At 70.7% G+C, this 54876-nt stretch carries 55 protein-coding genes, 2 tRNA genes and 1 rRNA gene (1 of these 58 only partly in view); 32 read left to right on the forward strand and 26 right to left on the reverse strand.

Translation table 11 applies throughout. The features are described from left to right. The 6 genes from rrf to F8S09_RS14260 all read left to right on the forward strand — a co-directional run. A 5S ribosomal RNA gene (rrf, locus tag F8S09_RS18405) occupies window positions 1–99 on the forward strand; the annotation flags it as partial. Between the two features lie 73 nt (window positions 100–172). Further along, window positions 173–248: transfer RNA gene (locus tag F8S09_RS14240), tRNA-Gly, on the forward strand. A gap of 107 nt (window positions 249–355) precedes the next feature. Then, window positions 356–1531, forward strand: a complete 1176-nt coding sequence (gene tgt, locus F8S09_RS14245) for a tRNA guanosine(34) transglycosylase Tgt (protein ID WP_456318708.1) — start codon at window positions 356–358, stop codon at window positions 1529–1531. A gap of 286 nt (window positions 1532–1817) precedes the next feature. After that, entirely contained in the window at window positions 1818–4604 is a 2787-nt protein-coding gene (locus F8S09_RS14250) for an S-layer homology domain-containing protein (protein WP_152872150.1), read from the forward strand. A gap of 68 nt (window positions 4605–4672) precedes the next feature. Continuing rightward, window positions 4673–5626 carry a manganese-dependent inorganic pyrophosphatase gene (locus F8S09_RS14255; protein WP_152872151.1) on the forward strand — a complete coding sequence of 318 codons (954 nt, stop codon included), beginning with the start codon at window positions 4673–4675 and terminating at the stop codon, window positions 5624–5626. Window positions 5627–5655: 29 nt separating this feature from the next. Beyond that, entirely contained in the window at window positions 5656–6900 is a 1245-nt protein-coding gene (locus tag F8S09_RS14260; RefSeq protein ID WP_152872152.1) for a bifunctional folylpolyglutamate synthase/dihydrofolate synthase, read from the forward strand. A gap of 59 nt (window positions 6901–6959) precedes the next feature. Here the strand turns inward: F8S09_RS14260 and F8S09_RS14265 are convergent, their stop codons facing one another. Further along, window positions 6960–7211 (reverse strand): hypothetical protein, encoded by a 252-nt coding sequence (locus tag F8S09_RS14265; RefSeq protein ID WP_152872153.1) that lies wholly within the window; start codon window positions 7209–7211, stop codon window positions 6960–6962. Between the two features lie 250 nt (window positions 7212–7461). Between F8S09_RS14265 and F8S09_RS14270 the strand changes: the two genes are divergently transcribed. Next, on the forward strand, window positions 7462–7851 hold the full coding sequence (locus F8S09_RS14270; RefSeq protein ID WP_104991524.1) for a helix-turn-helix domain-containing protein: 390 nt from the start codon (window positions 7462–7464) through the stop codon (window positions 7849–7851). Window positions 7852–7923: 72 nt separating this feature from the next. Here the strand turns inward: F8S09_RS14270 and F8S09_RS14275 are convergent, their stop codons facing one another. The 13 genes from F8S09_RS14275 to F8S09_RS18195 all read right to left on the reverse strand — a co-directional run bounded on the left by F8S09_RS14275 (window position 7924) and on the right by F8S09_RS18195 (window position 18479). Next, window positions 7924–9444 (reverse strand): bactofilin family protein, encoded by a 1521-nt coding sequence (locus F8S09_RS14275; protein ID WP_152872154.1) that lies wholly within the window; start codon window positions 9442–9444, stop codon window positions 7924–7926. A 9-nt stretch (window positions 9445–9453) separates the two neighbouring features. Further along, window positions 9454–9975 (reverse strand): cyclic pyranopterin monophosphate synthase MoaC, encoded by a 522-nt coding sequence (moaC, locus tag F8S09_RS14280; RefSeq protein WP_322618848.1) that lies wholly within the window; start codon window positions 9973–9975, stop codon window positions 9454–9456. After that, window positions 9972–10580, reverse strand: coding sequence for a YceD family protein (locus F8S09_RS14285; protein ID WP_152872155.1), 609 nt, complete (start codon window positions 10578–10580; stop codon window positions 9972–9974). Before F8S09_RS14285 ends, moaC begins: the two co-directional genes overlap by 4 nt. A gap of 58 nt (window positions 10581–10638) precedes the next feature. Beyond that, complete coding sequence (locus tag F8S09_RS14290; RefSeq protein WP_152872156.1) at window positions 10639–11697, reverse strand: glucose-1-phosphate thymidylyltransferase; 1059 nt, start codon at window positions 11695–11697, stop codon at window positions 10639–10641. A 121-nt stretch (window positions 11698–11818) separates the two neighbouring features. Beyond that, a tRNA-Glu gene (locus F8S09_RS14295) sits at window positions 11819–11893 on the reverse strand. A 143-nt stretch (window positions 11894–12036) separates the two neighbouring features. Continuing rightward, window positions 12037–13458 carry a dihydrolipoyl dehydrogenase gene (gene lpdA / locus F8S09_RS14300; RefSeq protein WP_152872157.1) on the reverse strand — a complete coding sequence of 474 codons (1422 nt, stop codon included), beginning with the start codon at window positions 13456–13458 and terminating at the stop codon, window positions 12037–12039. A 66-nt stretch (window positions 13459–13524) separates the two neighbouring features. Further along, window positions 13525–13938 (reverse strand): NUDIX domain-containing protein, encoded by a 414-nt coding sequence (locus F8S09_RS14305; RefSeq protein WP_322618849.1) that lies wholly within the window; start codon window positions 13936–13938, stop codon window positions 13525–13527. Then, window positions 13935–14882, reverse strand: coding sequence for a pseudouridine-5'-phosphate glycosidase (locus F8S09_RS14310; RefSeq protein WP_152872158.1), 948 nt, complete (start codon window positions 14880–14882; stop codon window positions 13935–13937). Before F8S09_RS14310 ends, F8S09_RS14305 begins: the two co-directional genes overlap by 4 nt. Window positions 14883–14914: 32 nt before the next feature. Next, window positions 14915–16039 carry a carbohydrate kinase gene (locus F8S09_RS14315; protein WP_152872159.1) on the reverse strand — a complete coding sequence of 375 codons (1125 nt, stop codon included), beginning with the start codon at window positions 16037–16039 and terminating at the stop codon, window positions 14915–14917. 31 nt (window positions 16040–16070) lie between these two features. Next, window positions 16071–16910 carry an HpcH/HpaI aldolase/citrate lyase family protein gene (locus F8S09_RS14320; protein ID WP_322618850.1) on the reverse strand — a complete coding sequence of 280 codons (840 nt, stop codon included), beginning with the start codon at window positions 16908–16910 and terminating at the stop codon, window positions 16071–16073. 93 nt (window positions 16911–17003) lie between these two features. Continuing rightward, window positions 17004–17396: a VOC family protein gene (locus F8S09_RS14325; RefSeq protein ID WP_152872160.1), complete on the reverse strand. Its 393-nt coding sequence runs from the start codon at window positions 17394–17396 to the stop codon at window positions 17004–17006. Window positions 17397–17468: 72 nt separating this feature from the next. Then, window positions 17469–18338, reverse strand: a complete 870-nt coding sequence (locus tag F8S09_RS14330; RefSeq protein WP_152872161.1) for an RIO1 family regulatory kinase/ATPase domain-containing protein — start codon at window positions 18336–18338, stop codon at window positions 17469–17471. A 15-nt stretch (window positions 18339–18353) separates the two neighbouring features. After that, the gene (locus F8S09_RS18195) at window positions 18354–18479 is read right to left on the reverse strand and encodes a hypothetical protein (RefSeq protein WP_265469098.1); all 126 of its coding nucleotides are present in this window, start codon (window positions 18477–18479) and stop codon (window positions 18354–18356) included. A gap of 278 nt (window positions 18480–18757) precedes the next feature. Here F8S09_RS18195 and F8S09_RS14335 point away from each other — a divergent pair, with 278 nt between their 5' ends. Continuing rightward, window positions 18758–20563, forward strand: coding sequence for a RecQ family ATP-dependent DNA helicase (locus F8S09_RS14335; RefSeq protein WP_227978713.1), 1806 nt, complete (start codon window positions 18758–18760; stop codon window positions 20561–20563). A 3-nt stretch (window positions 20564–20566) separates the two neighbouring features. Here the strand turns inward: F8S09_RS14335 and F8S09_RS14340 are convergent, their stop codons facing one another. From F8S09_RS14340 to F8S09_RS14350, 3 genes are all read right to left on the reverse strand, one after another. Continuing rightward, window positions 20567–20872, reverse strand: a complete 306-nt coding sequence (locus tag F8S09_RS14340) for a hypothetical protein (RefSeq protein WP_152872162.1) — start codon at window positions 20870–20872, stop codon at window positions 20567–20569. Continuing rightward, on the reverse strand, window positions 20872–21981 hold the full coding sequence (locus F8S09_RS14345; protein WP_152872163.1) for a M20 family metallopeptidase: 1110 nt from the start codon (window positions 21979–21981) through the stop codon (window positions 20872–20874). Before F8S09_RS14345 ends, F8S09_RS14340 begins: the two co-directional genes overlap by 1 nt. Before the next feature lie 76 nt (window positions 21982–22057). After that, window positions 22058–22273 carry a hypothetical protein gene (locus F8S09_RS14350; protein WP_152872164.1) on the reverse strand — a complete coding sequence of 72 codons (216 nt, stop codon included), beginning with the start codon at window positions 22271–22273 and terminating at the stop codon, window positions 22058–22060. Between the two features lie 199 nt (window positions 22274–22472). Between F8S09_RS14350 and F8S09_RS14355 the strand changes: the two genes are divergently transcribed. Beyond that, window positions 22473–24431, forward strand: a complete 1959-nt coding sequence (locus tag F8S09_RS14355) for a S9 family peptidase (RefSeq protein WP_152872165.1) — start codon at window positions 22473–22475, stop codon at window positions 24429–24431. A gap of 78 nt (window positions 24432–24509) precedes the next feature. On the opposite strand, the gene F8S09_RS14360 is transcribed toward F8S09_RS14355, so the two are convergent. Both F8S09_RS14360 and F8S09_RS14365 read right to left on the reverse strand, forming a co-directional pair. Next, a complete protein-coding gene (locus tag F8S09_RS14360; RefSeq protein WP_407643669.1) occupies window positions 24510–25421 on the reverse strand; it encodes a hypothetical protein in 912 nt (303 codons plus the stop codon). A gap of 115 nt (window positions 25422–25536) precedes the next feature. Next, a complete protein-coding gene (locus F8S09_RS14365; protein WP_152872166.1) occupies window positions 25537–25740 on the reverse strand; it encodes a hypothetical protein in 204 nt (67 codons plus the stop codon). A gap of 114 nt (window positions 25741–25854) precedes the next feature. On the opposite strand from F8S09_RS14365, the gene F8S09_RS14370 reads away from it, so the two are divergent. Then, window positions 25855–26811 carry an ABC transporter substrate-binding protein gene (locus F8S09_RS14370; protein ID WP_152872167.1) on the forward strand — a complete coding sequence of 319 codons (957 nt, stop codon included), beginning with the start codon at window positions 25855–25857 and terminating at the stop codon, window positions 26809–26811. 169 nt (window positions 26812–26980) lie between these two features. Beyond that, a complete protein-coding gene (locus tag F8S09_RS14375) occupies window positions 26981–27514 on the forward strand; it encodes a DUF4142 domain-containing protein (RefSeq protein WP_227978714.1) in 534 nt (177 codons plus the stop codon). A 68-nt stretch (window positions 27515–27582) separates the two neighbouring features. On the opposite strand, the gene F8S09_RS14380 is transcribed toward F8S09_RS14375, so the two are convergent. Continuing rightward, the gene (locus tag F8S09_RS14380; protein ID WP_152872168.1) at window positions 27583–28248 is read right to left on the reverse strand and encodes a PIG-L deacetylase family protein; all 666 of its coding nucleotides are present in this window, start codon (window positions 28246–28248) and stop codon (window positions 27583–27585) included. Between F8S09_RS14380 and F8S09_RS14385 the strand changes: the two genes are divergently transcribed. From F8S09_RS14385 to F8S09_RS14415, 7 genes are all read left to right on the forward strand, one after another. After that, a complete protein-coding gene (locus tag F8S09_RS14385) occupies window positions 28247–29335 on the forward strand; it encodes a GNAT family N-acetyltransferase (RefSeq protein WP_227978715.1) in 1089 nt (362 codons plus the stop codon). The two genes, F8S09_RS14380 and F8S09_RS14385, sit on opposite strands and share 2 nt — an antisense overlap. Further along, the gene (locus tag F8S09_RS14390) at window positions 29332–30309 is read left to right on the forward strand and encodes a GNAT family N-acetyltransferase (protein ID WP_322618851.1); all 978 of its coding nucleotides are present in this window, start codon (window positions 29332–29334) and stop codon (window positions 30307–30309) included. The genes F8S09_RS14385 and F8S09_RS14390 overlap by 4 nt, the downstream gene beginning before the upstream one ends. Beyond that, window positions 30306–31277 carry a GNAT family N-acetyltransferase gene (locus F8S09_RS14395; RefSeq protein ID WP_227978716.1) on the forward strand — a complete coding sequence of 324 codons (972 nt, stop codon included), beginning with the start codon at window positions 30306–30308 and terminating at the stop codon, window positions 31275–31277. Before F8S09_RS14390 ends, F8S09_RS14395 begins: the two co-directional genes overlap by 4 nt. 26 nt (window positions 31278–31303) lie before the next feature. Beyond that, window positions 31304–31984 (forward strand): arginase, encoded by a 681-nt coding sequence (locus F8S09_RS14400; RefSeq protein ID WP_152872199.1) that lies wholly within the window; start codon window positions 31304–31306, stop codon window positions 31982–31984. A gap of 82 nt (window positions 31985–32066) precedes the next feature. Continuing rightward, entirely contained in the window at window positions 32067–32609 is a 543-nt protein-coding gene (locus F8S09_RS14405) for a VUT family protein (RefSeq protein WP_194165366.1), read from the forward strand. Then, complete coding sequence (locus F8S09_RS14410) at window positions 32606–33025, forward strand: hypothetical protein (RefSeq protein ID WP_322618852.1); 420 nt, start codon at window positions 32606–32608, stop codon at window positions 33023–33025. Before F8S09_RS14405 ends, F8S09_RS14410 begins: the two co-directional genes overlap by 4 nt. Beyond that, window positions 33022–33258, forward strand: coding sequence for a hypothetical protein (locus F8S09_RS14415; protein WP_152872169.1), 237 nt, complete (start codon window positions 33022–33024; stop codon window positions 33256–33258). The genes F8S09_RS14410 and F8S09_RS14415 overlap by 4 nt, the downstream gene beginning before the upstream one ends. A gap of 7 nt (window positions 33259–33265) precedes the next feature. Here the strand turns inward: F8S09_RS14415 and F8S09_RS14420 are convergent, their stop codons facing one another. After that, window positions 33266–34408: a prepilin peptidase gene (locus tag F8S09_RS14420; RefSeq protein WP_322618853.1), complete on the reverse strand. Its 1143-nt coding sequence runs from the start codon at window positions 34406–34408 to the stop codon at window positions 33266–33268. Window positions 34409–34563: 155 nt separating this feature from the next. Between F8S09_RS14420 and F8S09_RS14425 the strand changes: the two genes are divergently transcribed. Beyond that, window positions 34564–36027 carry a nitronate monooxygenase gene (locus F8S09_RS14425; protein ID WP_227978717.1) on the forward strand — a complete coding sequence of 488 codons (1464 nt, stop codon included), beginning with the start codon at window positions 34564–34566 and terminating at the stop codon, window positions 36025–36027. Window positions 36028–36089: 62 nt separating this feature from the next. On the opposite strand, the gene rimO is transcribed toward F8S09_RS14425, so the two are convergent. Next, on the reverse strand, window positions 36090–37595 hold the full coding sequence (rimO, locus tag F8S09_RS14430) for a 30S ribosomal protein S12 methylthiotransferase RimO (RefSeq protein ID WP_152872170.1): 1506 nt from the start codon (window positions 37593–37595) through the stop codon (window positions 36090–36092). A gap of 217 nt (window positions 37596–37812) precedes the next feature. Here rimO and F8S09_RS14435 point away from each other — a divergent pair, with 217 nt between their 5' ends. Beyond that, window positions 37813–38532, forward strand: a complete 720-nt coding sequence (locus F8S09_RS14435) for a DUF6683 family protein (protein ID WP_152872171.1) — start codon at window positions 37813–37815, stop codon at window positions 38530–38532. A gap of 84 nt (window positions 38533–38616) precedes the next feature. Here the strand turns inward: F8S09_RS14435 and F8S09_RS14440 are convergent, their stop codons facing one another. Both F8S09_RS14440 and F8S09_RS14445 read right to left on the reverse strand, forming a co-directional pair. Next, a complete protein-coding gene (locus tag F8S09_RS14440; RefSeq protein WP_152872172.1) occupies window positions 38617–40689 on the reverse strand; it encodes a hypothetical protein in 2073 nt (690 codons plus the stop codon). Continuing rightward, the gene (locus F8S09_RS14445) at window positions 40686–42002 is read right to left on the reverse strand and encodes a hypothetical protein (protein WP_152872173.1); all 1317 of its coding nucleotides are present in this window, start codon (window positions 42000–42002) and stop codon (window positions 40686–40688) included. Before F8S09_RS14445 ends, F8S09_RS14440 begins: the two co-directional genes overlap by 4 nt. 108 nt (window positions 42003–42110) lie before the next feature. Between F8S09_RS14445 and minD the strand changes: the two genes are divergently transcribed. From minD to F8S09_RS14470, 5 genes are read left to right on the forward strand one after another with little or no spacing between them, the layout of a single operon-like run. Then, window positions 42111–42911 carry a septum site-determining protein MinD gene (gene minD, locus F8S09_RS14450; RefSeq protein WP_152872174.1) on the forward strand — a complete coding sequence of 267 codons (801 nt, stop codon included), beginning with the start codon at window positions 42111–42113 and terminating at the stop codon, window positions 42909–42911. A gap of 1 nt (window position 42912) precedes the next feature. Next, window positions 42913–43176 (forward strand): cell division topological specificity factor MinE, encoded by a 264-nt coding sequence (minE, locus tag F8S09_RS14455; protein WP_152872175.1) that lies wholly within the window; start codon window positions 42913–42915, stop codon window positions 43174–43176. Beyond that, complete coding sequence (locus tag F8S09_RS14460) at window positions 43173–44027, forward strand: SDR family NAD(P)-dependent oxidoreductase (protein WP_152872176.1); 855 nt, start codon at window positions 43173–43175, stop codon at window positions 44025–44027. The genes minE and F8S09_RS14460 overlap by 4 nt, the downstream gene beginning before the upstream one ends. A gap of 44 nt (window positions 44028–44071) precedes the next feature. Beyond that, window positions 44072–44680 carry a YdeI/OmpD-associated family protein gene (locus F8S09_RS14465; protein ID WP_152872177.1) on the forward strand — a complete coding sequence of 203 codons (609 nt, stop codon included), beginning with the start codon at window positions 44072–44074 and terminating at the stop codon, window positions 44678–44680. A 52-nt stretch (window positions 44681–44732) separates the two neighbouring features. Continuing rightward, window positions 44733–45677 (forward strand): aldo/keto reductase family protein, encoded by a 945-nt coding sequence (locus F8S09_RS14470; protein ID WP_152872178.1) that lies wholly within the window; start codon window positions 44733–44735, stop codon window positions 45675–45677. A 51-nt stretch (window positions 45678–45728) separates the two neighbouring features. Here the strand turns inward: F8S09_RS14470 and F8S09_RS14475 are convergent, their stop codons facing one another. Further along, complete coding sequence (locus tag F8S09_RS14475) at window positions 45729–47417, reverse strand: GGDEF domain-containing protein (RefSeq protein ID WP_152872179.1); 1689 nt, start codon at window positions 47415–47417, stop codon at window positions 45729–45731. Between the two features lie 121 nt (window positions 47418–47538). On the opposite strand from F8S09_RS14475, the gene F8S09_RS14480 reads away from it, so the two are divergent. Next, window positions 47539–48498: an ABC transporter ATP-binding protein gene (locus F8S09_RS14480; protein ID WP_152872180.1), complete on the forward strand. Its 960-nt coding sequence runs from the start codon at window positions 47539–47541 to the stop codon at window positions 48496–48498. Further along, window positions 48491–49363 (forward strand): ABC transporter permease, encoded by an 873-nt coding sequence (locus tag F8S09_RS14485; protein ID WP_322618854.1) that lies wholly within the window; start codon window positions 48491–48493, stop codon window positions 49361–49363. Before F8S09_RS14480 ends, F8S09_RS14485 begins: the two co-directional genes overlap by 8 nt. Before the next feature lie 54 nt (window positions 49364–49417). On the opposite strand, the gene F8S09_RS14490 is transcribed toward F8S09_RS14485, so the two are convergent. Further along, the gene (locus F8S09_RS14490) at window positions 49418–49891 is read right to left on the reverse strand and encodes a hypothetical protein (protein WP_152872181.1); all 474 of its coding nucleotides are present in this window, start codon (window positions 49889–49891) and stop codon (window positions 49418–49420) included. A 107-nt stretch (window positions 49892–49998) separates the two neighbouring features. On the opposite strand from F8S09_RS14490, the gene F8S09_RS14495 reads away from it, so the two are divergent. The 5 genes from F8S09_RS14495 to F8S09_RS14515 all read left to right on the forward strand — a co-directional run. Continuing rightward, a complete protein-coding gene (locus F8S09_RS14495) occupies window positions 49999–51114 on the forward strand; it encodes an XdhC family protein (RefSeq protein ID WP_322618855.1) in 1116 nt (371 codons plus the stop codon). A gap of 47 nt (window positions 51115–51161) precedes the next feature. Continuing rightward, a complete protein-coding gene (locus tag F8S09_RS14500; protein ID WP_152872183.1) occupies window positions 51162–51548 on the forward strand; it encodes a YbaN family protein in 387 nt (128 codons plus the stop codon). Then, window positions 51545–52525: an alpha/beta fold hydrolase gene (locus tag F8S09_RS14505; protein ID WP_152872184.1), complete on the forward strand. Its 981-nt coding sequence runs from the start codon at window positions 51545–51547 to the stop codon at window positions 52523–52525. The genes F8S09_RS14500 and F8S09_RS14505 overlap by 4 nt, the downstream gene beginning before the upstream one ends. A 9-nt stretch (window positions 52526–52534) precedes the next feature. After that, entirely contained in the window at window positions 52535–53533 is a 999-nt protein-coding gene (locus F8S09_RS14510) for a 4Fe-4S dicluster domain-containing protein (protein ID WP_152872185.1), read from the forward strand. A 73-nt stretch (window positions 53534–53606) separates the two neighbouring features. Further along, a protein-coding gene (locus F8S09_RS14515; RefSeq protein ID WP_322618856.1) for a DEAD/DEAH box helicase crosses the window boundary here: on the forward strand, window positions 53607–54876 show its 5' end (the start). The gene runs 1364 nt beyond the window's last position; 1270 of the gene's 2634 nt are visible here — the first part of the coding sequence; the start codon lies at window positions 53607–53609; the stop codon falls past the right edge of the window.

The raw sequence follows: 54876 nt of genomic DNA on the forward strand, positions 1-54876 counted from the left end.
GCGGAACCACCCCTCTCCATGCCGAACAGGGTCGTGAAACACGGCAGCGCCCATGATACTCGGACCGCAGGGTCCCGGAAAAGTCGGTCAGCGCGGGGGTTTTTTCTTATACTGCACCCGGTCTCCCCAACAGGACCGGTGAGGAAGGCACCGCACGCGGTGCCGTTCCCGTGCGGGAGTAGCTCAGCTGGTAGAGCACTACCTTGCCAAGGTAGATGTCGCGAGTTCGAATCTCGTCTCCCGCTCCACTCCATCCCCCCACCCCCCACGGTGGGGGTTTTTCTGTTTGGCTCGGTGGTCTAAACGCATGGCGCTCGCCCCTTTTGTCGTGTGGTGGATGCGGCAAGATAGACCTGTGTTTGAGTTTGAACTTCACGCCCGCGAGGGCCGTGCACGAACAGCCTCCTTTACGACTCCACATGGCACCGTCCAAACGCCGATGTTCATGCCAGTCGGCACCCAGGGCTCTGTCAAAGGGATCAGCCCCCAGGAACTCAAAGACATCGGCTCTCAAATGATTCTGGGCAACACCTATCACCTGATGCTGCGCCCCGGTCCGGAATTGGTAGCGGCCCACGGTGGGCTGCCGGGCTTCACGGCTTACCCCGGTCCTTTCCTGACGGATTCAGGCGGCTTCCAGGTCATGAGCCTGGGACACATGCGCAAGATCACCGAAGAAGGCGTGACCTTCAAGAGCCACCTGGATGGCAGCAAAGTCCTGCTGACGCCAGAGCGGAGCATGGCCGTGCAGGAGGCTCTGGGAGCCGATGTCATCATGGCCTTTGACGAGTGCCCACCTTTCCCGGCTGAACCCGAGTACATCCGCCGCAGCCTGGAGCGGACCGTGCGCTGGCTGGAGCGTTGTGAGGCCGCCCGGACGCGTAGGGATCAGGCCCTGTTCGCCATCGTGCAGGGAGGAATTCATCCAGAGCTGCGCGAGCTGAGTCTGGAAAAGACCTTGCCGTTCGGTACTCTGGGTTTCGCCATCGGTGGGTTGGCAGTCGGGGAATCGAAGGAGGAGATGTTCCCGGCGGTCGCTTTTACAGCCGAGCGACTGCCTGAGCACAAGCCCCGCTACCTGATGGGGGTGGGGCATCCAGAAGACCTGATCGCGGGCATCGCGTTGGGGGTCGACATGTTCGACTGCGTGTATCCCACCCGTACCGGGCGTTTCGGGTACGCCCTGACAGACCGCGGCCGCCTGAACATGAATTCCAGTGCTCCCCGCCAGCAGCTTGAGCCGATTGACCCGGACTGCGACTGCTACGCGTGCCGTCATTACACCCGCGCCTACCTGGCCCACCTCGTCCGCGCTGAGGAAATGCTGGCCCCGAGAATGCTTTCGCTCCATAATCTCCGCTACCTTCACCGCTTGGTAGAACGGGCGCGGTTGGCAATCGCACGAGGAGAGTTTTCTGCGTGGGCACTCACCTGGGCCGAGCAGTATTTTCCGAAGGGTATTCCGGATTGGTTCAGGGGGGCTGTAGAGCAAGGCCAGCGCTCCATGCATCATGTCTCTGAAGCCACTTGAGACGTTCCCGGTTGCTGATTATCAAGGCCAGGGGTCTTCATGGATGCATCAGAAAAGGCCAGCTTGCCGTGTCTAAGCGAATTTAACACTGTCTCAGGGTTGACCCATACTTCTTCATACAGGTATCATCCCGTTGATCTGACTTTCTGAGGTCCCAGGCCTGAGAGCGTCAGGTTGCGCAGAGAAGCGCGGAAGGCGGCCTACACCGGGAGAGGAAACTCGGTAACTCGCCCCACCGTCTACTCCAGTGCCCGATGTGGTTCTCGCGCGACGTTTTGGGGGTTTTATGAAGAAGAGCCTGCTCGTTCTGACTGCTGCGCTGTCCTTTGGGGCCGCTGCGGCGCAGACCACCGCTCCGGCGACGGCACCTCAGGTGTCCACGCTGACCGACGTGCCCGCCGGTCACTGGGCCAAGGACGCTATCGACCGTCTCGTCAGCCAGGGGATCATCCTGGGCTACCCCGATGGCACCTACCGGGGCACCCAGAACCTGACCCGGTACGAGGCCGCTGTCATCATCGCCCGCCTGCTTGACCAGGTCCGCACCGGCACGGTCACTATCGACAACACCGAGACCCTGACGGCGCTCCAGAACGCCATTCAGGAACTCGCCGCCGACCTGACGGCCCTGGGTGTTCGCGTCAGCGACCTCGAGGAGAACGCGGTCAACCGTGACGACTTCACCCGCCTGGAGGCCCGCGTTGAGGAGCTGGCTGCCGCCAACGGTGACGCCGCTGCCATCGCCGCGATCCAGACGCAGATCGAAGAACTCACGGCCCGCGCCGACGAGTACGACACCCTGCGCGGCGACATCGACGACAACGCGTCCCAGATCACGGCCCTCAACGAGCTGACCGTTCTGCTGAACCAAGACATCCTGGACCTCCAGGACCGCGTCAGCGCCGTGGAGACCGCGCAAGCCGACTTCGTGACCCGCAGCGACTTCGACAACCTCGCAGGCCGCGTGACCGCTGTCGACGAGCGCGTGACGGGCGTCGCCAACCGCGTGACGACGCTGGAAAATGCTCCGCGCTTCAGCGTGGTGGGTGCCCTGAACAGCCTGGGCTACGGCAGCCTCGGGCTGGTGAGCGGCACCGATAACTTCGACGTTGACCGCCTGACCAACTCCACCTTCGCGGCGGGCATCTTCAGCAACATCAGCTACGGCTCGGACGTGTCCATTGAGGACACGAATGGGGCAGCTTTCAGCGCTCTGGGCTCGCTGAGCTTCGGAGTGCGGGCGAGCAACCTGGCGACGACCAACGGCTCGATCATCGTGAACAACGCGGCGATCAACTTCCGTATCGGCAACGCTACCGGCGGCAACAACGTCTTCAACGTCAACGGTGGCGCCCCGCTCGTCAGCATCAACGACATCACGGCCGACGGCACCATTGGGGGCCAGAAGTTCAGCGCTCGCTACGCGGCCTATGACAGCACCTTCAAGTTCAGCGATTACCTGCTCAACAACAGCACGGCGCTGGGCGTGAGCAGCGCCAACACCCGGCGTGGCGTGGTCGTGACCCTCCAGGCAGACACGCTGCCCCTCAAGCCCAGCCTCACGGTCGTGGCGGGGAACGCCCGTGGCGTGGCGGTGACTGGCAACCCGGCCAGCACCACTCCGGCGGCGCCCTCCGCGACGACTCCCGTGCCTGCTACTCCTCCCACAGCTAACTACTACGGCGTGCGTGCGGCCGTGAACCCGGCGGGTCTGGGGACGGTGGGAGTGTCCTTCGCGCAGGTCGACAACAACCGCACCGCCTTCGGAACCGACTACAACCTGAAGGCTGGGCCTGTCACCATCAAGGGTGAAGGCGTGCTCAGCGGTCGCAACATCGTTGCGAACAACATCCTGGCAGGCAACGCTCAGGGGTACATCCAGAACAGCGACAAGGCGTTCTACACGGATCTGACCGGCGACCTCGGCATCGTCAAGTTCGGGGCGAACTACCGCACCATCGACTCGACCTACGCTGTCTTTGACGCCGATGGCAACCGGATCGCCAACGCGGGCCTGTCCACCACGGACAGCATGCCCTACACTCCCGGTCAGACGGGCTTCGGCGCGGCCCTGGGCACGAACGTCGGTCCGGTGGCGCTGGGTGCTTACGCCGACCGCTACACCCGCACCACTACGGCCACCAACGCCACCACGGGTGCCCGCACGGTGACGGAGACTGGCACGGTCCAGGGCTTCGGTGTGAAGGCGGGCGCCAAGCTCGGTGCGCTAGAACTCGTGGGCTTCTACAACAACACCACGCTCAATGGCAACGCTGTGCGTGAGGCGGATGACCTCGGCAACGCGGGCATGGGCATCGCCAATGTGCCCCGTGACATGACCAGCACCTTCGGCGCCCAGCTCAGCCACAACGGCGCGGCCGACAACGCTCTGGTGCGCAACCTGAACTTTACGGTCGGCGACGCGTACTACTACAGCGATCCCCTCAACGAGTTCTACGCCTACGCGGACTACTCGACCACGGTGGCGGGCATCACCCTCCAGCCCCTGGTGCGCTACCAACTCAAGACGGACCGTCTGATCAACGACCGGAGCGATCCTGCCGACGGAATCGTTGATGATGAGACCGAGAACACCATCAAGTACGGCATCAAGCTGAGCACGGCGACCCTGACCGGCCTGCCCCTCCAGCCCAGCCTGTACGCGAACGTGGTCAACCGCATCACCAATGGCGGCACGGCCTTCGGCGTGTCCGACACTGCGACCACCGAACTGCTCGGTCAGGTCGGCGTGAGCCTCAACCAGTTCCTCGCGCCCAACGCGACCGCCAAGGTCGGGTACTCGTACTACCAGGGCTTTAACGTCGCCTCGGCCACCGTGGGCAACGCGGATGCAGGCGCTGACGCGTTCAACGCTGGTGCCAACCGCATCTACAACGAGCGTGGCAACCAGAGTGGCAAGGTGGACGGCGTGTTCGCCCAGATCGGCTACAACAGCCTGACGGCCAACTACGGCCTGTTCCGCTACACCGATCTGGACCGCGTGAACACGGACGGGACCAACCCCACCAGCGTCGCGCAGGGCTTCCGCGTCAACTACACCTTCCGCTTCTAAACCTGCCCTCGCAGGACAGGGGACCCTCCGGGGTCCTCTTTTTTTGTCCCTGACTCTAGAATCGCCGCATGTTGCCTGTATTTGGACACACGAACCCCGATACGGACGCCGTCATCTCGGCCCTCGTTTACGCCCGGCTGCTGACCCGGCTGGGCACCGAGGCGCGGGCGTACCGTCTCGGGGAGCTGAACTTCGAGACCCCCTATGTCTTGCGGGAGGCGGGTGTGGAGGCTCCTGCACTGCTGCCGGACCTCCCGGCGGGGACAGCCGTGGCCCTGGTGGATCACAACGAGAGTGCGCAGTCGGTCGCCAATCTGACCGAGCTGACCGTAACGCGGGTGGTGGACCACCACAAGCTGGGGGACCTGACGACCGCCCAGCCCGCTTCCCTGCGCTTCGAGCCCGTGGGGTGCACAGCCACCATCCTGCTGGCGCTGCACCGGGAAGCCGGATTGACCGTCGAGCCCGCCGACGCCCACCTGATGCTCAGCGCCATCCTCAGTGACACGCTGCATTTCCGCAGCCCCACGACGACGCCGAGGGACCGGGAGGCGGTGGAGTTTCTGGCGCCGATCGCGGGCATCGCGGACGTGGAGGCCTATGCCCTGGCGATGTTCGCGGCCAAGAGTGACCTGGGGGACACGCCTGCCGACACGCTGCTGCGGATGGACTACAAGGTCTTTCCGTTTGGTGACCCGGCCCAGCCCCAGAGCATGCAGACCTGGGGCCTCGGCGTGATCGAAACCACCAACCCCGGTTACGTGCTGGGCCGTCAGGACGAGTTGCTGGAGGCGATGGACCGGGCGCGGGCGCAGGATGGGCTAAACGGGGTGCTGCTGTCGGTCGTCGACATCCTGCGTGAGCACAACACCACGCTGGTGCTGTCGGCCACCGAGGCGAAGGTGTTGCGGGAAGCTTTCGGCGCCGAGACGCGGGATGGCCGTGCCGATTTGGGGGGGCGCATCAGCCGCAAGAAGCAGATCGTGCCCGCGCTGGAAACGCACTTCACGCCGCAGGGCTGAATCTTTCCGCCGCGCCCTATGCTGCGGGGATGACGGATCTGGACTGGCTCTTTGCGCGGCAACGCTTCGGGGTCCATCCTGGCCTGGGCCGAGTGCAGGCGCTCCTCACCCGGCTGGGCGAACCCCAGCGGAATTTCCGAAGTGTGCTGGTGGGAGGCACCAATGGCAAAGGCAGCACGGCGGCTTCTCTGGCCGCGATGCTGACCGCCTCGGGCACCCGCACGGCCCTCTTCACCAGTCCGCACCTCACCCGGTTCGCGGAACGGTTTTTGGTGGATGGACGGGAGTGTCCGGCCGAGAGGGTCGGGGACGCCTTGCGCCGGGTGCGCCCCCACGCCGAGGCCGCCGAAGCCTCTTTCTTTGAGATCGTGACGGCGCTGGGTTGCCTGCTGTTCGCGGAGGCTGGGGTGGAGGTCGCCGTGATGGAGGTGGGCCTGGGGGGGCGTCTGGACGCCACGAACATTCTGGACCCGGACCTCAGCGTGATCACGACGGTGGCCCTGGACCACACCGAGATTCTGGGCGAAACCGTGGAGGCCATCGCGGAGGAGAAGGCGGGCATCCTGCGTCCGGGGCGCCCAGCCGTCACCGGAGTGGACCCGGCCCTCTGGCCCCGGCTAGAAGCCCAGAGTGCGAACCTGTGGGCGCTGGGCCGTGAGGTGCAGGTGGAGGCCCAGTCCAGGGGGTGGGACGGCTGGAACCTGCGGATTAGGTTGCCGGACGTTCCCCTCGACCTGCGGACGCCGCTGCTGGGCGAGCATGGTGCCCGGAACGCGGCGCTCGCGGCGGCGGCGGCCTGGCGGCTGGGGGTGGGCGAGCCTGCCATCCGCGTCGGGGCCGCCGGGGTGGTCTGGCCGGGGCGGATGGAGGTACTGCCGTGGCGGGGGGGCCGGGTGTTGCTGGACGGGGCGCACAACCCGGCAGGAGCACACGCCCTCGCGTCGGCGCTGCGGGATCTGGGTACAGGCCCTCTGCCGCTGATCTTCGGGGCGGCGTCCGGCAAGGATGTGGCCGGGGTAGCGTCAGCGCTGCGGGAGGCCGCCTCGGAGGTGATCCTGACCCGTGCCCACCTGAGTCCACGGGTGCTTCCTCCAGAGGAATTGGCTCCCCACTTCGCGGGCACGCCCGTGCGCCTGGCCGACTCACCTCAGGACGCTCTGGCCCTGCTGCCGGAGGGCGGCACCGCCGTCGTGTGCGGCAGCCTCTACCTGATCGGGGAGGTGCGGCCCCTGCTGCTAGGCGAGGTGCCCGAGACTCGGGAACGCTGGCAATAGGCTGCCCTTTCACTGAAACGCCCCCGAGCGGGCGCTGGGGGCGGGGGGTCATCGGGGGCTCAGACCGCGTGTCTACGTTCGGCCTGAGTCACGAGGTAGGCGCGGGTGGCGTTCAGCCAGGCCTGGGCCAGCGGGCTCTGGGGATGCTGGCGGTCTTGCAGCGCCCGCAGACCCACGCTGAGGTGGCGCTCAATCTGCCGGATGGCCCGCAGCCCCCCCTCATTCTCGGCCTCGATCAGGGTGTTCAGCACGGTGGTGGGATGAGCGTGACCGCTGCGAAGACTCGCGGCGATGATGTCGAATGCACGCATGAGGCCCTCCTGGGGCGGGTGGGCGGAAAAGGGGACGGCGGGCAGAGGCCCTGATCCTAGCAGGACCCCTCGGCGGAGGCAAGAAGAACGTGCCTTTATTCTGTATTGACCGTACCGGGGGGCGGTGTTACACTCCGACTGGGAACGTCCGGTTCTGCCCACAGGCAACTCGCCTGCCCGGAGCAGGGGGCGTCCCAGGCGACCGCCGCCCGAGCCGGGGGGTGCGCCGCCGCAGCCAAGGAGGTGAATGATGAAACTGCATGAACGGCTCCGCGAACTGCGCAGCGAACGCGGGCTGCGGCTCAAGGACGTCGCCGAGAGCGCCGGAATCAGCGTGCCCTATCTCAGCGACCTGGAGCGGGGCCGCACCAATCCCAGCCTGGAGACCCTCCAGACGCTGGCCGGGGCGTACACCATCACGGTCCATGACCTGCTGGAAGGCGTCGAGTTCTACGGCGACTCCACCGAGGGGGCGCTGCCCAAGGGCTTGGCCGACCTGGTGGCCGACCCCACCCTGGGTGCCCAGCTCACGCCCGACTGGATCCGGACCCTGTCGCGCATCGAGTTGCGTGGCAAGCGGCCCCGCGACAAGGGCGACTGGTACGAGATCTACCTGCATCTCAAGCGAATCCTGGGCTAACTCCCAGTGGAACAATGCCGGGCCGGGAAGCTGCATGCTCCCGGCCCGTTTTCGTGGCGATGCAGGACCCGATCAGGCGGTCAGGCTGCGCCCAGCGTCCGCGCCGCCCCGCGTGAGCAGCAGGGTCCCGGCGCCCCAGGCCCCGCCGACAAGGGCCACCACCAGGGCCAGCGGCGGAACGGCGAGACACAGGGCCAGCACCCCCAGACCCAGCACGCTGCCCACTGCGTCGGGCTGCGGAAGGCGGAACCGGCAGGCCAGCACCCGCCCGGCGTCATAGGCGCTGACGCTCAGGCCGGTGGCGATCAGCAGGAAGGCCGCCGCGAGGGCGAACAGGCTCGGCACCAGCAGCCCGCTCAGCGCCAGCGCGAGGGCCGGGCCGATCAGGGCCGCGAGGGCCAGCACCCCCAGCGCCAGGGTCCGCAGCGGGGCGTGGCGCTGCCGCCGGGCCAGCAGCGGTGCGGCGCCCGTCACGAACAGCAGGCCCAGGGCGCCCGCCGTCAGCGCCAGGAAGACCGGTCCCCACGCCGCCCCGCCCAGCCAGCCCAGCAGGGGCCGGAAAGCCGAGGCCGTCGCCAGTCCCAGCCCGGTGGGGGGCGGGGTCTGCTGCGCGGTCGCGTCCCCCGGTGCCCGGCCCAGCAGGGCGTGGACCTGGCCGCGCACCTCGGCGCCGGGCGCCCGCCGCACGTCCCCGAAGAGGGTCACGACCTCGCCCTCCACCCGTGCGCCAGGCAGCAGCCGCACGTCGCCGCCCACCACGATCACGTTGCCCGCGACTGGCCCCCCCACGGTCCGGGTCTGCCCCAGGGTGATGCCGCTGTGCTGCGCGGCCTGGTAAAGCGGCGGCAGGGTCAGCGCCGCCGACAGCACGAAACCCCCGGCGCCCAGCCGCTGTACGGCGGGCGTGGGCTTCCAGACGATCAGGGCACTGACCAGGAGCAGCAGCCCCATACCCAGCCCCACCAGTGGCGAGAGTCCGGCAACCAGGCCCTGAAGCACGTCGGCCCCCGCCGCGAGGCCGGGCCACGCCTCGGTGACTCCCAGCAGCGTCAGGCCCACCAGCAGGCCCCCCACCAGCAGGGTGGGGGCGGGGTTGTGCGGGCGGGGTGGGGGGGCGGAAGGCGTGGGCACCGCTCCCCGCGCGTCCGCACCGATGCGGGCCGTGACAGCGGCGGCCAGCGAGCCGGGCAGGACTGGGCCAGAACGCAGCGCCGCGCTCCAGGCGACCTCACTCGCCACGGCCGGGGCCACCGACCTCGTCGCGGGTGGGGGCAGGGTGCCCAGCCGGGCCGACAGCCCCACCTCCCGCGCGACCTCAGCGGCGATCCGGCGGGACGGCGCGGGGAGGGCACCGGCCGTCAGATGGGCACTCCAGGCGATCTCGGAGGCCAGGTCGGGGGCCAGGGAGTGGGCAGGCCGGGGCGGCTCCAGCATCCGCAGCAGCGTCTCGGCGTGGGTCAGACTCGCCCGCAAGCGCCCGAACTCGGGGTCGTGCGACAGCGCGGCGACCTGCGCCCGCTCGGCCCCGGTGAGTTCACCGTCGGCCTCGCGGCGCAGCAGGTCGAGCCAGTCTCCCCGCTCTGCCGTCCCCATACGCCCCTGTTACGCGGGTGGGACCGCCCCGGTTCCCGGGTCCGGCCGGTGGTCGGGGGCCGCGTAGTCGCCGCTCTTGCCCCCAGCCTTGTACAGCAGGCGCACGCCGTCGATGGTCAGCGCCTTGCTGCTCGCCTTGAGCATGTCGTAGACGTTCAGGGCCGCCACCGTCACAGCGGTCAGGGCTTCCATCTCCACGCCGGTCGGGGCCGTGGTGTGGACCGTCGCCACGACGCGCACGCCCTCCGGTTCCAGGGTGACCGTCACCTCCGCCCCGGTCACGGGGATGGGATGACACAGCAGCACGAGGTCGGCGGTGCGTTTGCTGCCCGCCAGCCCCGCCAGCCGCGCGACCGTGAGGGGGTCGCCCTTGGGAGTGCGGCCCGCCTGCAGTGCGGCGCGGGCTTCCGGGGGCAGGCGCACCCAGCCCTCGGCGGTGGCGCTGCGGGCGGTGGCGGCCTTGGCACTCACGTCCACCATGCGCGGTTCGCCGTCCCGGAAGTGGGTGAGGCCGGGGGCCTCCCCGGTCACTCGTCGCCTTCCGGCAGCTTCAGGTCGCGCAGCCCCGCGAAGGGGTTCTGCTTGGCGTGCACGGTGCCTTCCGGGATGCCCAGCAGGTCGTCGATCTCCTCGACCGGCACGCGGGCGCTGTGCTCGCACGGTCCCTCGTTGAGGTCGTGGCCGCACACCTGGCACAGCCCCAGGCAGTCGGGGGCGTGCAGCACGCTCAGCGGGGCGGCCAGCAGCGCCGTTTCCGCGAGGTAGGCGCTGAGGTCGAGGTCGGGGTCGCCGAAGACCAGCACGTCCTCGCCGCTCTCAGCTTCCTCCAAGTGGGGGAGGGTGACGGCGGGGTCGTAGCGCAGCAGGGTGCCGAGTTGCAACTCCAGCGGCACGGGCACGTCACGCAGGCAGCGGGCGCACTCCATGACCAGCGTGGGCGAGAACTCGCCCTGGAGGTACATCTCGCCGCCGCCCAGCGGGTTGACGTCGATCTCGTAGGGGGCAGGTTCGGCAAAGGTGAGGCGCTGCTCCTCGCCGCCCTGCTCGTAGGTGAGGTGGTCGAGGGTGCCCTCGGCGTGCGCGTCGGCGTCGCGCCGCAGGGCGGTTCCCAGGTGAATGCGGGGCGTGTCGGTCATCCGCCCATCATAGGGCCGCCCCCGTCCCGGCGACCGCGCTGTGGGCACGGTCCGCAGATCAGGCCAGCTCGACGATGCTGCCGTCCGAGATGGTGAGCTTGTGGGTGCTCGGAACCGTGCGCCCCCCGCGCACCTGCGCCCGCACGCCGAGCAGGCAGTCCTGAAGCCGGGTGTGGACGTTCTCGATGCGGGCTTCGGCGTCCACCACGCTGTGTTCGACCTCGGCATGGCGAATCACGCTCTCCCGGCCCACGCTGGTGAAGGGGCCGATATAGGCGTCCTCCACGACCACGCCCTCGCCCAGCAGCACCGGCCCCACGATCTTGCTGCGGATCACCCGCGCGGAGGCGGGCACGATGACCCGCCCGGTGAGACGCGACTCTTCGACCTCGCCCTGCACGTCGGGCGTGATCTGCTCCAGCAGCAAGCGGTTGGCGTCCAGCAGGTCGGCGGGGCGCCCGGTGTCCTTCCACCAGCCCTCCACCCGCTGCCCCAGCACCCGCTCGCCGCGCTCGATCAGGCCCTGGATGGCGTCGGTGATCTCGTACTCGCCCCGTGCCGAGGCGGGCATGCCGTCGAGCACCCCGAACACCTGCGGGGTAAAGCAGTACAGCCCCGCCACCGCCATGTTGCTGGGCGGATTCTTGGGCTTTTCCACCAGCCGGGTGATACGGTCGCCGTCGAGTTCGGCCACCCCGAAGGCGGTGGGGTCGGCCACCTCCACCAGGGCGATCACGGCCGCTGGCCCCTCGGCCTCGAAGCGCTCGATAAAGGGCCGCACCCCGTGTTCAAACAGGTTGTCACCCAGGTACACGCAGAAGTTGTCCCCGCCCACCCACTCGCGGGCCGTCAGGACGGCGTGCCCCAGCCCGAGCTGCTCATGCTGGTCGATCAGGGTGACGTGGGCGCCGGGGGCCTGCTCCAGCGTCTGTTCGATCTCGGCGCGGGTGGCGTCCGAGACGATGATGCCGACCTCGGAGATTCCGGCGGCCAGCAGGGTCCGCAGCGCGTGCACGATGATGGGCGCCCCCGCCACCGGCAGCACCGGCTTGGGGCGGGTATAGGTGAGGGGACGCAGGCGGGTGCCCAGGCCAGCGGCCGGAATGATCGCTTTCATTGCCCGCATCATTCCACGCGCCTCAGCCGCGCGACTTGAGGAAAGGTGCAGGAATGCCCGCCCAGCGGGGCCGGAGCCGACTAAACAAAAACCCCCGCCGGAGGGCGGAGGCTTCTGGTCGTGGTGACCCCAACGGGATTCGAACCCGTATCGCTACCTTGAAAGGGTAGTGTCCTAACCGTTAGACGATGGGGCCACACCACTTCAGTTTGCATTGGCGCGTGGCCTCCGCTGACTGCCTTTCAAGGGGCGCCGTTTCCGGCACGCACAGGAGAATACCGGTCAGGAACACGTTCGTCAACAGGGGGCGCGAAAGAGGCCCGCGCCCCCCCCCGCGCCTTACATGTGCAGGGCGCGTTTGTCGGCGGCCAGCGCCGCTTCCTTGACCACTTCCGAGAGGGTGGGGTGGGCGTGCACGGTGCGGGCGAGGTCCTCGGCGCTGCCGCCGAACTCCATGATGGCGACCGTTTCCCCGATCAGCTCGGAGACGTTGGGGCCGACCATGTGAACGCCCAGAATCTTGTCGGTGTCCGCGTCGGCGACGACCTTCACGAAGCCGCGCGGGTCGCCGTGCCCCAGCGCCCGGCCGTTGGCGCTGAAGGGGAACTGCCCGGCCTTGACGCTGTGGCCCTTCTCCTTGGCCTGTTTCTCGGTTAGGCCCGCCCAGGCGATCTCGGGCGAGGTGTAGATCACCCAGGGAATCACGTCGTAGTTCACGTGCCCGGCCTGCCCCGCCAGCATCTCGGCGAGGGCCACGCCCTCCTCCTCGGCCTTGTGGGCCAGCATTGCGCCGCCGATCACGTCCCCGACGGCGTACACGCCGGGGAGGTTGGTGCGGTAGTGCCCGTCTACCTTGACAAAGCCGCGCTCGTCCAGCTCCAGGCCGACTGCCTCGGCACCCAGGCCCGCCGTGTTGGGCACCCGGCCGATGGAGACGATCAGCTTGTCGAAGCGGGCGGTGATCTCCTGCTCCTTTTCCGTGTAAGTGACGGTCACGCCGGAGTCGTCCTGCTCCACGGCGCTGATGTTCACGCCGAAGTGGAACTCCAGCCCCTGCTTCTGGAACTGCTTGAGGGCTTCTTTGCTCACGGCCTCGTCAGCGGCCATCAGGAAGCCGGGCAGGGCCTCCAGAATGGTCACCTGCGCCCCCAGGCGGCGCCACACGCTGCCCAGTTCCACGCCGATCACGCCCGCGCCGATGATGCCGAGCTTGCCCGGCACCTGCTCGAACGCGAGCGCCCCGCTGTTTTCCACCACATGCCCGCCGAAGGGTGCGAGCGGCAGCTCGCGGGGGCTGCTGCCCGTCGCCACGATGACGTGCCGGGCGACGACCTCGGTCCCGGCCCCCCCGTTTTCAGAGACAGCGACGACCCAGCCGCCCTCGTCCTGGCGGACCAGTCGGCCCAGGCCGTGGAAGGAGGTCACCTTGTTCTTCTTGAACAGGTAGGCGATGCCCCCGGTGAGCTTGTCCACGACGCCTTCCTTGCGGCCTAGCATCTTGCCGAGGTCCACGCGGGCGCCGTCCACCTGAATGCCGTGTTCGGCGGCGTCATGCTGAATCATCTCGAAGCGTTCGCTGGAATCCAGCATCGCCTTGCTGGGAATGCAGCCCACGTTGAGGCAGGTGCCGCCGAGGGAAGCCTTGCCCCCACGCTCGAAGGCGTCCACGCAGGCCACCCGGAAGCCGAGCTGCGCGGCCCGGATCGCGGCCACGTACCCGGCGGGGCCGCCGCCAATCACCATCACGTCATATGCGTCCATACCGTCTCCGAGCGTACCACCCCCCTTCGGGGCGGATTGCGGCGCGTTCCTGGGAGGGAGACAGCGTTAAGGGGACCGGGAGGAGTCAGCGCCGAGAGCTTGTGCGAGCAGCTCGGGATAGAAGGCGTCGGCCAACCTGAGCGCCCCGGCCTCCTCCAGGGTGAACCACGCGACCTCATCGTGTTCTTCGGGTGCCAGATTCGCCGGTGTGCCCGTCCAGCTTTCCACCAGCCAGAAGGAGAGGTCGGCCTCTGGCGTCACCTCCCGGCGCAAGAGGGAAGCCTGGCGAACCTCGGTGCCCAGTTCCTCGCGCAGCTCACGGGACAGGGTCGCCTGCGGGGATTCGCCCGCCTCCGTGTGCCCACCGGGAAGGTCCCACACGTCTGGGTACCACGCCCGGTCGGCGCGGCGGTGGCACAGCAGCACGCGGCCTTCCCGCACGAGCACCCCGCACAGGACGACATGCCGAGGGTCGCTCACGCCCGCAACGCCGCGTAGGCCGACGCCACCCGCGCCGCCACCGCCGCGTTGTGCCGCACGAGCGCGATGTTGGCCGCGAGGCTGCGGCCCTCCGTGATCTCCACGATGCGGCCCAGCAGGTACGGCGTCGTCTCCTTGCCCGTCAGCCCCAGGGCGGCCATGTCCGCGAGCGCCCGCTCGATGTGGGGGGTGATTTCCTCAGCGGGGATCTCAGCCTCTTCGGGAATCGGGTTGGCGAGCAGCACGCCGCCCCTCAGCCCCAGCGACCACTTGGCGTGCAGGACGCGGGCAGCTTCGGCCTCCGAGGCGACCGTCAGCGGGGAGGCGAAGCCGCTGCGGCGCGAGTAGAAGGCCGGGAACTCCTCACTGCCCAGCGTGATGGCGGGCACGCCCTGGGTTTCGAGGACCTCCAGCGTGAGGCCGATGTCGAGGATGCTCTTGACCCCGGCGCTCACCACGCACACGTCGGTACGGGCGAGTTCGGTCAGGTCGGCGCTGATGTCCATCGTCTCGCCCGCCCCCCGGTGCACGCCGCCCGTGCCTCCGGTGGCGAAGACCCGGATGCCCACCAGCGAAGCGATCCGCATGGTGGACGCCACCGTGGTCGCCCCGTGCCGCCCGAGCGCCACCGTGACGGGGAGGTCGCGGGTGCTGATCTTCTGCACGTTCCTGTCGGTCGCCAGCAGCTCCAGCTCGTCGGGCGTCAGGCCCACCTTGAGGCGCCCACCCAGCACGGCGACCGTGGCGGGAATGGCCCCGTGCTCGCGCACGACGGCCTCCACGCCCCGCGCCATCTCGACGTTCTGGGGGTAGGGCATCCCGTGGCTGATGATGGTGCTTTCCAGGGCGACGACGGGCTGGCCGCCCGCGAGCGCGTCGGCGACCTCGGGGTGGAGGTCGGTCAGGGCGGCAACTTCGGGGCGGAGGGGGGCATAGGTAGGCATGGGGACTCCTTGGGGAACGAGGGGCGGGGGATTCAGGGTTGCGGGCGCCCGAGGCGCGAGCGCACGGCGGCGGGGGTGAGGGTGGGGGAGACGGTGTGCGGGCTTTCGACCGTGAGGGCAGCGGCGGCGTGGCCGTGCCGGGCGGCCTCCTCCGGGTCGGCCCCGCCCAGCAGCGCGGCGAGATACGCGGCGAGCATCGCGTCCCCTGCGCCTGTCACGTCGGCCACGTCGGCAGGCAGGGCGGGGAGTTCGGCCACGCCCTCCGGGCCGGAGAGCAGGCTTCCGCGTTCGCCCCGGCGCACCCACACGGTGTCGATGCCCTGGCCGTGCAGTTCGCTCGCCGCGTCCCGGAGGGTCTCCAGCGTGTCCGGGACCGCCCGGCCCACCAGCGCCCCGAGTTCCCCGACATTCGGGGTGACGGTGTGGGGGGGGAGGCCCGAGGCCAGCGCCGGGAGCAGCCGCGCGGCCTTGGGTTCGCTGACCGGCTCGAAGACGACTGGGACGCCCGCCTCGGTGCAGAGGGAGAGCAGGTGCGTGAGCGTGTCGGGACTCAGGTTGCCGTCCGCGACGACCCAGGCGGCCCCGCGCAGCACCCCCCGGCGTTCCTGCACGGCGGCGGGGGTCAGCGCGTCCATGCTTCCCATCGCGGCGACGGCGATCAGCAGTTCGCCCCGGTCGTCCAGCACGGCCGTGTAGGTGCCTGTCGGCCCGTCCAGACGCAGGACCGAGCGCACGTCCACCCCCGCCGCTTCCGTCTCGCGCAGCAGCAGGTCGCCGTGGGGGTCACGGCCCACCGCCGCAATCAGGCGCGTGTCCACCCCCAGCCGCGCAAGGTTCTCGGCGATATTGCGGGCCACGCCGCCGGGGGCCTGGGTCCCCGTACCGGGATTGCTGGTGCCAGGTACGGCGGGCGCGAGCGTCCGGGCCTTGATGTCCATGTTCGCTCCGCCGAACACGACCACGTAGGGGGCAGCGTCGGGGGCCACCACGTACCCGCGCCCCAGCAGCGCCCCCTTGCGGATCAGGTTGCTGACATGCACGTTCACCGCCCCCCGCGAGGTGCCCAGCCGCCGGGCGAGTTCCTCCGGCGTGCTCAGCGGGGCCTCGCGGATCAGGGTCAGCAGGTCGCGTTCACGGTCGGTCAGGGACGGGGGCATGACTTAATCAAGATAAGCCGCTTATATTCGCTTAAGCAAGAGGTCGGTCAGTCCTCGCCGCCTCCCAGAGGGCGAGTGTCTCCTGGGCCTCGTCTACGTGCATCTGCTCGACTAGGGCGCCCCGGTAGGTCGCCACGCTGCGCCCTTCTTGCCTTGCCTGGGTCCACGCCGCGATCAGGCCCCGTGCCGCCTCCGCTTCCACCTCCGACACCCCTAAGGCCCGGTTGGCAATCTCGATCTGACCCGGATGAATGACCGTCTTGCCGGAAAAGCCCAGCGTGCGGCCCTGTCCGCATTCTCGCTCGAAGCCTTCGGGGTCGCGCACGTCGTTGTAGACGGCGTCCAGCGGCACCTTGCCGTGAGCGCGGGCGGCGAGGACCACCGCCGAGAGGGCGTGCAGCAGCGGCGTCCGGGCGGGGTCGGGCCGGGTCCGCAGCGCCCGCGCGAGGTCATTCGCCCCCACGATCAGGCCCGCCACGCCGGGGGCGGCGGCGATCCCGGCGGCGTGCAGCACGCCGGTCGGCGTCTCGATCATGGCCCAGAGGGGCACGCGCAGGTGCAGGTCGCGCACGGTGGCGGCGTCCTCCACCTTGGGCAGCACCAGCCCGTCGGCTCCGGCCCGCAAGGCCAGCTCGCGGTCGGCGTGTTCCCAGGGGGTGCCCAGGCCGTTGACCCGCACCAGCACGGGACAGGGCCACGGCGTCCGCAGCGCGGCGGCCACGTTCTCACGGGCGGCGTCCTTGTGCTCGGGTGCGACGGCGTCCTCCAGGTCGAGAATCACCGCGTCCGCGCCCAGCGTGCGGGCCTTTTCCACGGCGCGGGGCTTGTCACCCGGCACGTACAGCACCGAGCGCCACGGCCTAACGCTCACGCCGCTCCTCCTTGCGGCGGGACCGCGCCGCGCTCGACGCGAGCAGGAAGGGCAGCAGGGCCAGCACGAAGCGCAGGGGGCGGGGCAGACGGATCATGTCTCCAGCGTAAGGCCCCAGATGCTCGCCGGGGCCAGTTCCAGCACGTTTCCGGCGGGGTCGTGAAAATACAGGCTCTCGCCCCGGTTGCCCCAGGCGTAACGGGTGACGCGCAGGCCGTGGCCCTCCAGCCGCGCCTGCCACCCGTCTGTCTCCTCCCCCGGAATGGCGAGGCAGGCGTGTCCGCCCGGCTTGCCCGCGTGCGGCGGCACGTCGCCGGGCTGGGCGCTGGCCTCCGGATGGAAGATCAGCAGCATGGAGCCGTCGAGCCGGTAGAAGAGGTGCCGACCCGCGACTTTGCCGAACAGGGACAGGCCGAGCACCTCCGAATAGAAGGTCTCGGCCCGGTCGAGGTCGTCCACGTAGAGGCAGGTTTCCAGGGCACGCATGGGGAGAGCTTAGGACACGCGGTCAGCGATCAGCTTTCAGCAACAGCGTCTCTGGCTGAGGGCTGATTGCTCCTACGGCAGCAGCACCCGCGGCGTCGGCCCCGGCCCCAGGGCGCGGCGCTGCACCTCGCGCAGGGTGGCGTCGCCGCTTGCCTGCACGCCGTGGCGCCGGAAGGAGGTGGCGAGGCTCTGGGCGTCGCGGGCGAGCAGGTCGCGGAAATGGGGGTTCTGGCGGGTGGTCAGTTGCGGAAAGTCGATGATCGTCACGGTGTTCTCCCACCACAGGAGGTTGTAGGTGCTGTAGTCGCCGTGGGCGTAGCCCAGCCGCAGCATGTCTGCCATGCCGGACAGGGCCTGATCCCAGGCGCGGCGGGCTTCCTCAGGCGTGAGCGAGGCTTCGCTCAGGCGCGGGGCGGGCTGGTCCTCGTGCCCGATCAGGCGCATCAGGACGGCGGGGGCGGTCGCGCTGTAGTCGAACGGCGAGGGACCGACGAGCGGTTCGGGCACGTTCAGCCCCGCCTCCCAGAGATGCCACAGGTGCGTGTACTCGGCGCAGACCCAGCCCTGGTGCAGCATCTCCAGCCCCTTGCGGCTGCGGCCCGCCATCGCCTTGGCCGCCCGCGCGTCGGGGATGTACACCCCGGCGCGGTAGACCTCGTCGCGCTGGAAGGAGCGGGCCTGAAGGTCGCGGTAGAGCTTGAGCAGCAGCGTGCCACGCGGCCCACGGGCGACGTAGGCGGTGGCTTCCTTGCCGCTCTTGAGTTCGGCGAGCACTTCGGTGACGTGGCCCAGCGCCTTCAGGCGGGCGATCACGTCGTCTTCAGACGTGTCCTCGCCCTCGGCGGTCAGGGCGGCGACGCGGCGGCGGCCCTGGGGGGCGCGGCGCTGGCGGCGGAACTTCTCCTCGCCGGGGGCGTCGTCGCCGTAGAAGCGGCCCTTCATGGGCGCTCCGGGGGATTAGGGGGTGTGGATAAGCATGGTCCAGGGGGAAGATGCGGCAAAGCGGCTCCTGTTGAATCGGGCGGGGGCGGCGGGGAAGGTCCCCTGGGTCGCGGTCCGGCGGACAGTCAGGTTGTCGGTCATATGCAGCACCTCCTCTCGGTGATGGAACCACCGTAGCAGGTGAATCCCACCCCTGCCACAGTTGGAGCGGGCGCTAGGCCATCAGGCGTAGGGGGAGAACTGCCCGGCCCCGCCGTAGCCCCCCGCACGATTTCCCTAAACCGGCCTTGCGGTCGTCAACATCGGCCCCGCCCGCCCGCTGACGAGACTGGGGCTCCAGTTGCCCCCGGCAGACGGGTGCGGCCCCCGGTCCTCGGTTCGGTGGCCCCTCCTGCCTGCTCGAAAGGACCATTGCCTTCATGCCACAACGCATCCGGGTCCGCGTGCCCGACCCTGCCCCCGAGCCTCTCCCCGCCGAAGTCGCCGTCCTTCCCGAGCCGGAGCCCCCCGCCCCACCCCCCCGCGACGCCCGCCCGGTGGCGGAGCTGGAAGTCGCCGCGCCGCCCCCCGAACCCCGGCGCCGGGGCCGCCCGTCCAAAGACATGCAGCGGGCCGAGCGGCTCGCCCGCGAGGTCTTCGGCTACGACCACCTGCACCCCGCCCAGCAGGAGGCGATCCAGAGCGTCCTCCGGGGCCACGACACCCTGGCGATCATGCCCACGGGCAGCGGCAAGTCGGCCATCTACCAGATCGCCGCGCTCTCGCTGCCCGGTCCCACGGTGGTCGTTTCCCCCCTGATTGCCCTGCAACGCGATCAGGTCGAAGCGCTGGAGGAGGCTGCCCCCGGTCAGGCCGCCCTGATCAACTCGGCGGTGCGTCCCGCCGACCGGGAAGCCGCGTGGGAGGCGCTGGAGGAGGGCGACCTCGAATTCATCTTCCTGGCACCCGAGCAGCTTGCCAGCGAGGAGACGCTGGAGCGGTTGCGCTCGGCTGAGCCGTCCCTCTTCGTGGTGGACGAGGCGCACTGCGTCTCGGAGTGGGGCCACGCCTTCCGGCCCGAGTACCTGCGGCTGGGGTCGGTGGTCGAGGCGCTGGGGCATCCCACGGTGCTCGCGCTGACCGCGACCGCCTCGCCCCCGGTGCGCTCGGAGATCGTGGAGCGCTTGGCGATGCGGGAGGCGCGGGTGCTGGTGCGCGGCTTTGACCGCCCCAACATCCGGCTCGCGGTGCGGCCCTTTGCCGACGCGGGCACCAAACGCGCGGCGCTCGTGGACGAGGTGGTGGGCACCCAGGGACCCGGCATCGTGTACGCCGCCACCCGCAAGGCGGCCGAGGCCCTCGCCGCCGACCTCGGGGCGCGGGGGGTCCGGGCCGCGGCCTACCACGCGGGCATGGGCACCGCTGCCCGCGAGAGCGTGCAGGGGGACTTCATGACCGACGAGCTGGAGGTGATCGTGGCGACCACCGCCTTCGGCATGGGCATCGACAAGCCGAACGTGCGCTTCGTGCACCACCTCGACATCTCCGGGTCGGTCGACGCCTACTACCAGGAGATCGGGCGGGCCGGGCGCGACGGCGGGGCGGCGCAGGCGACCCTGTTCTACACGCCGGGCGACCTGAACCTGCGCCGCTTTTTTGCCGGGAGTGCCCTGATCGACGCCGATCAGGTGGAACAGGTGCTGCGGGCCGCCCAGGACGCGGACGGCCCGGTCGACCCCGGCGAGCTGCGCGAGGAAACGGGCCTCTCGCCCAGCCGCCTGCTCAGTGCGGTGAGCCGCCTGGAGGAGGTCGGGGCGCTGGAGGTGCTGCCCGGCGGGGAGGTCACGGCCGTGCAGGGCAGCGTGTCCCCCGAGGCAGCGGCCCAGGCCGCGCTCGCGCAGGAACACCGCCGCGCCTACGAGCGTTCGCGGCTGGAGATGATGCGGGCCTACGCCGAGACGGAAGGCTGCCGCCGGGAGTTCCTGCTGAACTACTTCGGGGAAGGGTACCCGGCTCCTTGCGGAAGCTGCGACCGCTGCGAGGCGGGCCTGGCGGCTTCTGCCCCCGACCCCGAAACCCTGCCCTTCGCCCTGGGCACCCGCGTCGCGCACCCCACCTTCGGGGAGGGCCTTGTCATGCGCTACGAGGGCGAGAAGGTGACTGTGCTGTTCGACCAGCAGGGCTACCAGACGCTCTCGCTGGGCTTTGTGCTCGCTCACGACCTCTTGCAGGCGGTTCCGGCCTAGCGGTCAGTCCTCCCACTCGGCCACCGGGATGAAGTCCACTCCCTCCGCTTCGGTCCCCGTGACCCGGTAGCGGCTGTCGAAACGCACGACGAATTCCCCCCGGTCGAAGTGCTGCGGGCTGATGACCGGTTTGCGGAAGAGGTAGCCGCCCCCGTCGTCCGCGCCGATGTGGGCGGCCTTGGTAAAGCGGAACTCGACCACCTCGCCGTGCCCGCGCGTGCGCACCCGCACCCGGAAGGTGCCGGGGTCGTCCTGCCGCACCAGGGGATGCCCTGCCCCGGCGGAACCGCGCTTCAGCCAACCGAACATCACAGCCCCTGCATCAGCCGGGTGAGCAGCCGGACGTGGTCAGGCCAGCGGTCGAGCCGGACGTGTTCGTGGGCGGCGTGCGCCCCGTCGCCGGGGGCGCCCAGCCCGTCGAGGGTGGGGCACAGCGGCGCGGTGAAGTTGCCGTCGCTGCCGCCCCCCACGACCTCGCCCGTGACCTCGAAGCCGAGTTCGCGGGCCACCGCCTGCGCCTGCTCGAAGAGGCGCTCGGTGCCGGGACCGCGCTCGAAGGGCGGACGGTTGAGGCCCCCCGTCACCGTCAGGGCCACGCGGGGGTCCTGCGGTTCCAGTGCCTCGATGCCCGCCGTCACCCGTTCGGCTTCGGCCAGCGTCGCCACCCGCACGTCGATGTCCAGCGTGCAGGCCGCCGGAATCACGTTCACGGCCCCGCCTCCCGCGATCCGGCCCACGCTCACGGTGGTGCCCACCTCTGGGCGGGCCAGCGCCTGCACCGCGAGGACCGCGCGGGCGGCTTCGGTGATCGCGCTTGCCCCCTCCTCCGGCTTGTTGCCCGCGTGCGAGGCGACCCCCTGAAAGTGCAGGTGAAAGTCGCCCACGCCCTTGCGCCCCACCTTCAGCGCGTGGGTGTCGGCCACGGGGGGCTCGATCACCAGCACGGCGCGGCTTTCCCTGGCCGCCGCCTCGATAGGCTCCCGGCTGCCTGGGCTGCCGATCTCCTCGTCGGGGGTCAGCAGCAGGACCACGCCACCGCGCGGCCAGCCATCCCTCAGCGCCCGCAGCGCGTGGAAGGCGCCCACCAGGCCCGCCTTCATGTCGTAGGTGCCGGGGCCATAGGCGCGGTCGCCCTCCACCCGCCAGGGCATCGTCGCCAGGGTGCCGTGCGGCCAGACTGTATCGGCGTGCGCGAGGATCAGCAGGGGCCGCGCCGCCCCCGTCACCCCGAAGGCAAAGCGCCGGGTGCCGCCGGAGAGGTGCTCGACCGTGGCCCCCAGGTCCAGCGCCCAGGCTTCGGCCACATCCATCACGCGGGCGATGGCAGCGGGATCCGTGGAGGGCGACTCGATCTCGGTGAGCACCCGCAGATCGTCCAGCAGGGCAGTCAGGTCCGGGGCAGGGGGCAGGGACACCATGCGGTCATGGTATAGCGGGAACCAAACGCGGCGCCCCCGCCTGGGGTCAGGGGGGGCGCGGGGTGAGCGGGCGCGGTCAGGTCAGCAGCGCGACCTGCTGGGGATCGGCCTGCACGGTGACGCGGCCCTTGAGGTACAGGTCGTTGAGCGCCTGCGGGCCGAAGATGCGGGCCAGCCGGGTGCTCGTGAGTTCGATGGTGGTGGTGACCGTCTGGGCCGACCGACCGGGGCGCAGACGCACCCGCACGACATTGAGGGTGCCCGGGACCCAGGTACACGACAGTTCCTGCATGGGGGCCTCCTGAGGGATAAAGACGGTAAAGCGTCCGCCGAAAAGCGGGACAGCGATCTTCCGGGAGATCCGGTATCCCCAGCGTAATCGGGCCACCTGAGGGCTCCCGCCAGGGGCGACCGAGGCGGCCTTGAGCCTGGCCTCATGAGACCGCTCCCCCCGACTGGCCGGACGCCGCGCCCCTGTGCTTGACTGCGGCATGTCACAACCCGGTCCCGTGCCGCCCGGCCCCGAGAGCCTGCTCGCCCTCCAGTTCCCCTCCGATCCCCAGGTCAGCCCGGACGGGACACGGGTCACCTACGTCCTCACGCGGGTGGAGGAAGAAGACCCCCGGAAGACCGACCCCGACTTCCCCAAGCCGCGCTACCGCTCGGCGGTGTGGCTCGCGGGCGGCGGCGAGGAAGCCCGGCCCCTCACGCGGGGCGAGGGCCGCGACACCTCGCCGCGTTGGTCGCCGGACGGGACGGCACTCGCCTTCGTGCGCGAGGGGGGCGGCGAGAAGGGCCAGCTTTTCGTGCTGCCGCTGGAGGGCGGGGAGGCGCGGCGGGTCACCCGCTTCCGCAACCCCGTGCAGGACGTGCAGTGGAGTCCGGACGGCCGCTTCCTTTCCTTCCTGACCACCGCCGACGACGAGGATGGGCGCGATGAGCGCGGCGAGGCCCGCGTGATCACCCGTCCGCGCTACCGCTTCAACGGCCGCGACTGGCTGCCCGAGCGCCCCGCCCGGCTGTGGCGCTACGACGTGGCGGCCGAGCGGCTGGAGGAGTGGCACGCGCCCGAGGTCGAGGTCACCGGCTACGCCTGGCTCCCCGACAGCTCCGGCGCCTTGCTGATCTCCTCGGAGAGCGAGATGGACGCGGCCCAGTGGCGCCAGGAGGTCTACCGCCTCGCCCACAGCGGCGAGCGCGAGCAAGTGACCCACTGGAATTCCGCGGTTCAGGCGGTCGTGCCGCACCCCGACGGCGAACGCTTCGTGATCGTGGGCCGCCCCGAGGGCAAGGGCAGCCCGGAGGACGCCCACCTCTTTCTCGTGGGGCCGGGTGGCGAGTGGCGGCGGCTGGATGAGGGCTGGGACTTCCCAGTCGGCAACATCGTGGGCGGGGACATGCACGTGGGGGCCTTTCCCGCGCTGCCGACCTGGCTGGACGCAGACACCCTGCTCGTCAGCAGCACGGTGGGCGGCTCCTGCGGCCTGTTCCGGGTGGGGCTGGATGGCAGCGTCACCGCGCAGGACCACGACCCGGAGGCGGTCATCCCCGCCTTCACCGCACGCGGGGGCGGCGTGGCCCTGATCCGCGAGCGGGCCGACCGCTTCCCGGAGGTCGAGCTGAACGGGCAGCCCGTCACCGACCTGAACGCGGCGCTTCCCTTTAAGCCCCGCACCCCCGAGCGGGTAACCTTCACCACCGAGGACGGGCAGGAGGGCGAGGGCTGGGTGCTGCTCCCGGACGGTGGGGAACGGGTGCCCGCCATCCTGACCATTCACGGGGGACCGCATACGGCCTACGGGCACGCCTTCACGCACGAGTTCCAACTGATGGCGGCGCGGGGCTACGCCGTGTGCTACAGCAATCCGCGCGGGAGCGTGGGCTACGGGCAGGCGTGGGCGTCGGCGATTCACGGGCGCTGGGGCACCGTGGACATGGCCGACCTGCTGGCCTTCTTCGACCGCTGCCTGGAGGCGCACCCCCGGCTGGACGGCGAGCGCAGTGCCGTGATGGGCGGCAGCTACGGCGGCTACATGACGAACTGGATCACCGGGCACACCGACCGGTTCGCGGCCGCCGTCACCGACCGCTCGATCTGCAACCTGCTGTCCTTTGGCGGGACCTCCGACATCGGCCTGCGCTTCTGGGACGACGAACTCGGGCTGAACTTCCACCGTTCGGCAGATGCGCTGCGGCTGTGGGACATGAGCCCGCTGAAGTACGTCGAGGCGGTCAGGACGCCCACCCTGATCGTCCACTCGGTCCTCGACCACCGCTGCCCGGTCGAACAGGCCGAGCAGTGGTACGCCGCCCTGCACCTGCACGGGGTCCCCACCCGCTTCGTGCGCTTTCCCGGCGAGGACCACGAACTCTCGCGCTCGGGCCGCCCGGACCGCCGCCTGACACGGCTGGAGGAGTATCTGGGCTGGCTCGACCGCTGGCTGGCGTAAGCCTGCTCATCCCAAAGGAGGAGGGCCGGGAGAGATTCCCGGCCCTTCCTGCGTTCAGGCGTTCGCCCTCAGCGTGGCTTACTCGTCGTCGCGGCGCTTGTTGCCCCAGCCCCGGTCGGCGCGGGGACGCGGGCGGAAGGTCTGGTCGCCCTCGTCGCGGGGGCGGAAGCCGCCGCCCTGCCCGCCACGGTCGCCGCCACCCTGGAAACCGCCACGGTCCTCGCGGGGACGGAAGCCCCCACGGTCACCGCCGCCCTGGTAGCCGCCACGGTCTTCACGGGGGCGGAAGCCGCCCTGCCCGCCACGGTCGCCGCCACCCTGGAAACCGCCACGGTCCTCGCGGGGACGGAAGCCCCCACGGTCACCGCCGCCCTGGTAGCCGCCACGGTCTTCACGGGGGCGGAAGCCGCCCTGCCCGCCACGGTCGCCGCCCCCCTGGTAGCCGCCACGGTCCTCGCGGGGACGGAAGCCCCCACGGTCGCCGCCGCCCTGGTAGCCGCCACGGTCTTCACGGGGGCGGAAGCCGCCACCTTGACCACCACGGTCGCCGCCACCCTGGAAGCCGCCACGGTCCTCGCGGGGACGGAAGCCCCCACGGTCGCCGCCGCTCTGGGCACCCTGGCTCTCGCGCAGTTCCCGCATCTCGCGGCGCAGGCCACGAATTTCCTTGCTCTGCGCTTCGAGCATTTCCTTCATCTCGGCCAGCATCTCGATCAGGTCGTCGGCGTCGATGTACTCGTCGGCGTCCTCGTCCCCGTCGGTCTCGGCATCATCGGCTCCGCCCAGGCTGGCGGCCATCACGCCTTCCTGCTCGTCTTCCTGGGCATCGAGCACGGGGTCCTCGTCGGGCTCGCCCGCGAGTTCGGGGAGGATGTCCTGCACTTCCTGGGGGGTTTGCTCATCGGTAATCTGCTCGGACATGGGCTGCTGGGCCGTGCCCTCGGTCGTCGCCGCGTCGTCCGTGAGGTGCGGTCTGGTGTCGTCGGTCATGGGGATCCTTTCCCTGGGGTCACGCGGGGGCCGGATGTCGGCCGCCTCCGCCGTCCCGCAGGCGTACCCCCGAGTCTAGCATCCGGGCGGGGGAGGCCCCCCCGTGCCCCTGGCCTCAGCGCCGGAAGAGCGCCCGCAGCACCGGAAAGGCGATCAGGTGCGCGACCACCCCGGCCACGATGCCGACGAGCAGGGCCAGCAGCGGGTTCAGGCCCGACCCCAGCCACAGGCCGATCCACAAGAAAGTTCCCAGGCTGCTCGCCCCCATGATCGAGAAGCGCCGCGCCGTGTCCTCGGGCCGCCAGGCGTTGAAGTCCATACCCCGAGGGTGCCACACCCGGCCCGGCGGCGGTGTCCCGCCCGGCACCGCGTGCGGGGTCACGGTGGGGCCGAGGTCACCGTGAAATCAGGGGGGGTGCCTATACTCGCCCCCATGAAGCGTGCCCTCCTCCTGTTCTCCCTGCTCGCGTCCTCGGCGGCGCACGCGCAGGGCAGTCCCCGCACCGTCACCATCGGCCTGGGGTACATCCCCAACGTGCAGTTCACGCCCTTTTACGTGGCCGACAAGCTGGGCTACTACCGCGCCGAGGGCGTGAACGTGAAGTTCCAGCACGGCGCGGTCTCCGAGCTGATGCCGCTCCTCCTTCAGGGCAAGCTCGACTTCGTGGTGGGCGACCCGGAGGACGCGGTGTTCGCCCGCAATCAGGGCGCCCCGGTGCGCTACGTCATGGCGATGTACCAGAAGTCGCCCGTGACGGTGTTCAGCACCAAACCCCTGAACCGCGCCGCCGACCTGAAGGGCAAGACGCTGGGCATTCCCGGCACCTTCGGCAGCAGCTACGCGGCCACCCGCGCCCTGCTCGACGCGGCCGGGCTGCGAGAGGGCCGCGACGTGCGGCTGGCGAGCATCGGCTTCACGCAGCTCGAAGCGGTGCGGGCCGGGCGGGTGGACGCCGCCGTGGGGTACCTCAACAACGAGGTGGTGGGGCTGCGGGGGGCGGGCGAGCGGGTCTACACCCTGGACCTCAGCGCGGCCTACCCGATGGTGGGCGTCGGCCTGATCACCCTCGACAAGACGCTGGGCGGGGACCTCGCCCGCAAGGTCGTGCGGGCCTCGCAGCGTGGGCTGAAGTTCACGGCAGGCGACCCGGCGCGGGCCTTCCGGCTGGCGCAGCCCGTCTTCGGGTCGGGGGGCGGCACCCTGGAGGTGCTGCGGGCCAGCGTCCCACTGATGCAGAGCGCCTACACGCGGGCCAACGGCTTGGGCGCGAGCGACCCGGCCGCGTGGACCAAGGCTGTCGCGGCCCTGGTCAAGCAGGGCAGCCTGCCCGCCGGGACCAAGGCAAATACCTTCTACACCAACAGCCTGATCAGCAAGACGCTGCGGTAAGCCGCAGGGAACCTGGGACGGACTGTAGGCGTTCGTACGCTTGCAAATTGCGTGCTGGACGCGGTTTCTGGGGGTCAGCCTGAGCGTGAACGGCGGCTCAAATGCCTCCCATGTCTGAGGGGGGGCAGGGCTGTCAGGCTGCGGCCAGTTCTGACCAGGAGGTCACCCCATGAAACGTTTCCTGATCCTGTCCGCCCTGACCCTTTCGCTGGCCCTGCCTACCGCTGCCGTCGCGGGCGGCGCTGCCGGTCCCCTCGGCCCCGTCAGCACCGCGCAGGTGTCCAACGACACCGACGTGCTGTTCATGGAAGTCGCCACCATGAGCAACCTCACCGAGATTCAGACCTCGCGCCTCGCGTTGCAAAAGAGCAGCAACGCCGAGGTCCGGGCCTTCGCGCAGATGATGATCACCATGCACACTCAGGCCCAGGCCGAGCTGAACGCCCTGGCCGCGCAAAAGGGCGTGCGGCTGGCCGACAAGCCGGGCGCCGACCAGCGCCTGCTGTACAACCGCCTGACCACCCTGTCGGGCGCGGCCTTTGACGCCGCCTACAAGAACGTGCAGGTGAACGGCCACAAGATGACCCTCGACCTGATCGTCACCTACCGCAGCTTCGGCACCGACCCGCAGGTGCTGGCCTACGCCGCCAAGACTCAGCCCGTCGTGGCGGCCCACCTCGCCGAGGCGCAGGAACTGCCCTGACCCCCGGGTGAGGTGACCAAGCCCCGGCTCCGGCCCGGGCTTTTTTCATGCGCCTGGAAGGCTGAGCCTCAGCCCCGCACTTCGTAGAACGTCTCTTCCGTGATGCGCTCGGGGAACTTGCGAAGGAAATCCACCGTGCTCAGCGCTTGCGAGCGGTGGCACCCGATGGCCCGCAGCTTGCGGGTGACGTGCCGGGTCACGTCGCGCCGGAGATTGGGAGCGAGCCACGCCGGGCGCAACGCCTCGTTCTCCGGGGGCGTGGGGCTGGCGTAGTACCACAGCCGGGGCCGCTCGCCGGGGGGCAGCTCCTCCCAGGCAGCCCTCACCGTCCGGTGGGTGGTCACGTGGTCGGGGTGGCCGTTGCTGCCGTTGGGGGGAAAGGTCAGGACCGTCTCGGGGCGGTGGCGGGCCATCGCCTCCCGCGCGACCTCCACCAGGGCCTCAAGCGGCTGGTCTTGCAGGTACTTGTCGGGAAAGGTGTGCTGTTCGTGGACGCTGCCGGGGTGGGTGGTCAGGCCGATCTCGTCCAAGCAGGCCCGCAACTCCACCCCGCGCATCCGGGCGAGTTCCTCTGGGCCTTCCGCCAGCCCCAGAGTGCGCCCCGCCTCGCCGCGCGTGAGGGTCACCAGGCCGCAGGGGTGCCCGGCCTCCAGCAGGTCCATCAGGGTTCCGGCGGCCCCGTACACCTCGTCGTCGGGGTGGGGCACGATCAGCAGGAGCTTGAGGCGGGACATGCCCGACAGGATAAGCGTGCTGGCCGATGTGCCGCCCGCCGCCGCACGGCACGATGGGGAGGACATGACTCCCCCTCTTCCCCCCACCCTGCGCGACTTGCGCCCGCCCGGGGACTACGCGCCGGTGGCTGCCCTGCGGAATGCCGCGCAGCCCGGCTGGCCCACCAGCGCCGCCGAGCTCGCTCGCCAGGACGCGGTGCGTGACCCGGCCCTGTTCTGCACCCGGATCGTCGCCGAGCACGGGGGGCAGCTCGTGGGGGTGGGCAGCGCCCGGCACGACGACTTCTCGCACGAGGAGTGGCGCTACTGGGGGGACCTGAGCGTTCACCCGGAGGCCCGGCGGCGGGGCGTCGGCCGCGCCCTGTACGGCGAACTGCTGCGCCGGGTGCGGGGCAGGGGCGCCCGCGAGCTGCGGACCATGCTCAGCAGTCGGCCAGGGGACGCGCCCGGCCGCGCCTTTCTGGAAGCGCGGGGCTGGGCCGTCGCCTGGGAACGCTACGAGTCCGAGCTGGACACGGCGCAGGCCGACCTGGGGGCCTTCGGCGCCCTGCTGGACGGGGTGGCGGCCTCGGGCGTGCGGCTGGTGTCGCTGGCCGACCTCGCCGCCGACCCGGAGCGGGACGCCCGGCTGCACGAACTCGACTGGGAGCTGTTTCAGGACGTGCCGTCGGGAACGGCGCTGACGAAAAAGACGCTGGAGCAGTGGGTGGAAGAGGAGCTGAGGGACCCCAACCTGCGTCCCGAGCTGTCGTTCGTGGCCGTGCGGGACGACGTGGCCGACCCGCTGACTGGGCCGTACATCGGCTACTCGACGCTGGGGCAGAGTGCGGCGGGCTTCCACTTCATCGGGATGACGGGGGTGCGGCGCGGCTTCCGGGGTCAGGGCGTCGCCAAGGCGCTGAAGGTGGCCGCCATGCGTGCCCTGCGGGCACAGACCCGCGGCCGTGGGGACAGCGGGGACGCGGGCCTCATCAAGACCTTCAACGATGCGCCGAACGTGGCGATGCTGGCGATGAACGAGGCGCTGGGCTTCCGGCGCACCGCCACCCTTTACCGCTACGAGCTGCACCTGGGAGAAGGGGCGTGAGGGTCCGGGAGGCGACCACCGCCGACTTCCCCGCGCTGGCCGGGGTGCAGGGGGCGGTGTGGCCCGAGCACGCCACGACCGCCGAGACGCTCGCGCACGAGGACGCCGACCTGCGGCGGCACCCGGTCGGCGCCCACCTGTGGCGGATCGTGGCCGAGGACCCGGCGGGCCGGGTGGTGGGGAGCGGCTCGCTGATGCAGTGGCCGGGGATGTTCCACCCCGGCCGCTACCACGCCGAGGTGCTGGTGCGCCCGGAGAACCGGGGCCGGGGCGCGGGCCGGGCACTTGCGGCGGCGCTGGAGGCCCACCTGCGGGGGCGCGGCGCCCGCGAGGTGCTGGCGACCTCCCGCGAGGACTGCCCCGAGGGGCTGGGCTTCCTGACCCGGCGCGGCTTCGGGGAGCAGATGCGCTACTTCGCCAGCGCCCTGACCCTGGCCGACTTCGGCCCGGCGGGGTGGGCCGGGGCCGAGCGGTTGCCCGAAGGCTTGCGCCTGCGCTCGCTGCCCGACCTCGTGGCGGAAATGGGCGAGGACGCGGCGTGGCGGGCCTATTTTGCTGCTTTCGCCGAGGTCCGTGCCGACGTGCCCCGCGCGGGCGAGGCCACCCCGCTGGACTACGGGCACTTCCGCACGCGGGCGCAGGATGGGCGCTTCTGGCCGCACGGCGTCCTCTTCGCCGTGACGGAAAAGGGGGAAGTGGCGGCCTTGACCGAGCTGTACGCGGACGCCACCGACCCCACGCGGCTCCAGACCGGCCTGACCGGAACCCGTCGGGAGTGGCGCCGCCGGGGGGTGGGCCTCGCCCTCAAGCTCGCGGCGCTGCGGCTGGCCCGCGACCGGGGCGCGGCGAGCGTCTGGACCGACAACGCGAGCAGCAACGCGCCCATGCTGGGCCTGAACGAGCGCCTGGGGTTCGTGCGCCAGCCCGCCTGGGTGGAGATGCGCCGGGGCCGGGTGGAGGAGGAATCGCTATGACCCTGGAGATGACCTTTATCGCCCGCCCGGTGGAGGAAGCCGAGTGGGACGCCGCCGCGCGGGTCTGGACGCTGGCCCTGCCGCACGAACCCGTCAGTGGGGCCGACCTGCGCAGGCAGGACGCCGAGCAGCGCGGCTGGGGCTACCCGGCCGTGACCCTCGTCGTGCTGGCCGGGGAGGAGGTGGTGGGCGTGGCGGCGCTGTCGCAGAGTCCAGGGATGTACCACCCGCGCCGCTTCGTGCTGGAGGGAGCCGTTCATCCCGGTTGGCAGGGGCGGGGCGCGGGGCGGGCTCTGTGGACCCGCGTGCGGGCCGAACTGGGCGTCCGCGCCGCCGAGGCCGTCCGCACCCTGGCCCGCGAGGACCATCCCATCGCGCCCGGCTTCCTGGCGCGGCGGGGCTTCACGCCGGGCAAGCGCTACTTCACGAGCAGCCTCGACCTGACGACCTTCGATGAGACGCCCTTCCGCGACCTGCTGGCGCGTCTGCGAGCGCGGGGGGTGCGGGTGCGGAGCCTCTCGGAACTCCGGGCCGCGAACACCCCCGACCTGACGGCCCGCCTCCACGCCCTGATGAGCGACGTGCGGGGGGACGTGCCCCGCGCCGAACCCGCCACGCCCCTCTCCCGGCAGGTGTTCGAGGAGGCGGTGCTGGGCGACCCGGCCCTGCTGCCGGACGCTTACCTGATCGCCGAGAACGCTGGGGGCGAGTGGATCGGCCAGACCACCCTTTTCCGCACCGAGGTCAGCCCCGACCTGCTGACCGGACTGACGGGGGTCACGCGGGCGGCGCGGGGGCAGGGGGTGGCGACCCTACTTAAGCTGCACGCCATCCGCGCGGGCCGCTCGCTCGGCGGCACCCTCATCCGCACCGACAACGCCAGCGACAACGCGCCCATGCTGGCGATCAACGACCGATTGGGCTTCGTGCGCGACCCCGCAAGCGTGAGCTGGGGGCTGGAGCTGTAAGGTTGGCTGTGCCCGAGCGCCCGCCCTTGCTGCTTTCTATTGACTGGGACGCCTTTTCCGGCACCCGCGAACTCGTCTTTGACGCGCCCATCTGGGGCACCCGCGACCGCGAGGCAGACCGCGTGGCGGCGTGGCGGGAGCGTGCCCGCCAGCGCGACCCGCAGGCTCCGGGCTGGTCCGCTCTAGACGCCGACTTCCCCCTCTATCCCGGCTGGGAGGCGCTGGAACGCTACGCGGGCGTCCCCGCCCACGTCACCCTGACACACGCGGACGCCTGGGAGTGGCTGGCGGCCCACCCCGGTGCCCACGTGCTCAACGTGGACAGCCACCACGACCTCGTCAGCTTCAGCGGCGATCCCACGCGGGTGCGGCCCGGAAACTGGGCGGGGCTGGCGCTGGCGTCGGGGCGGGCGGGGGGGTACACCTGCCTGTATCCGAGCTGGCACGCGGGCCTGCCCGTCGCGGAGGGGTACGACCTGGGCCGCACGTGGGGCGAAGTAACACCCCTGCTTGCGCCCGAGGTGCGGGACCGGGTGACCCTGACGCGCGGCCTGCGCTGGCCCGACCCCGCCGAGGTCACGGCCCTGCTGCTGGTGCAGTCGCCCGCGTGGACGAATCCGGCACATGACCCGGCCTTCTCCCGGCTGGCGCGGAGGCTGGGGGCCACGCCGTTGACCCCGCCGCTGGACCGTTCGGCGGCCGGTTGACAGCGGCCTCTTGACGGGGGGTCAAGCTGCTACCCTCTGACAGGCCCGTGACCTGTCCTGTCGCTGCGGCTGGAGGAACGCCATGACCTATTCCGTCGTCGGCCGCCCGGTCGTCATCCTGACCGCGCTGTACGCCCTGAGCATCCTGCTCGCCAACCTCACGCTCGACCAGTTCCTCCCGCTGCCCGTGTTCGGGCTGCTCAGCGTGGGGACCATGTTTTTTGCCGCCGTGTTCACCCTGCGCGACCGGATTCACCGGGCAGGGGGCCTGCGGGCCGTTTACATCGCCATCGCGCTGGCCCTGCTGGTCAACACGGGCGCGGCCCTGCTGACCGACACGCCCTGGCGTTTCGTGGGCGCGTCCTTTCTCGCCATTCTGGTGGGCGAGCTGGCCGACACCGCCGTCTACCAACGGTTGATCGGCAAAAGCTGGTGGACCCGCGTGCTTGCCAGCAACGCGGTCAGTGTGCCGCTGGATTCGGTCCTGTTCACGCTGCTGGCCTTTTACGGCGACATGAGCAGCCGCGACCTCACGCAGATCATCTTTGCGGACATCCTCGCCAAGTACACCATCGCGGCGCTGTTCGCCTTCCGGGTGCGGCAGGTCAGCCGCGCCGCCGCATGATGGAACGCCCCGCCGAGCGCCTGCGGACCATCGCCAACGCCCACCCCGAGCTGCCGACCACCGTCGAGCATGTGCTGGAGCTGCCCGAACTCTGTCCGAGGACGCGCAACCCGGCCCCCGGCTCCACCCTCACCCTGCGGTACGCGGCGGGGGAGCGGCTGCTGGAACTGTTCAGCCTCGACCACTACATCGACGCGTTCATGGGGCATACGGTCGTGCGCGACATGGAGGTCTTCGTGCAGGTGGCCGCGCAGGACGCCGCGAACGCCGCCGGGGTCCCGGTCACGGCGTCCGCCGACGTGGGCCTCGTGGGGCTGCGTCAGCGCCAGCGGGTGACCGTGGTGGCCCACCCCGAGCCTCAAATGGAAGGGGAGGGGGAGACGGGGCAGGGAGCGGCCGAGTACGGTGGTCCATGACCAGATTCTCGGTTCGGGCACTGCTGGGCAGACTCGGCGCGTCCAGGCTCAAGGGCTACGTCCAGACGGGAACCACCCGCGCCATGCCCTTCCCACCCCGCCGCCGTGACGAGGATGAGGACGGCCCCGGCGTCCCCGTCCCCGTCGGTCCCCGCCCGCGCCGGGGCGGAGCGCAGGCCCAGCCTCCCAGGGAAGAGGAGGAGACCCTGGTGATGCCTCCCCTGCGCGGCTGAGCCGTCCCTACAATCCCAGCAGCGTCCGGTAGCTCTCCACCACGGCCCCGCCCCAGATCAGCGCGACCACTGCGCCCAGCGCGAGGTAGGGACCGAACTTGATGCGGTTCTCGCGCTTCAGGGCGAGTTGCACCAGTCCCAGCAGCGCTCCTGCGAACACGGCGACCACGACCGCCACCAGCAGCCGCTCCCACCCCAGGAAGGCCCCGATGACGGCGGCCAGTTTCACGTCCCCAAAGCCCATCGCGGAGGGGTCAAAGGGGGCGTCCTCATCGGCGGCGTCCCCGCGCAGCCACCAGTACACGCCCGCGAGGAGGGCGGCCGCGCCCCCAGCGGCCAGCGCCCCCTGGACCATCACGATCAGGCCGGGGCCAAAGCCCGACCCTCCCAGCATCACGCTGACGAGCAGGCCCCCCAGGGTCAGCAGCTCCGGCACCCGGACGACCCGCCGCGCAAGCAGGTTCGCCGCCGCCGACAGCACCGCCGCCGCCACGCCCCACACTGGCCCCGCCCACGCGCCCACCAGCAGCGCGAGGGCGATCTGTTGGTAGCCGATGGGCGTTTCCGGATAGCGCCGCTCGCGGAAGCGCCGCAGCACCCACGACCCGATCAGGTCGATGGTCACGAGCAGGCCCGCCCCCAGCAGCGCCCCCTGCACGGCCTCGGCGGGAGTGGGCAGCCCCAGGCCCTCCACCGCCCCCGACCGCGCATTCAGGAAGCTGAAGCCCACGCCCAGCGCCACCCCCGGCAGCGTCAATTCGTCGGGAATGGTGTACGTGTCCAGATCAATGGCGCTCGCCACCAGCAGCAGCGTGAACAGCACGAACAGGCCCAGCGTGGCCCCGCCGTACAGCGCGAAGGGGTAGAGCGCGGCGATGACCGCGTAGCCCACGCCCGTCAGCAGCTCCACCACCGGGTAGCGGGCCTTGATGGGAGCGCGGCAGTAGCGGCACTTGCCCCCCAGCGCCACCCACGACCCCACGGGCACGAGGTCGCGCGCCGAGAGGCGGTGGTCGCAGTGGGGGCAGTGGCTGGGCGGAAAGGCGATGTTTTCCCCGCGCGGCAGCCGATGAATCAGCACATTGGAAAACGACCCCACCAGCAGGCCGAACACGCCAGCGAACACCACGAGCAGGAGGTCGAGACTCACCCCGGAAGTGTAGGGGCCGGGGTCTTACAGGAGCCTGCCCTCCCTACCTTGCCCCTTTGACCGCGTTCAGACCGGGGCGGGCCGGGGGTGCGCCCGGTGCAGAGTGGGGCTGAGATTCTGCCCCGCCTTTGCCCTTCCTCCTCCTGGAGATTCCAATGACCACCCTTCCTACCCCCTCCACCACCCCTTCCCCGCAGCCTCCTCCCGCTCTTCCCCAGATCATCCAGGGGGGCATGGGCGTCGCCATTTCCAACTGGGAACTCGCGCAGGCCGTGTCGCGCACCGGGCAACTCGGCGTGGTGTCGGGCACCGGAATTGACAACCTGCTCGTGCGCCGCCTGCAAGACGGTGACCCCGGCGGGCACACCCGGCGGGCGCTGGCGCACTTCCCCGATCAGGAATGGGCGCAGAAGGCCATCGCCAAGTACTTTCTGGAGGGAGGCCGTCCCCCCGGTAAGGGCTACGCCCGCGTGCCGATGCCCACCCTCCGCAACCAGCAGCCCGCCTGGGAACTCGCCATTCTGGGAAGCTTCGCGGAGGTCTGGCTGGCCCGCGAGGGGCACGGCAACCCGGTCGGCCTCAACCTCCTGACCAAGCTGCACCTGCACACCATGCCTGCCCTGTACGGGGCGATGCTCGCGGGGGTCGACACCGTGATTATGGGGGCCGGGATTCCCCGCGAGATTCCGGGGGTGCTGGACGCTTTCGCGCAGGGCCAGCCCGGTTCCTTCCGGGTGGACGTGAAGGGCGACGGTCCCTCGCCCAGCGTGCCCCTCTCGCTGGACCCCGCCGACTACGGCTTCGGGGGCGTCAGTCTGAAACGCCCGAACTTCTACCCGATCATCTCCTCGCACGTGCTCGCTGGGGTGCTGACCCGCAAGGCGACCGGGAGCATCCAGGGCTTCGTGATCGAAGGACCGACCGCCGGGGGCCACAACGCGCCGCCGCGCGGCCAGGTTACCTACGACGAGTCCGGGCAGCCCGTCTACGGCGAGCGCGACCTCGCAGATCTCGCGGAGATGCGGAAAATCGGCCTCCCCTTCTGGCTCGCGGGCGGCAGCGGTTCGCCCGAGGGCCTGCGCCGGGCACTCGCGGAGGGCGCGGCGGGCGTGCAGGTCGGCACCCTCTTCCAGTACTGCCGGGAGAGCGGTCTGCGCGACGACGCCCGGCAGAAATCGCTGGCCGCCGCCCGCGCGGGGCAGGCCGCCGTGTACACCGATCCGCTGGCCTCGCCCACCGGGTTTCCCTTCAAGGTGGTGCGGCTCCCCGGCACCCTCTCTGAGCCGGAGGAATACGCCGCCCGCATGCGCATCTGCGACATCGGCTACCTGCGCGAAGCGTACTGGGAGGGCGAGAAGGTCGGCCTGCGCTGCGCCGCCGAGCCCGTCGCCGACTATGTCCGCAAGGGCGGCAAGCCCGAGGAAACCGTGGGCCGCAAGTGCCTGTGCAACGCGCTGATGGCTGACGCGGGCTACGCTCAGATTCAGAAGGGCGGCCAGGTCGAGCAGCCCCTGCTGACCAGCGGCGACGACCTCGTGAAGCTGGGCGGGTGGGCGCCGGGCTACACAGCGGAGGATGTGATTCGGTATTTGATGGGGGAGGGGAGTCCGCAGGGCTGAGTGGACGGCACAACGAGGGGGCGGCCAGAAGTTCTCTGCGCCGCCCCCCTGTCTTGTCCCCCTCAGTGTTTCCCGAAGTGCCCCAGTTGCGGCACGTTGGGCTTCCACTCCGGCCGCGCCACCACCTCGCCGTAGAGGTCGTACTCGTCGCTGTCCTCGATGCGGGCCTGCACGATGTCCCCGATCTTGACCTGCCCGGCGAAGTCGCCCGCGTACAGGTAGACCTGCCCGTCAATGCCCGGTGCGTCGCCCTTGGTGCGCCCGATCAGGCGGGTGCCGGGGACATCGCCTTCGTCGTCGTTGAACTCGTCCACGATCACGTCCATCACGCGGCCCACCTTTTCGGCGAGCTTCTCGGCGCTGATGCGCTGCGCGACTTCCATGAAGCGGGCGAGACGCTCCTGCTTGACTTCCTCGGGCACGGCGCCCGGCAGCCCGTTGGCGTCCGCCTCCTCCACGTCGGAGTAGGGGAAGGCGCCCACCCGGTCCAGCCGCGCGTCCTCCAGAAAGGTCAGCAGCTCCTGAAAGTCCTCCTCCGTCTCGCCGGGAAAGCCCACGATAAAGGTGGAGCGAATCACCAGCTCCGGGCAGATTTCCCGCCAGCGCCGGATGGTGTCGAGCTGCTTGCCCGCGCCGGGCCGCCGCATCAGCCGCAGGATTCGGGGCGAGGCATGCTGGAGGGGCACGTCCAGGTAGGGGAGAATCTTGCCCGCCGCCATCAGCTCTACGATCTTTTCCACGTGCGGGTACGGGTAAACGTAGTGCATCCGCACCCACGCGCCCATCTCACCTAGCTTCTCCGCGAGGTCGGTGAGGTGCGCCCGGATCTGTCCCCCCTGAAACTCGCTCTCGCGGTACCGCACGTCCACCCCGTAGGCGGAGGTGTCCTGCGAGATGACCATCAGCTCCTTGGTGCCGCCCGCGACCAGCCGGAAAGCCTCGTACAGCACGGCGCCCGCGTCGCGGCTGACCTGCCGCCCGCGCAGCTTGGGGATGATGCAAAAGGCGCAGGTGTGGTTGCAGCCCTCCGCGATCTTGACGTAGGCGTAGTGCCGGGGCGTCAGCTTGACCGAGGGGGCGAACACGTCGCCGTGACGGGTCGCTTCACGCTCGGGCGTCTGCACCTCGGGGCGCATTCCCGGCGCGGCGACCGGCAGCAGCCCGGTGAAGGCGTCCGTCTCCACGGGCAGCAGCTCGCGCACGTAGCCCATCACGTCGTCCACGGCCTCCGACCCGGTGATCGCGGCGACCTTGGGGTGGCGCTCCAGGATCTTCTCGGGGCGCTCGCCCAGGCACCCGGTCACGATGACCTTGCCGGTGGCGTCCAGCGCCTCACCAATCGCGCTGAGGCTTTCCTCCACGGCGGGAGTGATAAAGCCGCAGGTGTTCACGATGACGGCCTGCGCGTCCTCGTAGCTGGGAGCGACCTCGTAGCCCTCGGCGCGGAGCTGGGTCAGGATGCGCTCGGAATCCACCAGCGCCTTGGGGCAGCCCAGCGAGATGAAGCCGACCTTCGGCGGCGTGAGTTGGGAGGCTGCCGGCTCGGGCAGCGGGGTGAGTACGGTCATCGGGGTTCCTCCACGCGCAGGCGCCGCCGCGTGGGGACACGCCGGGCGCGAGACTCAGCCGCCGAGTCTACAGGCCAGGCCAGGGGAAGGGTAGGACGGGCGTCACATCGCGGGGGTGCGACCGCCGTCCCGCCCCGCCGCCCCCTATACTGGGCACTTCCCCCACAGTCCCGCCCGACTCCGAAAGTCGCCCTCCCCCCATCTCCCCGGAGGAAGTATGTCCAGACGCATCCTGCTCGCCCTGACCCTTCTGCTCGCTGCCCCGCAGCCCGCCTCGGCCCAGGGGCTGAGCGGCAGTGCCTCCAGCCTGTCCAGCTCCATCTTCAAGCTGATGAACGGGACGGCGGGCACGGCCCCCGCTCCCGGTCAGGCCCCGGCGACGGCCAAGCCGCCTGCCCCGGTCGCCAAGCCCGAGGCCCTGAATTTCAAGGTGACTCCGGCGGTCCGCAAAAAAGTGATCGACACCTTCGTGGGCGAGATCGCGTCGGCCAGCCCGGAGGCGGGCGCGGAGCTGAGGAAAGGCTTTGCCAGCGTGGACGTGTTCGCGGAGATCGGCAAGGAGATGAAGACCCAGTTCGGCCTGAGCACCACCAACCTCGCCGACGTGTGGGCGCTGTACTGGAGCTACGCCTGGCTGATGACCCAGGGCCGCACCGACGACCCCACCCGCGCCCAGATGGTGGGCCTGCGCGACCAGTTCCGGCCCCTGCTGCTGTCCCTGCCCGCCGTCACGGGCCTGAACGATGCCCAGAAGCAGGAGATGGCCGAGTCGCTGATGCTCCAGACCGTGCTGTTCGGCATCCTGGCCGAAGGCTGGAAGGACGACCCCGCCAGCCTCGCCGAGTTCGGCCAGGGCCTCCAGCAGGGCACGGCGCAGATGGGCCTGGATTTGGGGCTGGTGGAACTGACCGACAAGGGGTTCGTGGTCCGCAAGTAAAGGCAGGGCGGCAGAAGGCGAAAGGCAGAAGGCCACAGGGAAATGCCTTCTGCCTTTCGCCCTACGCGACCGCTTGCGGGGGACCTACGGCTGCCCGACCCGCTTCAGCCACGAGCCGCCGATGTTCAGTTGCTGGCCCCGGCTGGGGTCTTCTTTCAGGAAGAAGGCGGGCTGGCCGTAGGCATACAGGCGCTGGACGCGGCCGTCCCCGAAGGTCAGGGTCAGCCAGTTGTCCTTCAGGGTGTACCGGCCCTGCCCGCCGTCCGTGCGGGTGGACCCGCCGCCGCCGGTCACGCCGCCCAGGACAGGGTTGGGCGAGATCAGGGTGGAGCTGGACGAGCTGTATTTCCACTGGAATTGCCCGTTCGGCGTGAACAGGTAACCGTTGGACAGCGAGTTGTAGAGGCCCACCCCACCGCCCAGCGCGCCCCCAGGCGGCCCGTTGCCGCTGAAGTCGTCCGTGCTGTAGACCCCGGCGAGCCCGGCGGCGGTGAGCGGCGTGACCCGGACATACCGCGTCTCCCCGAGGAGGAAGCCGTCTTCCGTCTTGCGGTAAGTCTCGGCCTCCTCCCAGGTGCCGTCCTCGTCCCGGAAGCTGAGCTGGTTGCCCTTCAGCGTGTAGCGCTCGCAGAAGGGGTCGCCGTTGGGCCTGGTGCGCCCGCAGTCGGGAATCAGGCCGAGTTCGGTGGGGTCCAGGCCCGCGAGGTGATAGCCGCCGGGCCGGAAGAGGGACAGCTCCAGCTCATACCAGTCCATCACCAAGGTGCCGATCATACGGGGGCGGTTTTGCAGGCTGACGAACAGTCCATCCGGGCCGCCGCTGACACCCGTGGCGGGGGCGGGCGTGCGGCCATACAGCAGGCGGGGCTTGGGCATTCCCTTCGCGCGGCACAGGGCCAGCAGCGTGGTCGTGGAGCCGGTGTAAAAGGCGCGGTTCTCGGTGATCGTCTGGGTCACCCTCAGCTCGCGGTTGCCGTCCTCGTCTTCGCTCATGGTGCCGATATGCAGGTCGAAGGGACCGCCGCTGAACTCGGCCAGGCCGTCCCAGCGTTCGGTGGACGTGTCGCCCGAGAGGACCAGCCGGGCACGCCCGCCCCCCTTCGGCGTGGAGTAGGTGCCCGTGCCGAACGTGAGCGCAAAGGGCGGCCCTCCCCGCGCCTCCTGGCAGGTCATGGCCTCGGTGCCGACGCGCCCCCGGGTCAGTTCCAGGCGCAGGGCCTCGGCGCGGGGTCCCGCCTGGTAGCACATCACCCTCCGCCCGCTGGCCGCGTGGGTGGCCTCGAAGCTCTGGCCGTTGTCGTCGCCGTCCACGTAGGTCTCGCGGGCCGAGAGTGGCCCCTCCAGACTCAGGGTCGGCGTCTCGCCCGCCTTGCGGGGCTGGGTCCAGCGGCCGGAGGTGCGCGTCACGCCGTCGTTCACGGCGTAGGTGCCGCCCGCCGCCACCTGCACGCGCAGGTCGGGTGTCGGCGTCATCGTCCGCACCGAGCGGCGACCGGACTCTCCCGCGAAATAGCAGTCGAAGGTGTCGGGCAAGAGGTCAGTGCGCGGGTCGAGCCCCAGTTTGCGGGCGGCTGGGTACGTGACGGCCGCGGCCGAGGTGGCCGTGCGGTCCGGTCGCCCGGTGGCCCAGGGGAGGGCGGGCAGCTTGGGAACTAGAGTCTCCGTGCCCCCCTGCCGCGCGGCGAGGCTCTCCGGCCGGAAGCGCACCGTGGCGAGCGGTTCCATCAGCTCATCTATGCTGTCGGCCCCGTTCGCCATCAGCAGGGCCAGGCCCCACTGCTCGTCGCGCCCGAAGAAGAAATAGACGTGAACGAGGCCCGCCCCGGTCTGGGGGTCGGTGACCCCGCCGACGTAGGCCAGGAGGGTCGTGCCGTCCACGGTCTCGCGGCGCACCCGCTCCACCGTGCTCTTCTGCCCCCGCGTCAGGTCGGCGATGGTGGCCCCGGCGACCGCCTCCAGGGTGCGGCCCGCGAGCGGCTCGGGCGGCGTGAAGATGTACAGCCCCCCGTCCACCCGGTAGCCCCGCACCCCGTCGGCGGTGGATGCCTCGGCGCCGTCCGGCAGCGTAAAGGTCCACGCCCCCAGGGTGTAGGTCGTGGCGAGGGCCGGGCCGCACAGCAGCAGGGCCAGCAGCAAGGGCCAGAGCCAGCGCCTCATTTCTTCCACCAGTTGTGTTCGCCCAGCAGGGTCCAGTCCACGTCTTTCTCCTTTCGCGTGGCGCCGAAGGCCAGCGTGTAGGTCGGCCCCGTGCGGACGCCGCCCCCATCCGGCCGCAGGGTCAGCGTGAAGGAGGCCGGGTCGTAACTCCACCGGCCCCCGGCGGTCCGGTCGCTGCCCACCCCGCCCCCGACATTCGCGCCGCTCACGGCGGTGAAGCTGGAATTGTTAGACACATACCGCCCGTCCGCCCGCAGTTCCAGGTCGCGGTCGCTGCGGCTGAAGACGGCGGTGCCCAGCGCACTCGACGAGGAGGTGCTGAGGGTGCTGAACAGGCCCACCAGTTCGGCGGCCTTCAGGGGCAGGACCTCGCGGTAGGTCGTGCCGCCCGCCTTGAGGGTGGGCTGGGGGGTACCGTTGCCCAGCGTGTAGCCCGTGACCTTGCCGTCCGGCGCGGTGACCTGAAAACCGCCGGAAACGGCCTTCCAGGTCGCGGGCAGTTCGCCCTCGGCGATGCGCCGCAGGTCGGGAGCGCGGTAGTCCGGCTCGGGGTCGGTGTCCAGAAAGACGCCGCCGGGAAGAAAGGCCGCCAGGCGCACGTCCTGCCGCTGCTGAAGCTGGAGGCCCAGGTCCCCACCGGGCACCACCCCGACCGTCGTGTTCAGGTACAGGAAGACCCGCGCCCGCTCGCCCCGCGCGTAGCCGTCCGCGACGGCCCGTTGCAGGTTGGCGAAGCGCTGCGTGCGGAAGGCGAGGTCTTTCTTGATGGCCTCCGGGTTTAACTTCACCGTGTCGGCCAGCGCCGTCAGCACCTCAAAGCGGGGGCCGGTCAGGTCATCTCTGTCAAAGCCGTACAGCTCCAGCGGCAGGGTCACGCCGCTCTGCTCCAGCAGCACGAACAGGGAGGAGTCGGGGTTATCGTCCCCGGCATCGTCGGCCCGCGAGAGGGCCGTCACGGTGACCGTCACCGCCCCGACCCGCTCGCTGCCCTGTTGCAGCACCCGGACGACCTCGCCCCGGTCCTCCCGCATCCAGGTGGTCAGGAGGGTCAGGGCCTGGGCACCGCTTCCGGACAGCGGCTCATGGACGCGGATCAGGGGAAAGGAGTTCGTGACGTTGGTCCTGACCCCCTCGTACACCACGCAGCGGCCGGGGCACTTGTGGATATAGGAGGTGGTCACCTGCATCCCCGGCGGCTCCTGCCAGGAGACTCCGGCGTAGCGGGCGGGGGCCGCGGCCGCGAGGGTGCTCAGGGTCAGCGCGGCCCCCAGAGCGGGGCCGAGGAAAGGGGAGAGGCGGGAGAATCTGGGCATGGGTCCTCCGGTGGGCGGCTTGTGGGGAAGTGCCGCCCAGTGTACGCCGGGGGGCCTGCCGAAGGAGCCGGGGCGCCGGAGCCGGACCGCGCTACACTGCTGGGCAGCATGAACGCCAAGGTCATCGTCGTCACATCGGGCAAAGGGGGCGTGGGCAAAACCACCACCACCGCGAACATCGGGGCGGCCCTCGCCAAACTGGGAGAGAAGGTCGTCGTCATCGACGTGGACGTGGGGCTGCGCAACCTCGACGTGGTGATGGGCTTAGAGTCCCGCGTGGTCTTCGACCTCGTGGACGTGCTGGAGGGCAAGTGCCGCCTCTCGCAGGCCGTGATCCGCGACAAGCGGGTAGACACGCTCTACCTGCTCCCCGCCTCCCAGACCCGCGACAAGGACGCGCTCGACCCCGAAGTCTTCAAGGGCGTGGTGCGGCAACTCATCGAGGAGGAGGGCTTTACTCGCGTCCTGATCGACTCGCCCGCCGGAATCGAGTCGGGCTTCCGGACCGCCGCCGCGCCTGCAGAGGGAGCCCTGGTCGTCGTGAACCCCGAGGTGTCCAGCGTGCGCGACGCCGACCGCATCATCGGGCTGCTGGAAGCCCAGCAGATCCGCGAGATTCGCCTCGTCATCAACCGCCTGCGCCCCAAGATGGTCGCGAGCGGCAACATGCTCTCGGAGGCCGACGTGCTCGAAATCCTGGGGGTCAAGCCCATCGGGATCATCCCGGAAGACGACGGCATTCTGGTCAGCACCAACGTGGGCGAACCCGCCGTGCTGGGCAAGTCGGCGGCGGGGCAGGCCTTCATGGACACCGCCCGGCGCCTGAAGGGCGAGGACGTGCCCTACCCCAAGCTGGAGCAGGACCGGGGCTTCCTGGCAGCGCTGCGCCGGTTGTTCGGGGGGGCCTGAGATGTTTTCGTGGATGAATAAGCGGCGCTCCAAGGAGACGCTGAAAGACCGCCTTGAACTCGTGCTCGCCTACGACCGCGCCCAGATTCCCCCCGGCAAGGTAGACGCGCTGCGTAACGACCTGCTGGAGGTCGTCAAGCGCTACTTCCCGGCGGGCAACAGCAGCGTGGAGGTCGAGCAGCGCGGCGATCAGGTGGTGCTGTCGGCCAGCATCTCGCTGGAGGAGGGCGCCGGAAGCACCGGGGACACGCGGCGCGGGGGATGACCCGGCCGCTGGCGGGCCGGGTGGCCCTCGTCACCGGCGCGTCGCGGGGTCTGGGCCGGGCCACGGCACTGGAGCTCGCGGCGGCGGGGGCACACGTCATCGTGACGGCCCGCAGCACGCGGGGGCACAGCACCCAGCCTGCCCTGTCCCAGACCACCGTGGACGACACTGCCGACGCTGTCCGCGCGGCGGGCGGTCAGGCCACCCCCTTGCCATGCGACCACACCGACCCCGCGCAGGTGGAGTCGGTGATTCGTCACATCGCGCAGCAGCACGGACGCCTCGACCTCCTCGTCAACAACGCCTGGGGCGCCCACGACCGCGCGGCGGGGGGCAGTGCGGGCGGTGAGGTCTGGGACGAGCCGCCGGAGCAACTGCGCGACATGCTGCTGGCCGGGGCCTACAGCGATTACCTGACCAGCCTGCTCGCGCTGAAACACGTCATGGGCGCCCAGGGGCACGGAGTGATCGTCTCCACAACCTGGCACACCGACGAGCCCCCCGGCTGGCTGCCCTACGAGGTCAGCAAGGCGGCGAAAAACCGCCTCGTGTACGCGCTGGCCCACAAGCTGCGTGAGAAGGGCATCGCGGTCGTCGGCGTCGCGCCGGGCTGGATGCGGACCGAGCTGATGCTCCAGCACCACAGCGAGGCCGAACTCGCCGGGCAGACCGAGACGCCGCACTACGCCGCGCGGGGGGTGGTGGCTCTGGCGAGTGACCCGGAGGTGGGGCGCCACACAGGCCGGGTCATGGACGTGGGCGAACTCGCGGACCTCTACGGCTTCACCGATCTCGACGGCACGCAGCCGCAGTGGTATGTCCGGCACCGGCAGGGTCGCGGGGAGGGCTGAAGGCCGCCCCGCGACCCTGGGCGCCGGGGGTGTCATGCTGGGGCATGAGCCAGGCCGAGCTGCCCCCGGACGCCTTCGAGCCGGAGTCCCGCGCTGGGTGGCGGGCGTGGCTGGAGACCCATCACCAGACGGAAAAGGGCGTGTGGCTGGTCCTGCGCAAAAAGGCCGTGCCCGTGCCCAACCTCAGCCTGGAGGACGCGGTCGAGGAGGCGCTGTGCTTCGGTTGGATCGACTCCAGGACGCGCAAGCTCGACGGGACGCGCTCCCTGCTGTACTTCGCGCCGCGCCGGGCAGGCAGCGGCTGGAGCGCGGTGAACAAGGCCCGCATCAAGCGGATGCAGGCGGCGGGCCGGATGACCCCAGCGGGACAGGCGAGGATCGATGCGGCGGTGCGCGACGGCTCATGGACGAAGCTCGACGGGGTGGACGCGCTGGAGGTGACGCCCGATCTGGCGGCGGCGCTGGCGGCCGAGCCGGGCGCCCAGGCCCAGTGGGACGCCTTTCCCCCCAGTGCCCGGCGGGGCATCCTCGAATGGATCGCGCAGGCGAAGACCGCTCTCACCCGTGAGAAGCGGGTGCGCGAGGCAGCCACCCTCGCGGCGCGGGGCGAGCGGGCCAACGCCTGGCCGCCCCCCGGGAAGCGCCGGGCTTAACCACCCCTCAATCTGGCGGGGGCTTCCCCCTCCGCTCGCTACAGTACCGGGCATGGAATACCGCAACCTCGGCAAAAGCGGCCTCAAGGTCTCCGAAGTCTCGCTGGGCGGCTGGGTCACGTTCGGCCACTCCGTCCACGACGAGACGATGGTGCGCGACATCGTGATGAAGGCCTACGAGGAAGGCGTGAACTTCTTCGATCAGGCCGACGTGTACGCGCGGGGCCGCTCGGAAGAACTGATGGGCGCCGTGCTGCGCGAGCTGCCCCGCCACACGCTGGTGATCTCGTCGAAGGTCTACTGGCCCATGAGCGACGACGTGAACGACCGCGGGCTGTCGCGCAAGCACATCCTGCACTCCATCGACGGCAGCCTGAAGCGCCTGGGCACCGACCACCTCGACATCTACTTTGCCCACCGCTACGACGAGAACGTGCCGATGGACGAGATCGTGATGGCCTTCGATCAGGTGATCCGCGACGGCAAGGCGCTGTACTGGGGCACCTCGATGTGGCCCGCCGCCCGCATCGCGGAAGCGGTCGAGTTCGCCAAGGCGCACGGCCTGCACGCGCCCGTCACCGAGCAGCCCGAGTACTCCATGCTGCGCCGCGAGCGGGTGGAAGGCGAGATTCTGCCCTATACCCAGAAGGCCGGGGTGGGGCTGGTCGTCTGGAGCCCGCTGGCGATGGGTCTGTTGACCGGCAAGTACGACGAGGGCCGCCCCGAGGGTGCCCGCCTCACCGACAACGAGAACTGGGGCAAGAACTTCCTGACCGACGAGAATGTCCAGAAGGTGCGTGACCTGAAGCCCATCGCGGACGACCTCGGCCTGACGCGGGCACAGCTCGCGCTGGCGTGGATTCTGCGCCAGCCGGGGGTCAGCAGCGTGATCACCGGGGCCACCAAGGTCGGCCAGATCGAGGACACCGTGAAGGCGGCGGGCGTGAAGCTTACGGGAGACGTGGCCACGCGCATCGACGAGATTCTGAACCGCTGAGCCCTGACTCCGGCCCCGGCTTTCCTGACAGTGGGAAGGCCGGGGCCTCTTCTACGCTGGAACGGGCGGCGCGGGGCAGACGCGGTTGCGCCCGGCGCGTTTGGCCTGGTACTGGAACTCGTCGGCCTGCTCGGTGGCGGCGTAAACGTCCATCTCGGCGGGGGAGGGCGCGAAGGCGTACCCGGCGCTGACCGTCAGGCGCAGGCCGTGCGGCAGGGTGGGCCAGTCGTGGTCCGCGACGGCGCGGCGCAGGTGCTCGACCGACGTGTAAGCCTGCGCGGGGTCGGCGTCCGGCAGCAGCAGCAGGAATTCCTCGCCGCCCCAGCGCACCAGCAGGCTGCCGGGGGGAGCGGTGTCCTCGAGGCGCTCCGCAACCGCCCGCAGCGCCTCATCCCCGACGGCGTGCGAGTGGCGGTCGTTGACCCCCTTGAAGTCGTCGATGTCCATCAGGACGACGAGCAGCGGGCCGCTGCCCTCGGGCAGCGTCAGCAGGCGGTCGTGAAGGCCCCGGCGGTTGAGCAGGCCAGTCAGCACGTCGTGCCGGGCCTGTTCCTCGGCGCGGCGCACGCTTTCCTGCCAATCGCGGGCCTGGGCACGGGCCTGCCGGAGCTCGCGGAAGAGATGGTCGTGGCTCTCTTCAATCGCCGCCAGCCGCTCCAGGGTGGCGTCGGCCTCCGCGAGCGCCTCGCGGGTGGTGGCGAGGGCCGAGCCGAGGTCACCGCTGCGCTCGTGAAGTTCCGCTATGGCCCGCAGCAGGAACTGGATATCCCGGTGGCGTCCCTGCTCACGGGCGATGACGAGCGCCTCGCGGTAATACCGGTGCGCCGCGCTCAGCTGCTCCCGAGCGGCCTGCACCTCCGCCATTGCCAGCAGCGCATCGAGATAGGAGCGCTGTCCGGCCTCGTGGTGGTGGCGCATGGCCGCCTGGGCGTGGGCCAGGGCGCGGTCCAGGTAGCCTTCCAGCACGCTCAGCCGGGCTGTATGGGCCTCCACGATCAAGGCCATGATGCGTGAGGGTGCCTGTTCCAGGGCCGCCCAGGTCGCGGCCAGAGCGGCCCAGGCCCGCCCACGGGCTTCGGCCCCGGCGTCGGTGCGGCCCCGTGCGTGGGCGCGGCGGGCCAGCCCCAGGTAGGTTGCGGCGCGGTTCTCGTGCAGGTAGGGCGCCATCAGCTGCCGCACGTCAGGAGCAGCGGTGCTCAGCAGTTCCTCAAGCAAGTTGAGCTGGTGCAGCGCTTCCGGAGCGCGGCCCGCCAGATGCTCCAGAAAAGCGAGGTTGACATGGATGTTGGCCAGGTCGAGCTGGTCGCCCGAAGCGCGGGCAAGCTCCTGGGCTTCCAGGAAGTCGCGCCGGGCCCCCGTCATGTCCCCGGCGGTGAGGCGCACGATCGCCCGCACGTTGTGAACCCGTGAGCGCAGGTCGTCGAGGCCGTGGGTGCGGGCCAGGTCGAGGGCCAGCGCGAGGTGGTCGAAGGCGGCCTCGTGCAGGCCCTGGCTTTCCTCGATGGATGCCAGGACCGCCAGGGTATCCACGATCACGGCGGCGTCGTTCAGGGGCAGCGCGGTGTCGAGCGAGGCCTGCGCGAGCCGCCGCGCCGTATGCAGCGTATGCTCGCGGTAGTGCCGCGCGAGCGCGAGCAGCGCGGCAGCCCGCGCATGATCGTCCTGCGCCTCTTCCAGTGCGGCGCGTAACGGTGCGGGTGCGTCCGGCAGCGCAGGGAGGAGAGCAGGAGACGGTTCCATATGGAGTATTTTGCCCCAGCCGTTCTGTCCAGACCGTCACACCTTCGTCACACCCTCTGGGGGGACCCGTGGGGGCACGCCTCCTCCTTTCGGCGCACGCGCCCCCCGCGCGGCGGCCCCTATGCTGGGAGCTGTGAGCGCCATCGAAACGCAGGAACTGCGCAAGGTCTACCGGGGCCGGGCGGTCGTGGACGGCCTGAACCTGACGGTGGGGGAGGGCGAGGTCTTCGGCTTTCTCGGTCCCAACGGGGCGGGCAAGAGCACCACCGTCAAGATGCTGCTGGGGCTGGTACGGCCTTCGGGCGGCGAGATCCGCGTGCTGGGCGGCTCCCCCGACGACCCCGGCGTGCGGGCGCGGCTGGGCTTCCTGCCCGAGCAGTTCCGCTTCCAGACCTGGATGACGGGGGAAGAGTTCTTGAACTTCCACGGACGGTTGGCAGGCCTTCCGGCGGCGGACGTGCGGACGCGGGTGCCGGAGGTCCTGGCCCGCGTCGGCCTTGCCGGGCGCGGTCGGGAGACGCTGGGCGGCTATTCCAAGGGGATGCTTCAGCGGGCGGGGCTGGCGGCGGCGATCCTGGCGCGGCCCCGGCTGGTCTTTCTGGACGAGCCGACTTCGGCCCTGGACCCCATTGGCCGGGTGGAGGTGCGCGAGATTATCGAGGCCCTGCGCGGCGAGGGCGTGGCCGTCTTCCTGAACTCGCACCTGCTCGCGGAGGTCGAGCAGGTATGCGACCGGGTGGCCTTTGTCAAGGCCGGGCGGGTGCTGCGGCAAGGCACCATGCGCGAGCTGACCGGGGGCGTGATCCCGGTGGAGGTGGTGGTGGACACCCTGGGTCCCGAGTTGCGCTCGGCCCTCTCCCGGCTGGGCGAGGTACGGCATGTGGACGCCAACGTGTCGGGCCGGGTGGGGCTGGAGCTATGGGTCGAGCGCGAGGACACCCTCCCCGCCCTCGCGGATGCCATTCACGGGCACGGGGCGCGGCTGTACACCCTTAACCCGCGCCGCCCCGACCTGGAGACGATGTTCCTCGAACTGATCGAGGGACCAGCGCCCGCCGCCCCGGAGGTGGCTCGTGCGTAACGCCCTCCTGATCGCGGAACTCTCGCTGCGCGAGGCAGTACGCAAGCGGCTGGTGGTCGTGCTGCTGCTGCTGACCGCCGCCTTTCTGGGCTTCTACCTGTACGGCGTATGGCGATTGGAGGGCACCCTCGACCAGCGGGCCATCGACGCGGGGCTGGACGGCCGCTCGACGACGGGCGCGGCGAATATCCCCATCATGTACTCGGCGCTGTTCGGGATGTACCTGGTGTTCTTCCTGGGGTCGCTGATGGCCGTGCTGTCCACGGTCGGGGCAGTCAGCGCCGACGTGGAAAACGGCGTGATGCAGTCGGTGCTGGCCCGGCCCATCCGCCGCGCCGAGCTGGTCGCGGGGCGCTGGCTGGGCTTCACGGTGGTCAACGTGGGCTACGTGGCCCTGGTCAGCGCGGCGCTGCTGGGCGGCATCGCGGCCCTGACCGGCTTCGTGCCGCCCGAAGCCCTGCCCGCCGTGGGCCTGATCCTGCTCGCCATCACGCTGCTGACCGCGCTGACCGTGCTGGGCAGCACCCTCTTTACCACGCTCGCCAACGGGATCGGCGTTTTCGTCCTGTACGGGGCGGGGTTCGCGGGGGGCATCCTGACGGCCATCGGCTCGTTCTCGGACAGCCCCACCCTGGGCACGCTGGGCCGGGCCGCGTCCATCCTGATGCCCACCAACTCGCTGTGGCTGGGGGCGACCTACCACCTTCAGCCCGAGGTGCTGCGGCAACTGGGCGAGGCCGCGCAGGGGGCCAATCCCCTCTTCAGCACCACCCCCATCGCGTCCGGTATGGTGCTGTGGGCCGCCGCCTACGCGGTGCTGGCGGTCGTGCTGGCGATGTGGCGCTTCAGTCGGCGGGACCTGTAGCGGTCCACAGGGAAGCCGCCCACGCTTGAGAGGTGGGCGGCTTCTCTATCGGCTTCAGGACGAGCGGGAGGACTCGTCCGGCCTGGGCATCGCGTCGGGAATGGTGGGTTCCGTGGTGCCCGCGCGGTCGGTCGTGAAGTCGGGCCGGTTGTCGGGACCGGACCCCGCCGCGCCGTCGGTGGGGCTGGGGTTGTCGCGGTCTGGGTAAGCGGGGTCGGGTGCAGGTGTGCTGCCCGTGGGCGCCCGGCCCGACTCCCCGTGCTCCTCCTGGGCCGAGAGTTCGGCGATCAGGCGCTCGCGGGCGCTGATCTCCTCGTCCACCCGGCGCAGGTCGTCCTGGATTCCGGCGAGGATCGCCGTGTCGGCCCCGGCGTGGTAGGCGCGGCCCAGCCGGGCGTACAGGGTGTCGAGTTCGCGGGTCAGGCCGAAGACTTCCACGCGCAGCCGCGCCGTCTGGGCCACTTCCTCGCCCCGGCGCTGCACCCGCCCGGCGCCCCGGCGAACCGTGTCGAAGATGTTGTCGAGCATGAGCCCATTCTCCTGCCTGCCGGGTGGGACGGGTGAGGGCAGGGTCAGCCGGGCTTGTCTCTCGGCCCTTGTCTCTAACCCCCCGTGCGGGCCACACTGGGGGCACCGTGAATGCCGCCGAGACCCGTCTCCTGCTGGGAGCGCTGGACGCCGCCCTGGCCCGTGGGCAGCGGGCCGCCCTCGCCACTGTCGTCGGTGTGCAGGGCAGCGCCTACCGCCGCGAGGGGACGCGGATGCTGATTCTGGACGACGGCGCCCAGGTCTGCATGCTCTCGGGCGGCTGCCTGGAGGCCGAGGTGGTGGAGGTCGCGCTGGGGGTGATCGCTGCGGGCGAGCCGGTCCTCACCCACTACGACCTTTCCGAGGACGCGACCTGGGGCCTGGGCATCGGCTGCGGGGGCAGCGTGGACGTGCGGGTGGAGCGGGTGGACCCGGCCGACCCGGTGCCCGCCGGGTGGCTCGCGGCGCTGCGGGAGGGCCGGGCGGCGGCGCTGGCCGTGCCATTGTCGGGCGCCGGGCGCGTGCTCGTCCTGCCCGGTGGGGGAGAGGAGGTGGGCCACCTGCCTGACCCCGGGCTGCACGCCTGGGCGGTGGCGGCGGCCCGCGAGCGCCTCTCGGCCCGCGAGCCCCGCGCCGCGACCCTGACCGCGCCGGACGGCACCCCGGTCTTCCTCGACGTGAACAGCCCCCCGCCCGAACTCGTGATCTACGGGGCCGGGCACGACGCCATGCCGCTGGCGGCTCAGGCGCACGCGTTGGGCTACGCGGTGCAGGTCGTGGACCCCCGGCCCGCCTTCCTGACGCCGGGGAGGTTTCCGGGGGCGACCCTGCACGACCTCGCCCCGGAGGAGCTGCACCGCTTCCGGCCGGGCGAGCGGGCGCACCTGATCGTCATGAACCACCACCTCGACCGTGACCGGGTGTGCCTCGCGCACGCGCTGGGGTCCGGGGCCGGGTATGTCGGCGTGCTCGGGCCACGCTCTCGGGCCGAGGACCTGCTGCGGGAGCTGGAGGCTGAGGGCGTCACCTTCACCCCCGACCAGCTCGCCCGCCTGCGCTCACCCGTGGGCCTGCGCTTGGGCGCCGAGGCCCCTGAAGAAGTGGCCCTGAGCATCCTGGGCGAGCTGATGGCGTGGCGCCGGGGCTACGACGGGGGATTCCTGAGCGGGCACGCGGGCCGCATCCATGACGCCCCCACGCACGCAGTGGCCCCCCGAACTTGAACGGAGGCCACAACCACTCCCGGCCGCTTTGCCCTACCCTGTCCGCCATGACGCCTCCGCCCGCCTCCCCGGTTCGGCCCCTGTGGGTGGCGCTGGGCTTCGTGCTGACGGGCCTGGGGTTCCTGGGGCTGGTGCTGCCGGGGCTGCCGGGGACCGTTTGGTTCGTGCTGGCGGCGGCCTGCTTCGCCCGGGGCAACCCCAAGTGGGAGGCGTGGCTGCTCTCGCGGCCCGTGGTGGGGGACCTCGTGCGCGACTACCGCGAGGGGCGGGGGATGCCGCTGCGGGCCAAGTGGATCGCCTGCACCTGCATCGTGATGGCGGTGGGCTTCAGCCTGACGCGGATTCCGGTCGTGATCGGACAGGTGGCGTGGGCGCTGGTGGGCTTAGCGGGCATCCTCTACATCTCCCTGCGCGTGCCCACCCGGCGGGCATGAGGCGGGGCTGGCTGCTGGTTGGTGGGCTCGCGCTGGGAGCGATCCTGACCACCCTGCGAATCCGCCACCACGAGCGGCGCTATCCCCCACGGGGGCAGGTGCTGGATCTCGCGGCCGGTCCTACGCATGTGATTGAGGGCGGCTCGCCCGACGCCCCCCCGGTTGTCCTGATTCACGGCAGCGACGGGGTGGCGCTGGACTGGCCCGTCTCCCCGCTGTGGGACGCGCTGGCTCCGCACGCCCGGCTGATCGCCCCCGACCGCCCCGGCCACGGCCACACGCCCGCCCGCCCCGGCACGCCCGTCACGGTGGAAGTCAATGTGCGGCGGCTGGCGGCAGTGCTGGACGCGCTGGAGAGGCGAGACCCCGCCGTGCTGCTGGGCCACTCCTACGGGGCAGCGGTGGCGCTCGCGTTCGCCGCCCAGTTCCCAGAGCGGGTGCGTGGGCTGGTGCTGGTGTCGCCCACGGCGTATCCGGCCCCCGGCCTGACCCGGCCCCTTGCCTACGTGCCGCTGGTGCCCGTGCTGGAGACACTCCTCACGCGGGTGCTACTCCTCCCGCTGGGCCGGGCGGTGGCGTGGCTGGAGGGGGGTAGAGCCTTTCACCCCGCCCCCATTCCCCCCGAGTGGCACGCGATGATGCTGGCCTTTTCCCGCCGCCGGGGACAGGTCCACGCGCTCGCCTGGGAGAACCGGACGCTGGCGCAGGAACTTGGAGCGCTGGAGCCGGGTTATCCGGCGTTGCGTTTCCCTGCGGCGGTGCTCGCCGGGGCGCACGACCGCCTGACCCCGGCCGAGTCGCACGCCGTCCCCCTCGCCGGGGCGCTACCGCAGGCCCGGCTGCACCTCTTTCCCGACGGCGGCCACCAACTTCACTGGACCCACCCCGCCGAGGTGACGCGGGCGGTGACCGACGTGCTGGCCGAGGTCCCCGCAAGCGCGACTCCCGCCCCACTTGTCCCGCTCTCCCGCCGCTAGACTCCCCGCATGTTAAGCGGGGTGCTGGAGCGGCTGGGCGAGTACAGCGATCAGGTGCCGCGCTACACGGCCCCGCGTTGCCTGCTGGATCGGCAGGCGGTAGGTGGCTGCGACGCCTGCCACGTCACCTGCCCGCACGGGGCGATTGCGCTGGAGGGGCACCGCATCGCCATCGACCCCGCGCTGTGCACGGGCTGCGGCCTGTGCGTGCAGGTCTGCCCGACCGGGGCGCTGGAATACGACCTCACCCCACCCCTCCAGAGCGTGCGCGACGGCGGCCAAGGTGCGGAGGGTGAGGCCACCCTCACCTGTTCCCAGAGCGGGGCGGGCGGCCCGACGCTGACCTGCCTGGGACGCGTCACGCCTGCCGTGTTCGCCGCCGCCGGAGCCTGGGGCACCCCGCTGACCCTGCTGCACGGCGAGTGCGTGGGCTGCCCGGTGGGAGCGCCCGACGTGCCCGAGCGCCTGACCCGCGTGGTAGAGGAAGCCCAGACCCTCCGTGAACCTACCGGACGCCCTGCCGAGGTGACCGTCCGCCCCGCGACCCCCGACGACCGCGACCGGGCGGGGCGGGTCAGCCGCCGGGGGGCCTTCGCCACCCTGTTCCGGGCAGGCCGCCAGCAGGTCGTGGGGCTGCTCCCCGAGCGCCCGCTGCCCTTCGTGGACTGGAGCCAGCCACAGGAGCGCGTACCGGAGGAATGGCGCTGGCGTCGGCGCTCGCTGGTGCCTGCCCCGGCTCCCGACGCGCCTGTCGTGTGGCCCGCGCCCCTGGTGGATGACAAATGCATCGACTGCCCGGTCTGCTCCAACGTCTGCCCGACCGAGGCGATCACCCGCGAGTTCAAGCCGGAAGGCGGCGCCCGGTTGCTGCTCAACCTCGCCGCCTGCACGGGCTGCATGGCGTGTGTGCGCTCCTGCCCGCCCGACGCGATGCACCCCCAGCGCGAGTGGCTTCCGGCGGCCTTTGACGCGCCGCTGCTCATCCGGGACAGCGACAGTGTGATGTGACTCCGCCGGGTGGTGCGTCCACCGTGACCCTCGTCCCCGCGCTCCTTTCGCGCTCCCGCCTACACTGGGAACCGTGTTCGCCGCCCGCTCCCCCTACGCCCGACTGGAGGGGTTCTTGCGCGACATCCTGGGGGGCGGCGCGGCGCTGCTGCATCAGGAAGACCCCGCCCCCGCCCGCACCCTGAAGGCCACCGAGCTGGGCTGGTCCCCCGCCGTGCAGCGCGGCTTCGGCTTCCCGGAGGTCTACAGCCACCAAGCCGAGACGTACCGCCGGATGCGGGACGGCGAGCACGTCATCCTGACCACGCCCACGGCGAGCGGGAAGACGGGGGCCTTCTTCCCCGCCGTGTTCGAGCGGCTGGAACGCGATTCGGGAGCGACAGCCCTGTTCGTGTATCCCCTCGTAGCCCTCGGACAGGACCAGCGCGACAAGCTGGCGGCCTTCCGCGAGCGCGGCGGCTTCGGGTGGGACATCGCCGCCTTTCAGGGCACCGCGCAGCCCGGCGAGGTCTTTCGCGACGACGTGCGAATGGTCACCGCCACGCCTGACAAGCTGCACTGGTCGCTGACCCACCCCCGCGTGCGCGACTTCCTGCGGCGGCTCTCCTTCATCGTGCTGGACGAGGCGCACACCTACCGGGGTGGCTTCGGGTCGGAGGTCGCGGGGATGCTGCGGCGGCTGCTGGGGCTGGCCCGCGCCCTGGGGGCGAATCCGCAGGTCGTCCTCTCCACCGCCACCATCGGCAACCCCGCCGAGTTCGCCCGCGAGCTGGTGGGCGTGGAGGCCACCCAGGTCAGCGAGTCGGGGGCGGCCCGCCACGGCAAGCGCTACTACCTCGCGGACCACCGGGGACAGCCCCGGCGCTTCTGGGACGCGGTCATCAGTGCCAGCATCCAGCGCAATCTCAAGGTGCTCGCCTTTTTCCGGGGCCGCTCGCGGGCGGCGCGGCTGTATTCCACCTACCGGGCGCAGCCGCTGAACCGCTCGCACGTCCACCTCTACATGGCCGGAACCTCCGACCGCGAGGGCCGCCTCACCGAGTTCCGCCGCGCCAAAAGTGGGGTGATGTTCGCCACCAACGCGCTGGAGGCCGGGGTGGACATCGGGGATCTGGAGGTCGTCATCATTGACGGCTATCCCGGCTCGCGCATGGCCTTCCGGCAGATGGCGGGGCGGGCCGGGCGAATCGCGCCGGGCCTCGTGCTGTACCTCCCTGCGCTGAACGAGCAGGGCGTGCCGCAGCCGGTGGACGCCTTTTATTCCAACGCCGAGAACTTCCGCGAACTCGTCACCGGACCTATTGAAAAAGCCGTCGTGGAGGCTGAAAATCCCTACCTCGCCC

It is taken from the genome of Deinococcus terrestris (genome assembly GCF_009377345.1).
Classification (GTDB): domain Bacteria; phylum Deinococcota; class Deinococci; order Deinococcales; family Deinococcaceae; genus Deinococcus; species Deinococcus terrestris.

Bases quoted from the DNA above. Each gene is read 5' to 3' on its own strand.
- F8S09_RS14445 (WP_152872173.1), bottom strand. From the start codon at position 42,002: ATGCCCAGATTCTCCCGCCTCTCCCCTTTCCTCGGCCCCGCTCTGGGG.
- F8S09_RS14395 (WP_227978716.1), top strand. From the start codon at position 30,306: ATGACCCTGGAGATGACCTTTATCGCCCGCCCGGTGGAGGAAGCCGAG.
- lpdA (WP_152872157.1), bottom strand. From the start codon at position 13,458: ATGGACGCATATGACGTGATGGTGATTGGCGGCGGCCCCGCCGGGTAC.
- F8S09_RS14470 (WP_152872178.1), top strand. From the start codon at position 44,733: ATGGAATACCGCAACCTCGGCAAAAGCGGCCTCAAGGTCTCCGAAGTC.
- F8S09_RS14335 (WP_227978713.1), top strand. From the start codon at position 18,758: ATGCCACAACGCATCCGGGTCCGCGTGCCCGACCCTGCCCCCGAGCCT.
- F8S09_RS14500 (WP_152872183.1), top strand. From the start codon at position 51,162: ATGACGCCTCCGCCCGCCTCCCCGGTTCGGCCCCTGTGGGTGGCGCTG.
- F8S09_RS14465 (WP_152872177.1), top strand. From the start codon at position 44,072: ATGAGCCAGGCCGAGCTGCCCCCGGACGCCTTCGAGCCGGAGTCCCGC.
- F8S09_RS14490 (WP_152872181.1), bottom strand. From the start codon at position 49,891: ATGCTCGACAACATCTTCGACACGGTTCGCCGGGGCGCCGGGCGGGTG.
- F8S09_RS14440 (WP_152872172.1), bottom strand. From the start codon at position 40,689: ATGAGGCGCTGGCTCTGGCCCTTGCTGCTGGCCCTGCTGCTGTGCGGC.
- rimO (WP_152872170.1), bottom strand. From the start codon at position 37,595: ATGACCGTACTCACCCCGCTGCCCGAGCCGGCAGCCTCCCAACTCACG.
- F8S09_RS14425 (WP_227978717.1), top strand. From the start codon at position 34,564: ATGACCACCCTTCCTACCCCCTCCACCACCCCTTCCCCGCAGCCTCCT.
- F8S09_RS14405 (WP_194165366.1), top strand. From the start codon at position 32,067: ATGACCTATTCCGTCGTCGGCCGCCCGGTCGTCATCCTGACCGCGCTG.
- F8S09_RS14270 (WP_104991524.1), top strand. From the start codon at position 7,462: ATGAAACTGCATGAACGGCTCCGCGAACTGCGCAGCGAACGCGGGCTG.
- F8S09_RS14370 (WP_152872167.1), top strand. From the start codon at position 25,855: ATGAAGCGTGCCCTCCTCCTGTTCTCCCTGCTCGCGTCCTCGGCGGCG.
- F8S09_RS14275 (WP_152872154.1), bottom strand. From the start codon at position 9,444: ATGGGGACGGCAGAGCGGGGAGACTGGCTCGACCTGCTGCGCCGCGAG.
- F8S09_RS14265 (WP_152872153.1), bottom strand. From the start codon at position 7,211: ATGCGTGCATTCGACATCATCGCCGCGAGTCTTCGCAGCGGTCACGCT.
- minE (WP_152872175.1), top strand. From the start codon at position 42,913: ATGTTTTCGTGGATGAATAAGCGGCGCTCCAAGGAGACGCTGAAAGAC.
- F8S09_RS14355 (WP_152872165.1), top strand. From the start codon at position 22,473: ATGTCACAACCCGGTCCCGTGCCGCCCGGCCCCGAGAGCCTGCTCGCC.
- F8S09_RS14340 (WP_152872162.1), bottom strand. From the start codon at position 20,872: ATGTTCGGTTGGCTGAAGCGCGGTTCCGCCGGGGCAGGGCATCCCCTG.
- F8S09_RS14475 (WP_152872179.1), bottom strand. From the start codon at position 47,417: ATGGAACCGTCTCCTGCTCTCCTCCCTGCGCTGCCGGACGCACCCGCA.
- F8S09_RS14460 (WP_152872176.1), top strand. From the start codon at position 43,173: ATGACCCGGCCGCTGGCGGGCCGGGTGGCCCTCGTCACCGGCGCGTCG.
- F8S09_RS14285 (WP_152872155.1), bottom strand. From the start codon at position 10,580: ATGACCGACACGCCCCGCATTCACCTGGGAACCGCCCTGCGGCGCGAC.
- F8S09_RS14505 (WP_152872184.1), top strand. From the start codon at position 51,545: ATGAGGCGGGGCTGGCTGCTGGTTGGTGGGCTCGCGCTGGGAGCGATC.
- F8S09_RS14365 (WP_152872166.1), bottom strand. From the start codon at position 25,740: ATGGACTTCAACGCCTGGCGGCCCGAGGACACGGCGCGGCGCTTCTCG.
- F8S09_RS14380 (WP_152872168.1), bottom strand. From the start codon at position 28,248: ATGTCCCGCCTCAAGCTCCTGCTGATCGTGCCCCACCCCGACGACGAG.
- F8S09_RS14375 (WP_227978714.1), top strand. From the start codon at position 26,981: ATGAAACGTTTCCTGATCCTGTCCGCCCTGACCCTTTCGCTGGCCCTG.
- F8S09_RS14345 (WP_152872163.1), bottom strand. From the start codon at position 21,981: ATGGTGTCCCTGCCCCCTGCCCCGGACCTGACTGCCCTGCTGGACGAT.
- F8S09_RS14325 (WP_152872160.1), bottom strand. From the start codon at position 17,396: ATGCGTGCCCTGGAAACCTGCCTCTACGTGGACGACCTCGACCGGGCC.
- F8S09_RS14315 (WP_152872159.1), bottom strand. From the start codon at position 16,039: ATGCCCCCGTCCCTGACCGACCGTGAACGCGACCTGCTGACCCTGATC.
- F8S09_RS14310 (WP_152872158.1), bottom strand. From the start codon at position 14,882: ATGCCTACCTATGCCCCCCTCCGCCCCGAAGTTGCCGCCCTGACCGAC.
- minD (WP_152872174.1), top strand. From the start codon at position 42,111: ATGAACGCCAAGGTCATCGTCGTCACATCGGGCAAAGGGGGCGTGGGC.
- F8S09_RS14480 (WP_152872180.1), top strand. From the start codon at position 47,539: ATGCTGGGAGCTGTGAGCGCCATCGAAACGCAGGAACTGCGCAAGGTC.
- F8S09_RS14410 (WP_322618852.1), top strand. From the start codon at position 32,606: ATGATGGAACGCCCCGCCGAGCGCCTGCGGACCATCGCCAACGCCCAC.
- F8S09_RS14385 (WP_227978715.1), top strand. From the start codon at position 28,247: ATGCCCGACAGGATAAGCGTGCTGGCCGATGTGCCGCCCGCCGCCGCA.
- F8S09_RS18195 (WP_265469098.1), bottom strand. From the start codon at position 18,479: ATGACCGACAACCTGACTGTCCGCCGGACCGCGACCCAGGGGACCTTC.
- F8S09_RS14510 (WP_152872185.1), top strand. From the start codon at position 52,535: ATGTTAAGCGGGGTGCTGGAGCGGCTGGGCGAGTACAGCGATCAGGTG.
- F8S09_RS14330 (WP_152872161.1), bottom strand. From the start codon at position 18,338: ATGAAGGGCCGCTTCTACGGCGACGACGCCCCCGGCGAGGAGAAGTTC.
- F8S09_RS14255 (WP_152872151.1), top strand. From the start codon at position 4,673: ATGTTGCCTGTATTTGGACACACGAACCCCGATACGGACGCCGTCATC.
- F8S09_RS14360 (WP_407643669.1), bottom strand. From the start codon at position 25,421: ATGACCGACGACACCAGACCGCACCTCACGGACGACGCGGCGACGACC.
- F8S09_RS14260 (WP_152872152.1), top strand. From the start codon at position 5,656: ATGACGGATCTGGACTGGCTCTTTGCGCGGCAACGCTTCGGGGTCCAT.
- F8S09_RS14435 (WP_152872171.1), top strand. From the start codon at position 37,813: ATGTCCAGACGCATCCTGCTCGCCCTGACCCTTCTGCTCGCTGCCCCG.
- F8S09_RS14415 (WP_152872169.1), top strand. From the start codon at position 33,022: ATGACCAGATTCTCGGTTCGGGCACTGCTGGGCAGACTCGGCGCGTCC.
- F8S09_RS14250 (WP_152872150.1), top strand. From the start codon at position 1,818: ATGAAGAAGAGCCTGCTCGTTCTGACTGCTGCGCTGTCCTTTGGGGCC.
- F8S09_RS14350 (WP_152872164.1), bottom strand. From the start codon at position 22,273: ATGCAGGAACTGTCGTGTACCTGGGTCCCGGGCACCCTCAATGTCGTG.
- F8S09_RS14290 (WP_152872156.1), bottom strand. From the start codon at position 11,697: ATGAAAGCGATCATTCCGGCCGCTGGCCTGGGCACCCGCCTGCGTCCC.